Annotated in this window: 48 protein-coding genes and 6 pseudogenes; 27 read left to right on the top strand and 27 right to left on the bottom strand. The window is 69.5% G+C overall.

Going from position 1 to position 56,942, the window contains the following annotated elements; all coding sequences use genetic code 11:
- Nucleotides 1–801 precede the first annotated feature (801 nt).
- The 7 genes and pseudogenes from BSB02_RS42630 to BSB02_RS33290 all read right to left on the bottom strand — a co-directional run.
- A pseudogene (locus BSB02_RS42630) lies at nt 802–1,172 on the bottom strand (hypothetical protein); the annotation flags it as partial.
- Nucleotides 1,173–1,389: 217 nt separating this feature from the next.
- Nucleotides 1,390–1,980: a TetR/AcrR family transcriptional regulator gene (locus BSB02_RS33265; protein WP_240506878.1), complete on the bottom strand. Its 591-nt coding sequence runs from the start codon at nt 1,978–1,980 to the stop codon at nt 1,390–1,392.
- Between the two features lie 38 nt (nt 1,981–2,018).
- Complete coding sequence (locus BSB02_RS33270; RefSeq protein ID WP_143591482.1) at nt 2,019–3,101, bottom strand: saccharopine dehydrogenase family protein; 1,083 nt, start codon at nt 3,099–3,101, stop codon at nt 2,019–2,021.
- A gap of 658 nt (nt 3,102–3,759) precedes the next feature.
- A pseudogene (locus BSB02_RS43720) lies at nt 3,760–3,867 on the bottom strand (IS481 family transposase); the annotation flags it as partial.
- A 115-nt stretch (nt 3,868–3,982) separates the two neighbouring features.
- Nucleotides 3,983–4,177 (bottom strand): annotated as a pseudogene (locus tag BSB02_RS43725) (hypothetical protein); the annotation flags it as partial.
- Nucleotides 4,174–5,400: an MFS transporter gene (locus BSB02_RS33285; RefSeq protein WP_240506880.1), complete on the bottom strand. Its 1,227-nt coding sequence runs from the start codon at nt 5,398–5,400 to the stop codon at nt 4,174–4,176. The gene BSB02_RS33285 and the pseudogene BSB02_RS43725, both read right to left, overlap by 4 nt.
- Entirely contained in the window at nt 5,397–6,485 is a 1,089-nt protein-coding gene (locus BSB02_RS33290) for an alkene reductase (protein WP_084964961.1), read from the bottom strand. Before BSB02_RS33290 ends, BSB02_RS33285 begins: the two co-directional genes overlap by 4 nt.
- A gap of 127 nt (nt 6,486–6,612) precedes the next feature.
- On the opposite strand from BSB02_RS33290, the gene BSB02_RS33295 reads away from it, so the two are divergent.
- Nucleotides 6,613–9,288 carry an ATP-binding protein gene (locus BSB02_RS33295; protein WP_240506881.1) on the top strand — a complete coding sequence of 892 codons (2,676 nt, stop codon included), beginning with the start codon at nt 6,613–6,615 and terminating at the stop codon, nt 9,286–9,288.
- Here the strand turns inward: BSB02_RS33295 and BSB02_RS43730 are convergent.
- The gene (locus BSB02_RS43730) at nt 9,194–9,937 is read right to left on the bottom strand and encodes a helix-turn-helix domain-containing protein (protein ID WP_084964962.1); all 744 of its coding nucleotides are present in this window, start codon (nt 9,935–9,937) and stop codon (nt 9,194–9,196) included. The genes BSB02_RS33295 and BSB02_RS43730 overlap by 95 nt on opposite strands.
- Nucleotides 9,938–10,397: 460 nt before the next feature.
- Nucleotides 10,398–10,529, bottom strand: coding sequence for a hypothetical protein (locus BSB02_RS43205; RefSeq protein WP_276206381.1), 132 nt, complete (start codon nt 10,527–10,529; stop codon nt 10,398–10,400).
- A 47-nt stretch (nt 10,530–10,576) separates the two neighbouring features.
- Here BSB02_RS43205 and BSB02_RS42635 point away from each other — a divergent pair.
- Both BSB02_RS42635 and BSB02_RS40135 read left to right on the top strand, forming a co-directional pair.
- A pseudogene (locus tag BSB02_RS42635) lies at nt 10,577–10,831 on the top strand (hypothetical protein); the annotation flags it as partial.
- Between the two features lie 277 nt (nt 10,832–11,108).
- On the top strand, nt 11,109–11,369 hold the full coding sequence (locus BSB02_RS40135; protein ID WP_143591484.1) for a hypothetical protein: 261 nt from the start codon (nt 11,109–11,111) through the stop codon (nt 11,367–11,369).
- Nucleotides 11,370–11,723: 354 nt separating this feature from the next.
- On the opposite strand, the gene BSB02_RS33310 is transcribed toward BSB02_RS40135, so the two are convergent.
- The gene (locus BSB02_RS33310) at nt 11,724–12,167 is read right to left on the bottom strand and encodes a TetR/AcrR family transcriptional regulator (RefSeq protein WP_084964964.1); all 444 of its coding nucleotides are present in this window, start codon (nt 12,165–12,167) and stop codon (nt 11,724–11,726) included.
- 81 nt (nt 12,168–12,248) lie between these two features.
- On the opposite strand from BSB02_RS33310, the gene BSB02_RS33315 reads away from it, so the two are divergent.
- Together BSB02_RS33315 and BSB02_RS33320 are read left to right on the top strand one after the other, a co-directional pair.
- Nucleotides 12,249–14,180, top strand: a complete 1,932-nt coding sequence (locus tag BSB02_RS33315) for a fumarylacetoacetate hydrolase family protein (RefSeq protein ID WP_084964965.1) — start codon at nt 12,249–12,251, stop codon at nt 14,178–14,180.
- Nucleotides 14,177–14,776 carry a DUF2867 domain-containing protein gene (locus tag BSB02_RS33320; protein WP_084964966.1) on the top strand — a complete coding sequence of 200 codons (600 nt, stop codon included), beginning with the start codon at nt 14,177–14,179 and terminating at the stop codon, nt 14,774–14,776. The genes BSB02_RS33315 and BSB02_RS33320 overlap by 4 nt, the downstream gene beginning before the upstream one ends.
- Before the next feature lie 928 nt (nt 14,777–15,704).
- On the opposite strand, the gene BSB02_RS33335 is transcribed toward BSB02_RS33320, so the two are convergent.
- Nucleotides 15,705–16,049, bottom strand: coding sequence for a MerR family transcriptional regulator (locus tag BSB02_RS33335; protein ID WP_084964968.1), 345 nt, complete (start codon nt 16,047–16,049; stop codon nt 15,705–15,707).
- A 123-nt stretch (nt 16,050–16,172) separates the two neighbouring features.
- On the opposite strand from BSB02_RS33335, the gene BSB02_RS33340 reads away from it, so the two are divergent.
- A complete protein-coding gene (locus BSB02_RS33340; RefSeq protein WP_084964969.1) occupies nt 16,173–16,976 on the top strand; it encodes an aminotransferase class IV family protein in 804 nt (267 codons plus the stop codon).
- Nucleotides 16,977–17,066: 90 nt separating this feature from the next.
- On the opposite strand, the gene BSB02_RS33345 is transcribed toward BSB02_RS33340, so the two are convergent.
- On the bottom strand, nt 17,067–17,771 hold the full coding sequence (locus tag BSB02_RS33345) for a DsbA family oxidoreductase (RefSeq protein ID WP_084964970.1): 705 nt from the start codon (nt 17,769–17,771) through the stop codon (nt 17,067–17,069).
- Between the two features lie 64 nt (nt 17,772–17,835).
- Here BSB02_RS33345 and BSB02_RS33350 point away from each other — a divergent pair, with 64 nt between their 5' ends.
- Together BSB02_RS33350 and BSB02_RS33355 are read left to right on the top strand one after the other, a co-directional pair.
- Entirely contained in the window at nt 17,836–18,225 is a 390-nt protein-coding gene (locus tag BSB02_RS33350) for a winged helix-turn-helix transcriptional regulator (RefSeq protein ID WP_084964971.1), read from the top strand.
- Nucleotides 18,226–18,237: 12 nt separating this feature from the next.
- Entirely contained in the window at nt 18,238–18,465 is a 228-nt protein-coding gene (locus tag BSB02_RS33355; RefSeq protein WP_084964972.1) for a hypothetical protein, read from the top strand.
- A 24-nt stretch (nt 18,466–18,489) separates the two neighbouring features.
- Here the strand turns inward: BSB02_RS33355 and BSB02_RS33360 are convergent, their stop codons facing one another.
- From BSB02_RS33360 to BSB02_RS33370, 3 genes are all read right to left on the bottom strand, one after another.
- The gene (locus BSB02_RS33360; protein WP_143591486.1) at nt 18,490–19,212 is read right to left on the bottom strand and encodes a hypothetical protein; all 723 of its coding nucleotides are present in this window, start codon (nt 19,210–19,212) and stop codon (nt 18,490–18,492) included.
- A gap of 958 nt (nt 19,213–20,170) precedes the next feature.
- A complete protein-coding gene (locus tag BSB02_RS33365) occupies nt 20,171–20,869 on the bottom strand; it encodes a response regulator (protein WP_084964974.1) in 699 nt (232 codons plus the stop codon).
- Nucleotides 20,866–22,119 (bottom strand): sensor histidine kinase, encoded by a 1,254-nt coding sequence (locus BSB02_RS33370; protein WP_084964975.1) that lies wholly within the window; start codon nt 22,117–22,119, stop codon nt 20,866–20,868. Before BSB02_RS33370 ends, BSB02_RS33365 begins: the two co-directional genes overlap by 4 nt.
- A 268-nt stretch (nt 22,120–22,387) precedes the next feature.
- Between BSB02_RS33370 and BSB02_RS33375 the strand changes: the two genes are divergently transcribed.
- Together BSB02_RS33375 and BSB02_RS33380 are read left to right on the top strand one after the other, a co-directional pair.
- Nucleotides 22,388–22,789: a DUF6223 family protein gene (locus BSB02_RS33375; RefSeq protein WP_084964976.1), complete on the top strand. Its 402-nt coding sequence runs from the start codon at nt 22,388–22,390 to the stop codon at nt 22,787–22,789.
- A gap of 250 nt (nt 22,790–23,039) precedes the next feature.
- Nucleotides 23,040–23,702: a hemerythrin domain-containing protein gene (locus tag BSB02_RS33380; RefSeq protein WP_158088802.1), complete on the top strand. Its 663-nt coding sequence runs from the start codon at nt 23,040–23,042 to the stop codon at nt 23,700–23,702.
- Here the strand turns inward: BSB02_RS33380 and BSB02_RS33385 are convergent.
- From BSB02_RS33385 to BSB02_RS43735, 3 genes and pseudogenes are all read right to left on the bottom strand, one after another.
- The gene (locus BSB02_RS33385) at nt 23,638–27,102 is read right to left on the bottom strand and encodes an ATP-binding protein (RefSeq protein WP_338064368.1); all 3,465 of its coding nucleotides are present in this window, start codon (nt 27,100–27,102) and stop codon (nt 23,638–23,640) included. The two genes, BSB02_RS33380 and BSB02_RS33385, sit on opposite strands and share 65 nt — an antisense overlap.
- A 109-nt stretch (nt 27,103–27,211) precedes the next feature.
- A complete protein-coding gene (locus BSB02_RS42645; protein WP_158088804.1) occupies nt 27,212–27,598 on the bottom strand; it encodes a transposase in 387 nt (128 codons plus the stop codon).
- A gap of 463 nt (nt 27,599–28,061) precedes the next feature.
- Nucleotides 28,062–28,490: pseudogene (locus BSB02_RS43735) on the bottom strand (transposase); the annotation flags it as partial.
- 378 nt (nt 28,491–28,868) lie between these two features.
- On the opposite strand from BSB02_RS43735, the gene BSB02_RS33400 reads away from it, so the two are divergent.
- The 4 genes from BSB02_RS33400 to BSB02_RS40140 all read left to right on the top strand — a co-directional run bounded on the left by BSB02_RS33400 (nt 28,869) and on the right by BSB02_RS40140 (nt 30,417).
- Complete coding sequence (locus BSB02_RS33400) at nt 28,869–29,306, top strand: SRPBCC domain-containing protein (RefSeq protein ID WP_084964981.1); 438 nt, start codon at nt 28,869–28,871, stop codon at nt 29,304–29,306.
- The gene (locus BSB02_RS33405) at nt 29,293–29,622 is read left to right on the top strand and encodes an ArsR/SmtB family transcription factor (RefSeq protein WP_084964982.1); all 330 of its coding nucleotides are present in this window, start codon (nt 29,293–29,295) and stop codon (nt 29,620–29,622) included. Before BSB02_RS33400 ends, BSB02_RS33405 begins: the two co-directional genes overlap by 14 nt.
- A 76-nt stretch (nt 29,623–29,698) precedes the next feature.
- The gene (locus tag BSB02_RS33410) at nt 29,699–29,902 is read left to right on the top strand and encodes a hypothetical protein (RefSeq protein WP_084964983.1); all 204 of its coding nucleotides are present in this window, start codon (nt 29,699–29,701) and stop codon (nt 29,900–29,902) included.
- Between the two features lie 50 nt (nt 29,903–29,952).
- On the top strand, nt 29,953–30,417 hold the full coding sequence (locus BSB02_RS40140) for a hypothetical protein (RefSeq protein ID WP_143591492.1): 465 nt from the start codon (nt 29,953–29,955) through the stop codon (nt 30,415–30,417).
- A gap of 249 nt (nt 30,418–30,666) precedes the next feature.
- On the opposite strand, the gene BSB02_RS33415 is transcribed toward BSB02_RS40140, so the two are convergent.
- Complete coding sequence (locus BSB02_RS33415; protein ID WP_143591493.1) at nt 30,667–30,939, bottom strand: DUF6463 family protein; 273 nt, start codon at nt 30,937–30,939, stop codon at nt 30,667–30,669.
- A gap of 390 nt (nt 30,940–31,329) precedes the next feature.
- On the opposite strand from BSB02_RS33415, the gene BSB02_RS33420 reads away from it, so the two are divergent.
- Complete coding sequence (locus tag BSB02_RS33420) at nt 31,330–32,262, top strand: AraC family transcriptional regulator (RefSeq protein WP_158088805.1); 933 nt, start codon at nt 31,330–31,332, stop codon at nt 32,260–32,262.
- A gap of 169 nt (nt 32,263–32,431) precedes the next feature.
- Here the strand turns inward: BSB02_RS33420 and BSB02_RS33425 are convergent, their stop codons facing one another.
- A complete protein-coding gene (locus BSB02_RS33425) occupies nt 32,432–33,577 on the bottom strand; it encodes an epoxide hydrolase family protein (RefSeq protein WP_206185026.1) in 1,146 nt (381 codons plus the stop codon).
- A gap of 508 nt (nt 33,578–34,085) precedes the next feature.
- On the opposite strand from BSB02_RS33425, the gene BSB02_RS41165 reads away from it, so the two are divergent.
- Together BSB02_RS41165 and BSB02_RS33435 are read left to right on the top strand one after the other, a co-directional pair.
- The gene (locus BSB02_RS41165; RefSeq protein ID WP_084964987.1) at nt 34,086–34,343 is read left to right on the top strand and encodes a hypothetical protein; all 258 of its coding nucleotides are present in this window, start codon (nt 34,086–34,088) and stop codon (nt 34,341–34,343) included.
- Nucleotides 34,344–34,417: 74 nt separating this feature from the next.
- Complete coding sequence (locus tag BSB02_RS33435; RefSeq protein ID WP_084964988.1) at nt 34,418–35,269, top strand: RCC1 domain-containing protein; 852 nt, start codon at nt 34,418–34,420, stop codon at nt 35,267–35,269.
- 603 nt (nt 35,270–35,872) lie between these two features.
- Here BSB02_RS33435 and BSB02_RS33445 read toward each other — a convergent pair.
- The 3 genes from BSB02_RS33445 to BSB02_RS33455 are packed head-to-tail and all read right to left on the bottom strand — an operon-like array spanning nt 35,873 to nt 39,948.
- Nucleotides 35,873–37,030, bottom strand: a complete 1,158-nt coding sequence (locus BSB02_RS33445; protein WP_084964989.1) for an ROK family transcriptional regulator — start codon at nt 37,028–37,030, stop codon at nt 35,873–35,875.
- 43 nt (nt 37,031–37,073) lie between these two features.
- Nucleotides 37,074–38,567: a glycoside hydrolase family 36 protein gene (locus tag BSB02_RS33450; protein WP_084964990.1), complete on the bottom strand. Its 1,494-nt coding sequence runs from the start codon at nt 38,565–38,567 to the stop codon at nt 37,074–37,076.
- A 31-nt stretch (nt 38,568–38,598) separates the two neighbouring features.
- Nucleotides 38,599–39,948 (bottom strand): ABC transporter substrate-binding protein, encoded by a 1,350-nt coding sequence (locus BSB02_RS33455; protein ID WP_084964991.1) that lies wholly within the window; start codon nt 39,946–39,948, stop codon nt 38,599–38,601.
- 142 nt (nt 39,949–40,090) lie between these two features.
- Between BSB02_RS33455 and BSB02_RS33460 the strand changes: the two genes are divergently transcribed.
- Nucleotides 40,091–41,434 carry a DUF4832 domain-containing protein gene (locus BSB02_RS33460; protein ID WP_084964992.1) on the top strand — a complete coding sequence of 448 codons (1,344 nt, stop codon included), beginning with the start codon at nt 40,091–40,093 and terminating at the stop codon, nt 41,432–41,434.
- 49 nt (nt 41,435–41,483) lie between these two features.
- Here BSB02_RS33460 and BSB02_RS33465 read toward each other — a convergent pair whose 3' ends face one another.
- Both BSB02_RS33465 and BSB02_RS33470 read right to left on the bottom strand, forming a co-directional pair.
- On the bottom strand, nt 41,484–42,353 hold the full coding sequence (locus BSB02_RS33465; RefSeq protein WP_084964993.1) for a carbohydrate ABC transporter permease: 870 nt from the start codon (nt 42,351–42,353) through the stop codon (nt 41,484–41,486).
- Nucleotides 42,354–42,361: 8 nt separating this feature from the next.
- Nucleotides 42,362–43,291, bottom strand: coding sequence for a carbohydrate ABC transporter permease (locus BSB02_RS33470; protein ID WP_084964994.1), 930 nt, complete (start codon nt 43,289–43,291; stop codon nt 42,362–42,364).
- A 158-nt stretch (nt 43,292–43,449) separates the two neighbouring features.
- Here BSB02_RS33470 and BSB02_RS42650 point away from each other — a divergent pair, with 158 nt between their 5' ends.
- From BSB02_RS42650 to BSB02_RS33495, 4 genes are all read left to right on the top strand, one after another.
- A complete protein-coding gene (locus BSB02_RS42650) occupies nt 43,450–45,837 on the top strand; it encodes a DUF4832 domain-containing protein (RefSeq protein ID WP_084964995.1) in 2,388 nt (795 codons plus the stop codon).
- A 198-nt stretch (nt 45,838–46,035) separates the two neighbouring features.
- Nucleotides 46,036–49,317, top strand: a complete 3,282-nt coding sequence (locus BSB02_RS33480) for a WD40 repeat domain-containing serine/threonine protein kinase (protein ID WP_084964996.1) — start codon at nt 46,036–46,038, stop codon at nt 49,315–49,317.
- A gap of 1,062 nt (nt 49,318–50,379) precedes the next feature.
- On the top strand, nt 50,380–51,657 hold the full coding sequence (locus BSB02_RS33490) for a serine hydrolase domain-containing protein (RefSeq protein WP_240506884.1): 1,278 nt from the start codon (nt 50,380–50,382) through the stop codon (nt 51,655–51,657).
- 103 nt (nt 51,658–51,760) lie between these two features.
- Complete coding sequence (locus BSB02_RS33495; protein ID WP_240506886.1) at nt 51,761–52,156, top strand: VOC family protein; 396 nt, start codon at nt 51,761–51,763, stop codon at nt 52,154–52,156.
- A gap of 60 nt (nt 52,157–52,216) precedes the next feature.
- Here the strand turns inward: BSB02_RS33495 and BSB02_RS33500 are convergent.
- A pseudogene (locus BSB02_RS33500) lies at nt 52,217–52,978 on the bottom strand (transposase family protein).
- Nucleotides 52,979–53,473: 495 nt separating this feature from the next.
- Between BSB02_RS33500 and BSB02_RS33505 the strand changes: the two are divergent.
- The 5 genes from BSB02_RS33505 (at nt 53,474) to BSB02_RS43740 (ending at nt 56,312) form a co-directional block, all read left to right on the top strand.
- Nucleotides 53,474–53,734 (top strand): hypothetical protein, encoded by a 261-nt coding sequence (locus BSB02_RS33505; RefSeq protein ID WP_084965000.1) that lies wholly within the window; start codon nt 53,474–53,476, stop codon nt 53,732–53,734.
- Between the two features lie 105 nt (nt 53,735–53,839).
- Nucleotides 53,840–54,064: a hypothetical protein gene (locus BSB02_RS40150; protein ID WP_143591495.1), complete on the top strand. Its 225-nt coding sequence runs from the start codon at nt 53,840–53,842 to the stop codon at nt 54,062–54,064.
- Nucleotides 54,065–54,358: 294 nt separating this feature from the next.
- Entirely contained in the window at nt 54,359–54,679 is a 321-nt protein-coding gene (locus BSB02_RS33510) for a hypothetical protein (RefSeq protein WP_084965001.1), read from the top strand.
- Nucleotides 54,680–54,815: 136 nt separating this feature from the next.
- On the top strand, nt 54,816–55,652 hold the full coding sequence (locus BSB02_RS33515) for an LLM class flavin-dependent oxidoreductase (protein WP_158088806.1): 837 nt from the start codon (nt 54,816–54,818) through the stop codon (nt 55,650–55,652).
- A gap of 420 nt (nt 55,653–56,072) precedes the next feature.
- A complete protein-coding gene (locus BSB02_RS43740) occupies nt 56,073–56,312 on the top strand; it encodes a hypothetical protein (protein WP_420855905.1) in 240 nt (79 codons plus the stop codon).
- On the opposite strand, the gene BSB02_RS43745 is transcribed toward BSB02_RS43740, so the two are convergent.
- Entirely contained in the window at nt 56,296–56,709 is a 414-nt protein-coding gene (locus BSB02_RS43745; RefSeq protein ID WP_420855906.1) for a helix-turn-helix transcriptional regulator, read from the bottom strand. The two genes, BSB02_RS43740 and BSB02_RS43745, sit on opposite strands and share 17 nt — an antisense overlap.
- Nucleotides 56,710–56,942 lie beyond the last annotated feature (233 nt).

A 56,942-nucleotide genomic window follows, 5' to 3' on the forward strand; every position in this document is an offset into this window, starting at 1 on the left:
GCCCATCCCCACCAGGACTTAAGCCTTTGTCAGCAGGCTCTAAGAAGATTTCGACCTGCAGTTGGTAGGCGCGTACTGGACCGTCGACGGACACGGTCGCGTTGCAGGCCGGCTCATGTACGACCAGGACTACGCGGTAGCGCCGCCTATGGGCCAGTGTCGCGCCATAATTCGGCGCAGGCCTGTCCAGCCGGGCGATCGAGCACAAGCTGCAGGACCGGCCACCGCACCGTGGCCAATGAGCCGGCCGACGACTTGCTGAGGGCCCGAACTTCACGGACACCCGACCAAACAGGCGAGACGTGTACCGACCGACCAGCCAATCGCCGCCGTGCCGTAACAATCGACAACCGTCGCCAAATACAGCGGCCCCTCGCGGTGTCAATCTGGGTGATGTCGCCTATCCCGGCACACCCCTGCGCGAGCTGCCCACAGGCGTGTCGTGGACGTGCCGCATCCCGCGCAACGCCGTCCTGGACGAGCTGCCGCCGCACCCGCCGGCGTCGTCAAGAGGCGCGGCCGGCCCCGGGCCAGGGGGGACAGCCTGGGACAAGTCGCCGAACTGGCCGCTACCCGCTCGTGGAAGATTCACCGGCTGCCACTGCACGACAAGGAGCAGACCGTCCGGATCAGCGAGTTGCGCTGCCTGTGGTACGGCTCGTTCGGCACTCAAGGTGGAACGGGAGCCCGGTTGATCGCACCCGCACCGGCCACCTCGGTCGGCGCGCCGCGCAAAAGCCGCCGCAAAACCGGGCAAACCCGATCTGCTATGACACTAGGGCCTGTACGGACTTCAGATCTTCAGGCGGGTTGGAGGCTTCGGATCCACACGATGGCTCCGCGTAGATGGAGGCCTGCCAGGTGGCTTTCGGGAGTCTTGTCGAAGCGGAAGCCCGGCCCGCGCCACTGTTTGATCCGGTTGATGCAGCGTTGTGCGGTGTTGCGGTTCTGCGGTGTTGCGCTGCTTGTAGAGATCGGGATCGTGGCCGATGGGGCGGCCACCGGCCGAGCCGCGCTTGGTGCGGTGGGCCGCCTGGTCGGCCTTGTCCGGGATGACGGCCTTGATGCGGCGGCGGCGCAGGCAGGCGCAGGCAGGCGCGGTTGCCGCGGGAGGAGGACGCCGTGTCGGCGGTCACCGGGCCGGGGCGGGTGCGCGGGCGGCCGGCGGGCAGGATGGCGGTCACGTTGCCAGCCTCGCGGATTTGGCTGTTTCCGGAACGCCTGCGCGGTGATCCGGGCGTGCGGCACCTCACCCGACGTCCACCGTTCGCGGGGGCCGGCTCCCACAGTCGCGACTTCCGGTTCGCCCTCAGGCGGTCGCCGGGGTTCCGGCCCTGCGCTTGCCGGTGGGGACGATGAGAACTTCTTGGAGAAGTATCGTGGCCCCGCTTACCGGGGGTCTGCTCCCAGGAGGTGGAGGGCGGTCTTCGCCAGGTGGGTGTCGGTGGCTTCCGAGCGAACGCCTGTGATGCCGGCGCGGAACAGGGCCGCGCCCTCGATCAGCATGACGAGGGTCTCCGCCCGGGCGCGGTAGAGATGTTCGGACTGGCCGGGGACAGTGCGGTGGATGATCGAGGCGACGTGGTCGATGTAGTCGCGGTAGAAGGCGCGGGTGACCGCGGCGATGGCGTCGTCGCGGGCGGCCAGCGCCCAGATCTCGGTGAACAGGCGGGTCAGCCGCTGGTCGGCGTGCTCGGTCAGCAACGCCATGACCAGCTTGGTCGGATCGCCTTCCAGGGGGGCGTCGGCCGGGGCGTGGGTGACTCTGGCGAGCCGCTCAAGGGAGCGTTGGAGGGCCCGGGTCAGGACCGCGTGAATCAGATCGGCGCGGGTGGGGAAGTAGTACTGCAGGTGTCCCAGTTGCACCCCGGCGGCGGCGGCGACCGCCCGCATCGACAGTCGCGCGTTGCCCTGGTCGATCAGGATGCGCTCGGCCACGTCCAGCAGAGCGTGGCGCCGGTCGTCCCCCTTGGGAGTCAACGGTGGTCTGTGCTCCTTCGAGGTCGGCTGCCTGGCCATCATGCCGCCGTGGCCGTGGTGTCGGAGTGACGAAGCAGCGCCACGCCCATGTCCCGTAGGAAATCGAGTACCTGCGCGGGCCGGGGGGTCATCTCGGGAAAGACCACACCCTGGGGGGCCGGGGCGCCGTCGGCACCCAGCACGCGCCGTAGTCCCGCCAGCGCGCCGACCGCGGTGAGATGGGCCTGACCGCGAGTGTCGGTGATGGTCACCGCCGTGGTTCGGTCGCCGCGGGTGACATCGACCCGTACCTGTGCGGTGCCGCCATCGCCGGGCGAGTACAGCAGGGTTCGGCGCAGCGTGGCGAAGCGATCCCCGCGCCCCCAGCGGAACAAGCCGGTGCGCTTGACAGCCAGCAGCGCCAGCGTGCTGGCGGTCGAGCTGAACCCGATCCGGGTGATGGCGGTGTCGGCGCCGAGGGTGAGCGGCAGGGTGAACTGCTCGGGGGTGTCGATGCGGGCCACGCAGGTCGGCGTTTCGCCGATCCGGACGCTGCGGGTGTCGCTGAGCGGCATGACCAGCCGCCGCCGACCGTTCTCGACCACCTCGTAGTCCAGGCCGAGGCGGTCCATGAACTCCACTGAGTCGGCCCCGGCCTGGTCGGCCAGGTCCCAGCGGATCGCCACCTCCACCCGGTCGGCCCCGCCCAGTTCGGCGGCCAACGCTGCGGCCACCAGATTGGTCACCCCGCCCATCCAGCCTGACGACAACAGCACCGGTGCGCTGGGCCGCGCCATGGCCGCCACGGTTGCGGCTCGTTGTAGCCGCCCCGTCCAGCGGGTGATGTCCACATACGGCACACCTGCGGCGAGCGCGGCGCGCAGCACCCGGTCCTCGGGATCGTTCACCACGCTGACCACGGCCCGCACCGAGGCCGAGAACCCCGCTGGGTCGGCCAGATCCCAGCGTCGCACCTCGGCCCCCAGCCGCTCGGCCAGGGCGGCGCCCCGTACGGGGGAACGACCGGTCAACAACAGCGGCCAGCGCTGGGCCGCCATCGCCGACAGCTCGGCTCCCACGGTGCCGTAGCCCCCGACCAGCAGCACCGGTCCCGTCTCGTCCAGCCGTAGGACATCGCTCATGACCACATTATAGGTCATGTGACCTAAAGGGCTGACAGCGCTCGCTGGTGACCGCCACGGTCAGGCCGGCGGAGACGCCCATGTCCTGACCTGTCATCCTCCGGCCGACGCCGATCCGAGCCCCAAGATCCACATCGACCCGCGGCTGTGAGAAGCCATGACCCCTCCCCGCGCACGGAGCCCGGCCATCCTGGCGTCCACCGCCCCCGGGGGTGAGCGATCGGCTTGGCATGGTCGTCGGCTGGTTCTCGCCCCTGATGGGATCTCGCCGGCCGCTCTCCTGATGATCGACGTACTGCTCGGCGTTCGTGCCTGAGGAGCTGGATAGGGGTGGCTTTCGGGGAGAATTGCCGCCGTCATGATGGCGGTTGTGTCCCCAGGGAACCGGCTCTGCGCCTGGCGCAAGCCACCGTTTTCGCGGTGGTGTGCCTCCTCGTCACCGCGGGCGGACACCTGTTCGTCGGCGGCGCCGCCGTACCGGTCGGGGCGATCTTCGCTTGAAGCGCTCGTACGTGCTGTTCGTGATGGAGGTGGCCACTCGGCGCGTACACATCCTGGGCCTGACTCGCGAACCCGACTGGGGCCTGGACGGTCCAGCAGGCCCGCAACCTACTCATGGACCTTGGGGGGCGGATCGGCTCCTTCCACTTCCCCTCAGGAAGCCGGCGCAGGTGGTGCCTTTCTCATCGGCCAGGACCTCGGCGTAGGCCAGCCGGGAGTGGTCGTCGATGGCGGTGTGCAGGTAGTCGTAGCTGATGCCGCGGCCGCGAGCCGGTGGGTCCGGCCCGCAGCTCGGCGCGGGCGGCCAGCACCTGCTGCTCAACCTCGGCCGACGTGCGACGCGGGCAGGTGTGGGGCCCGCTGCGCCGATCGTGCAGCCCGTCCCAGCCCTGCTCCCGGAAGCGGCGTACGCACCGGTGCCCGCACGGGCGGGAGATACCCAGCTCGGCGGCGACATGCGCGCCACCTGGCTGCAGGCCGTGGCGGCGCCGATCGACACCGAGGTCGAACAGCGCCCGCTCAGCGACTATGACGCCCTGCTCACTCGCCCGCCCTGCAGGGCGCTCCGGGGTCAGCCCACCACCATGGTGGCGATGGCGGGGCCGAAAGCGGCGCCCAGGAGGTAGGCGAGGTTGAACAGGCCCATCGCCGCGGGCCGTTGGCCGTCCGGCACCGCGGCTGCGGCGCGCGTGGCGAGCGCCCCCTGCCCCGAGGCGGCGGCGATCGAGGTGAGCGCCTGCGCGACGAGCAGCGTGGCAGCGGCCTGGCCCAGGCTGGCCAGCACGACCCCCGCCCCCGCCAGGACCGGGAAAAGCCCGGCGAGGACGCGGAACGGCGTCCTGGCGGTCACCGCGATCACCAGGTAGGACGAGAGCCCGCCGAACAGCAGCGGCCACGTGATGGCCACGCCGACCTGCCCGCCGGTCCAGCCCGTGCGCTCGGCGAGCAGCGGCGGCAGGGCGTACAACATCCCGAAGTTGAGCACCGCCAGCGCGAACGCCGTGCCCGCCGAGACCAGGAACACCGGAGCCCGCACCACCGCGGCCGGCACGATCCCGTCCGGCTTGGACCGCAGCCACAGCGCGAACACGATCCCGACGGCCACCGCGACGGCTCCGGCGGCCTGCCAGGCGTGCGGCACGAACACCAGCGCGGTGACCAGCGCCGTCAGCAGCACCGCCCCGGGCAGATCGAAGCGGGCGGCCGACAGCGGGGTGACCGGCCGCCGGCGTAGCGTCGCGGGCACGGCGAGCACGCTCAGCACGGGCAGGGCCAGCGCGGCCCGCCACCCCAGCAGGCCTGCCACCACATCGCCGACCAGCGGCGAGACGGAGCCGACCGTCGCAAGAGAGGCCGTGACCAGTCCCATCGCGCGGGCCGAGCCGGTGAGGCTCATGGCTGTCGTGGTGAGCCCGGCCGTGCCGAGCCCTTGCAGGGCGCTTGCCGCCACGAGCCCCGGCAGCGCCGGCGCGGCCAGCGCGAGGAGCGCGCCCAGCAGCGCCAGCGCGGCACCGGTGACCAGCGCCGTACGAGCTCCGCGGCGGCTCTGCAGGCCCGCCATCAGGGGTGTGCCGACCGCGATGGCCCACCCGAACGCGGTGACGATCCACGTCACGGCCGCCGTCGTGAGGCCGAGGTCGCGAGCGGCGTCCGGCAGGACGAGCGTGGGCCCGGCTATCCCGAACGACAGCGGCCCTGCCAGCACCGCCAGCCACGCCGCCGGGACCTGCCCGCCGGGTCCGCCCGGCCGGGCCGGCCCACCGGCACAGGTTTGAGCCATGGTCGAGCCGCCGGTCATCGGGCGTCTCCCTCCGTCAGTGCCGGGTAGTCGGTGTAGCCGCGGTGATCGCCGCCGTAGAAGGTGGCCGGGTCGGCCTCGGTGTACGGACCGCCTGCCGCGATCCGGGCGGGCAGGTCGGGGTTGGCCAGCCACAGCCGCCCGTACGCGATCGCGTCGGCGAGACCCGAGCGCAGTGCCTCGAGCCCTTCCTCGACGGTCGCCGGGTCGTCGCCGCCCCGCGGGTGCGGGTTGAGGATCAGCGTGCCCGGCCACTCGGCGCGCAGCAGCTTGGTGATGTCCCGCGTGTCGTTCTCCGAGACATGCAGGTATGCCAAGCCGAGCGGGGCAAGCGCGCGGGCCAGCTCGGTGTAGAGGATCTCCGAGTCGCTCTCGTCGATGCCGTTGTAGGCGATCCTGGGCGAGATCCGGATCCCGGTGCGGGCAGGTCCAATCGCGTCGGCGACCGCCTGAGCCACCTCCACGGCGAACCTGATGCGCCTGTCCACCGAGCCGCCGTAGGCATCGGTGCGTCGGTTGGTATTGTCCGACAGGAACTGGTGGATCAGGTATCCGCTCGCGCCGTGCAGCTCGACCCCGTCGAAGTCAGCGTCGATCGCATACCGGGCCGCGGCCACGAAGTCCTCGACGGCGCGAGCGATGTCCGCCATGGTCATCTCGCGTGGCGTGGGATGGTCCAGCATGCCGTCGGGGGTATAGAGCTGCTCGCCCGAGGGGATGGCCGACGGCGCGATGGGCAGCTCGCCGCCGGGATAGAGGATGGGGTGACCGATCCGCCCGGCGTGCATGAGCTGGACGAAGATACGGCCACCGCGCCGATGCACCTCGCCGGTGACGAGGCGCCAGGCCGCGGCCTGTTCCGGCGAGTGGAGGCCGGGGGTGTCGATGTAGCCCTGTCCGAGCACGCACGGCTGGGTGCCCTCGGCGATGATCAGCCCCGCGCCGGAGCGCTGGCCGTAGTATTCGGCCGTCAGCTCGCCGACCAGTCCCCCCCTCCGGGCCCGGCTACGGGTCATCGGCGCCATGACGAGGCGGTTGCGCAGGGTCAGCTCGCCCACGGTCACGGGTTCGAAGAACTCCTTCATGTCGGTCTCCCTGTGAGACAGCGAGTGTTGAGGCTGGCACGACCGTATGAACCGGGGATTACGCGGCGAATCGGTAACGTTTCGGGACTTACGTACGGGCGTTGGGCGTACGTAACTACGGAGTGGGGTGCGCTGGGTGCTGTACGGCAGGGCGAGCGAGCAGGCGGCGATCCGCGCTCTGGTGGACGCGGCGCGCGCCGGCCGGAGCGGCGGCCTAGTCCTGCGCGGCGAGCCGGGGATCGGCAAGTCGGCGCTGCTGGCGTGGGCCGCCGAGTACGCGGCCGGCGCGGCGCTGCGCACGCTGCGGGTCACCGGCATCGAGGCGGAGGCCGACCTGGCGTTCGCAGGGCTGGTCCAGCTCCTCTGGCCGGTGCAGGAGCGGCTAGCCTCGCTGCCCGAGGCGCAAGCCCAGACGCTGCGCGCGGTGCTCGACTCGGGGGCGCCGGGCGGGCGCGACAGGTTCCTGTCGGGGCTGGCCGTGCTCACCCTGCTGGCGGAGGTGGCCGACGACGGCCCGCTGCTCTGCCTGGTGGACGACGCCCAGTGGCTGGACCAGGCGAGCGCCGACGCGCTGCTGTTCGCCGCGCGCCGGCTGGCCGCCGAAGGGGTGGCGATGCTGTTCGCCACGAGGGAGGAGGGCTTCCCTGCAACAGGCCTGCCGGAGCTGCGGCCGTCGAGGCTGTCACCGGAGGATTCGGCGCTGCTGCTGGAGGACCGGGGGCTCACCCCCGCCTCCCGGGAACGAGTGATCGAGGAGTCCGCGGGCAATCCGCTGGCCTTGATCGAGTTCGCCGCGGGGCGGCGCCACCACCTCGCCACGGCCGGGCCCATGCCGGTGCCGGACCGCGTACTCGCCTCCTTCCGCTCCCGGATCGCGGAGCTCCCCGAGAAGACCCGCCTGATGATGCTCACGGCCGCCGCCGAGGCGCGAGGCCACCTGCCGACGCTGCTGGGCGCCGCCACCGCGCTGGGGGTCGGGCTGGAGGATCTGGAGGAGGCCGAGAAGGCCGGGCTGGTCGAGGTCACCACGAACGCCGTTGTCTTCCCCCACCCCCTCATCGGCACCGCCGCCTACCATGGCGCGCCGCTGGCGCGGCGGGTCGCCGTTCACCAAGCCCTGGCTGACGCGGCCACCGACGAGGGCTGCCGAGCCCGGCATCTGGCCGTCGCCACCACCTCGGCTGACGAGGACGTCGCCGCGCAGATCGCCCGCGTCGCAGAGCGGGAGCGGAACCGTGCCGCGTACGCCGCCGCGGCCGGGCTGTACGAGCAGGCGGCGAACCTCACCCCCGACCCGGGCGTCCGGGCCGCCCGGCTGGGCGAGGCGGCCTCGCTGGCGCTGTCGGCGGGGCACGCCGCGAAGGCGGCGGAGCTCGCAGAGCAGGCCGAGCAGCTGGTGGACGACCCCAAGTCGCTCGCCAGGCTTGCGCCGGTGCAGGCGGCCGTGGAGTTCGAGCTGGGCGACCGGCGGCTGGCGGCCCGGATACTGGTCGAGCGGTCTGCGCACGCGGATCCGGACTCGGCCGTAACGATGCTGCGCACCAGCGCCGGGTACGGGTGGTTCAGCGGGGACCGGGAGGCGATCCGGGACGCGGCCGAGCGGTTGCGCGCCATGGGTCGGCCCGACCCGATGGTGCTGGGGATGGCCCACCTCGTGGAGGAGGACTACGCGCGCGGGCTGCCGCTGCTGGCGGAGTTCGTGGCCCGTACGCCCAGGGCCGTGCCGGACCTCCGGCACGGCACGGCGGCCCAGGAGGACGACATCACCATGATGTGGGGCGCCTTCTGCGCCATGATCCTCGGCGACGACGTGGCCGCCGCCGAGCTGGCCGAGGCCCAGGTGGCGCGCTGCCGCCGGCACGGCCTGGTCGGCGCGCTGCCGCAGGTACTGCAGGACCTGGCCGGCGTGCAGGTGCAGACGGGGCGGCACAGCGACGCCGAGGGATCCGTGGCGGAGGCCGTGCGGATCGTCCGCGACACCGGGCTGGAGCAGCGAGTGGCACGGCTGAACTCCGTGCTGGCCAAGGTGGCCGCCATCGAAGGGGACGAGGAGCGCTGCGTCCGGCTGGCGGGTGACGAGCCGGATACCGGCGGCATGGCCGGCCTCGTGGCCCTCAGCCTGCTCGATCTCGGGCTTGGACGTTACGAGGCGGCATTGGAGCGGCTGGAGGCGGCCACCCGGGGGCCGCTGCGGCACGCCTCAGGGCTGGTGGCGGCGGGCGCCGACCAGGTGGAGGCGGCCGTGCGGCTGGGCGAGCCGGCCCGGGCGGAGGAGCCGCTGCGCCGGCTCGAGGCGTGGGCGCGGGCGGGCGGCCAGCCGTGGGCGCACGCACTCAGCGCGCGCGCCCGGGCCCTCCTGACCCACGACGAGGACGACTACCTGCGTGCCCTGCGGGCGCACGAGGACGCCAGCAGGCCGTTCGAGCAGGCCCGCACCGAACTGCTCTACGGTGAGTGGCTGCGACGCGCCCGGCGCCGCAGCGACGCCCGGGCGCCACTGCGGTCCGCCCTGAAGACCTTCCAACGGCTCCGCGCAGCGCCCTGGCTGGAACGCGCGCGGGCCGAGCTGAAGGCGACTGGTGAGTCCCTCGTCCCGGCCGAGCCCGCGGCCGGGAACCCACTGGACCGGCTCACCTCCCAGGAGCTCCAGGTCGTCCGGCTGGCGGCGGGCGGCGGCACCAGCAGGGAGATCGCCGCCCAGCTCTTCCTCAGCCCGCGCACCGTCGAGCACCACCTCTACCGCGCCTTCCGCAAGCTCGGCATCCGCTCTCGCCGCGAGCTGTCCCGTCTGGCGCTGACCTGACCGGCGTCAGCACTCGATGACGTTGACGGCCAGGCCGCCGCGTGAGGTGTCCTTGTCCTTGTGCCGGCATGCCCCGGCCGGTGTCGCGCATGGTCTTGATCGCTCTGTCCAGAGATATGTCCAGGCTGACGGCGGGGCAGCAGGGCGGGCTTGGACAGATCCGCTGATCTGCCGAAGCGCTTTGGACTCGACTGGCCAGGCCGGTTCGGCTGCCAGGCGTGGGGTGCAGGGCGCTGAGCAGGTGGGAGGGGGCCAGGCCGAGCATCTCGTGGCAGGTGCGGTTCAGGTGGGAGCTGTCGGCGAAGCCGGCGCCGTGCGCGGCCTGGGTGAGGCTGGTGCCGTCGCGCGCCGGCTCCATGGCGCGACGCAGCCGATTCCAGCGCATGAAGGCAGGGAAGGGTAGGGCCAGCTCGCCAGCGAACAGGTGGCCCAGGCGGCTGGCCGACAGACCAACCGTGGCCGCCGGGTCGGTGAGCCGGGCTGGGCCGTCAAGCAGCTGCGGCAGCAAGGCCAGCGCCTCCTGCAGCGCTGTGTGCCGTACGGGGATGGGTGTGGTCCAGGCGCCAAGCACCGCCGCAGCTGGCCAGACGGTGTGCCCGCCGCGGCCAGGGCGGCGGGTGACAGCATGGCTTGCGCGGCGGCCACCCACTGCTCCACCCGGTCATGCCCCGCCTGGTCGTCGTGGGAACGGGCTCAGGTGGATCGCCAGATGGCGGCCCGCCGCTGGCCGGGTCGAGGTAGAGCATGGTGGCCCGTGCATCTGGGGAGGCATACACGGCGTGCTGGGCTCGGGTGGGAATGATCGCGGCCTGCACCGGGCGGCGGGCGTGGTGGGCGTCGGCCAGCTCCGCCACGCCCTCGGCGACGATCAGGATCTGCACCGCGGCGTGGGCGTGCGGCTCGGTGGTGCCGGCCGCTCCAGTGAAGGAAAGCCATCCGGGCTGCAGTGTGGTCGTCCCCGCCATCCGGCGGCCGTGATCGTGTTGGTTCAGGGCGAAGTGGTCCGGCGGATTTACAGGGCGCGATCGAAGTCGGCGACGGCATCGTGCTCTCCGCTGTCCGTATCCAGCGGTTGACGCTCTGACGTACGTCCTCGAGGCCCGCAGTGATCAGCTTCCAGACAAGGAGGCGGTAGGGGGCTTGCCGCCTTGGACCTGTTCGATGCGCCGTGCGAACATGATCGCCGCCTGCTGCAGAAGCTTCGGGTCGATCGCGGTGCCCTCCACGGCGACCGCGGCCACGGCGCCGATGAGGCGCCGATGAGGCGCGAGAGGGACGCCGGCGGTGACGCCTGCGGCGCGGCTCGGCCGGTGGCCGCCCCATCGGCCACGATCCCGATCTCTACAAGCAGCGCAACACCGCAGAACCGCAGAACCGCAACACCGCAACACCGCAGAACCGCAACACCGCAGAACGCTGCATCAACCGGATCAAACAGTGGCGCGGGCCGGCCTTCCGCTTCGACAAGACTCCCGAAAGCCACCTGGCAGGCCTCCATCTACGCGGAGCCATCGTGTGGATCCGAAGCCTCCAACCCGCCTGAAGATCCGAACTCCGTACAGGCCCTAGGTCCAGTGGTCGATGTGCCGCTCGAACGGGGGCCATCCCGCGAGCGCAGAGAGCACCCTAGGGAGGTGAGGGCGTTGGGAATCCCCTTGAGACCATCCCCGCGCACGCGGGGCTGATCCCTGCAGCGCCTGCTCGTGTTCCTCCAGCGTGAAGTGCCCCCTGCGCGCCCGGGGACTGATTGTGCCGGTCTCAACGGACAGCGGCCTGTAGGTGAGTTCTGAATCGAGGTTCACGGCTATCTCGATGGCCTCGTGCGCAATCTCGCGGCCCGTGCTGTGCGCCGGTGGATTCGTCTCCACGGCCACACCATGGCAACGCGAGAGAACTACGGTGAGCTGCTGACAGAACTTGTCGCCACCGCCGTCAGTCTCTCGACGCTCGACAGGGAGGGCGGGCGAGTCGGCGAAGCTGCGGGTGTCATCGCTCGAAAGATGATCGCGAGCGGAGGCGCCCTGGGCGCGGGATGCGTGCGAGCCATGGCGCTGTCGCCCGATCTTCCGGTCACGCGCTGATGACGGAATCGGGCGACGCGCTGACATTTAATCCACTCCTGTACCGATATTGTCTCCGCGCTCAACACGAGAACCAAATCGTCGGCGACGCCAAATGCCCCAGGCCGGGACGAACGAACAGTCAAAGACCTGTCATCAGGGTGCCGGGTTACCATCGAACCCGGCGTTCACGTGCTCGCCACATGCTCTTCGGTCATCGGTACACGCGAACACGGGGCGGCATTCTTGGACATTCCGAAAGCGACAAAATCAAACGGGGTGATACAATAGAACACGCTGGGGAACGGTCTGACATAATGGCTCGCGACTTTTAATCCGTAGGTTCCGGGTTCGAGCCCCGGGCGCCCTACCACCTCATACCCCGTCTGAACTGCGGTTTCTCGGTTCTCGGCTGTCTTCTGTGAGGCGAAGACGGCCGAGCTGCAGCCGCGCGTAGCGCTCGCGGATCGGCGAGCCGACCTCCACGGCCTCGGCGAGCAACGTGATGAACAGGCGCGTGGCGGGCAGGCGGATGAAGTCCATCACCTGCTCAAGCGGATCTCCGTCCCGCTCCCTCGCGGACGGGGCAAAACGGGCCAACACGGCTTGCAGCCGGTCGTCGATCACCGCCTCCAACAGACCCAGCTTGTTGCCGAAATGCCAGGGGATGGAACCGCGGCTGATGCCGACCCTCTCGGCGATGTCGACGAAGCTCGTCTGCCGGTATCCCTGCTCGGCGAACAGGTCGGCGGCAGCCGCCACCAGCAGCCGCCGGCTCTCCTGGGTCCTCTCGATCCGTCGCGTGGCCATGCCGGCCATCCAACCAGGTATGCCGAAAAGCAGAGCGTATGCTGATTGATATAGCCTATGTTGACAAACATAGATTCCAGGAGGTTCTTCATGCGCTGGGTGACCTACGCGACGGACGCGGGAGACCGCGTCGGGGTGATCGGCGGGGACCGGATCCACCCCGTCGCTCCGGGCGTCAGCCTGGTCGAGCTCATCAGCCGGGGCGCGGAGCAGCTGCTGGCCACCGGAGAGGCGGCCTTGGCGTCAGCGGAGCAGACGGTGCCGCTGGCCGGGGCCAGGCTGCGCGCGCCGATCCCGCGTCCTCCCTCCGTCCGCGACTGCCTCTGCTTCCTCGACCACATACGCAACTGCCAGCAGGCCGCCGGCCAGCCGCGCACGCTCAAGGACACCTGGTACGAGATCCCGGCCTTCTACTTCGCCTGCCCCTCGACGATCGCCGGGCCGTACGACGACGTGACGATCTCGCCGGGCAGCGCCTGGTTCGACTTCGAACTGGAGATCGCCGCGGTCATCGGCCCGGGTGGCCGCGACCTCACTCCGGAGCAGGCCGAGGAGCACATCATCGGCTACACCATCTACAACGACTGGTCGGCGCGCGATCTTCAGCTGCGCGAGTCGCCGCTGGCGATCGGCCAGGCCAAGGGCAAGGACGCGGCCACCACGCTCGGCCCCTACCTGGTCACCCCTGACGAGCTGGCGCCCTACCGCCGCGACGGCAGGCTCGCCCTGCACGTCGAGGCGAAGGTCAACGGCAAGACCATCGGCTCGGGCCGCGTCGACGCCATGGACTGGACCTTCGGCGAGGTGATCTCCTACGCTTCGCGCGGCGTGGACCTGCTGCCCGGCGACGTGTTCGGCTCGGGTACGGTGCCCGGCTGCTGCCTCATCGAGCATCTGTCGCTCGCCGATCCGGCCGCCTTCCCCGGCTGGTTGCGGGACGGCGATGTCGTCGAACTGACGGTCGAGGGGCTGGGTCATACTCGGCAGACCGTCCGCGCGTCCGCCGCGCCGTACCCCTTGAAACCCCGGCACAATCCCGATCGGAAGCCCCCTCGCCCGCGCGTCAACCGCGCGCCGTCGAGGTACCCCTACACCCGCGGGCTGCACGAGGTCGGCGTGGGGGTGTGGGCCTGGCTGCTCCCCGACGGCGGATACGGCTGGAGCAACGCGGGACTGGTCGCGGGCGAGGGTGCCTCCCTCCTGGTCGACACCCTGTTCGACCTGCCGCTGACAGCCGAGATGCTCCACGCGATGCGTGAGATCACCGATCGGCACCCGCTCACCCACGCGGTCATCACCCACTCCAACGGCGACCATACCCATGGCAACCAGCTACTGGGCGAGCACGTCCGGATCGTCGCAGCGGAGGCCACCTGCGCCGAGATGCGGCACGAGATGGCCCCGGAGATGCTCGCCGCCACCCAGGTCGTCGACATCGGCCCGGCCACCCCCTACTTCCGCGAACGCTTCGGCGCCTTCGACTTCAGCGGCATCCGGCTGCGGCTGCCCGACCTGACCTACGACAGGGAGCTGAGCCTGGAGGTCGGCGGCCGCGAAGTGCGCGTGATGAACCTCGGCCCCGCCCACACCGGCGCCGACTCAGTCGTGCACGTGCCGGACGCGGACGTGCTGTTCGCGGGCGACCTGTTGTTCGTCGGCTGCACGCCGATCGTGTGGAGCGGCCCGATCGCCAACTGGATCGCCGCCTGCGACAAGATGATCGCCACCGGAGCCGGCACGATCGTCCCCGGCCACGGTCCGGTCACCGACCCCGACGGGATCCGCGCGGTACGTGGCTACCTCAGCCACGTGGTCGAGCAGGCCGACGCCGCCCACGCCCGCGGCCTGTCCTTCGACGAGGCGGTCGAGGAGGTCGACCTCGACGAGTACGCCACCTGGCTGGACGCCGAGCGGATCGTGGTCAACCTGCACCGCCGCTACCGCGAGCTCGACCCCGTGGCCACTCCCGACCTGGACCAGATGACGCTGCTGGCGATGATGGCCGGAAGGGGTCTCTCATGAGGCTGCCCAAGACCGCGCACACCTCCGTCCCGTGGCGCATCCACGAGTTCACGGGTGACTTCGCGGTCGAGGACGTGTGGTCGTTCCGTACGCCCGGGGCCGGGCCAGGCGACTTCGCGGCGATGCTCGCGGCGATCCGGTCCGGCGGACGGCTCACCCAGCAGCCATGGCCGGCGAGGTTTCTATTCGCCGTTCGCTGGAGGCTCGGCGCGCTGTTCGGCTGGGACGCCCCGTCGGCTGGCGTCGGACGGCGGGTCGCCTCGCTCCGCGACCGCCTCCCCGCCGACCTCCTTGCCGCTCCCCGCGGCCCCGACAACGCGAGCATGCCCCTCAAGGGCGTCTACGAGCTCGACACAGAGGCGGCCCGCGAACTGGCTAACAAGACCGTGCACACCGTGATGCACCTCGGCTGGGCGCAAGGCGCGAACGGCGACCACGAGCTGCGCATGGCCGTCCTGGTCAAACCCAACGGATGGTTCGGGCGGCTCTACATGGCTGCTATCGCACCGTTCCGCTACCTCGTCGTCTACCCGGCTCTGACCAGGCAGTGGGAGCGGGCCTGGCGCAACCGCGATCACGGGGGGCCGTCGTCGTGAGCTCAGGAAAGCGGCTGTCCCGCTGTCGCTCTCGGACGGGGGCGTGGTCCAGTCGGCGGCGTCTGTGCAGAACAAGCGCACCTTCTGGGCCGGCCCGGGAAGCTTCGCCGTGCCGCTGGTCCTGCTGGGCTGCCTGACCTGGCACCTCGCCGGCCGCGGGGTGGCCGTACCCCCTGGGATCGGCCTGGAGCCGGAGCAGGCGGCGGTGCCCAGGCGGTCGGCTGGACGATGGAGCAGGTCAGGATCGCGCTGCCTGGCCTGGCGCGCCAGGGGTGGGTCCGCTTCACGAAGACGCCGCGCTCGCTGCGCCCGGGACCGAAGGCGCCCTTCTCGCACTCTGTGGAGTGCCCCTCCCCATCGTCCGGAGACGAACACGGCTCGCAAGGCGAGCCGTCAACTCGCCGAGGCTGGTCACGCGGTGCTGATGGGCCTTCATCCGTTGCAGGCCCGAGGAGAGGAACGCGGCTGGGGCGAGCGGCGGGGGTGTGAGCCTGTGCGCCGCGACGTAGTCGCTGACGATCCCATAGCAACCGTCGGAGCCACGCTCGGTGATCTCGCGGTGGAGTTGGCCGGCGTCGCGTCCTTCCAGCGGTACACCGCGTTCACAGTCGATGAGGATCGTGCCGTACCGATGCCCGCGCCTGAGGGCGAAGTCGTCCACGCCGAGTACCCGCGCGGTACCTCGTTGATGGCGTCTGGCACGGCCATGACCAGCCGGAGCAGGGTAGAACGGCTGGCCGTCATCCTCAACAGCCGGGCCACCCGAGCCCCGGCCCGTCCGGCGACAGCACATCCAGAACATGATCACCACGGCACGCGGGTCATCGTCGCTTACGCCGGATGGTCGGCGGGCTCGTTTCGGTCACGGAATGTGGGCCAGCTCCCAAAGCCAACTGTTCAACTCAACCAGCCTTCCCCAGGTGGGCACTCAGGTCTTCGCCAGGTAGCCGGCGAGGGTGCTGCGCATGCGTTGGAGGTCGTCGATGCGCTCGTCCATGGCCGCAAGTTCCCCGTTCAGGATGTCCCACAGCTCCGCGCACCAGTCGAATTCCGGGCGCTCACCCCGCGCACACGGCAGAACAGCACGGATCACCTCAGTGGACAGGCCCGCCTTCAGCAGGGCACGCACCTGCCGTACGGTGACCACAGCGTCTTCGTCGTAGTGGCGGTAGCCGTTCGGGCCACGCTTGACCTCAAGCAACCCCTGCGCCTCGTAATAGCGCAGCAACCTCGGGCTCACCCCGGTACGCCGGGACAACTCCCCGATCAGCATGCGACCTGCCTCACGTGAGGTTGACCTTTCCATCGGTGTGAGGCCTTAACGTCGCCTCATGAGCGGACATTCCGGCCCGGGTTGTCCGTGATCCCCTTCTATTTCGTCCCGATGGAGTGACGCGTGTCCACTTTCGTTGTTCACCGTAACGGCCGCGCGGCGAGCGCCGAGGAACTGGAGCCACTCGCCTTCGCGGGCTATGCCCACTTCACAGCCATGCAGGTGCGTGGAGGCCGGGTACGCGGTCTCGACCTCCACCTGGAGCGGTTGCGGTCCGCCTCCGGTGAGCTGTTCGGCCGGGCGTTGCCCGACGATCGGGTACGGGCCTGCCTGCGGGCGGCACTCCAGGCCGGCCCGGCTGACCTCTCGCTGACGGCCATCGTGTACTCCCCGGCGGGCGAGTTCACCGCGGCCGGGGCCGACGTTGAGCCCGAGCTGCTGGTACGCACCGGACCGGCCGCGTCCGGCCCGCAAGGACCGCTCGCGCTGGCGGTGGTCGAGCACGAACGGGTCCTCCCGGCCGTGAAGCACGTCGGAGAGGTGGCCAAGACGTACTTCCTCCGTCAGGCCGTCGCCCAAGGTTTCGACGACGCCGCCTTCGTCGACCGCCAGGGCCGGCTCAGCGAGGGCACGATCTGGAATCTGGCCTTCTGGGACGGCGACGCGGTGGTGTGGCCCGAGGCCGGGATGCTGGGCGGCATCACGATGGCCATCGTCCGCCGGCAACTGGATCGCCTCGGCGTGCCCCAGCGCAGCCAGGAGATCACGCTCGCCGACCTGCCGGCGCTGGCCGGGGCTGTGGTCATGAACTCATGGACGCCCGGCGTGGCGGTGCATCGGATCGGTTCGGTGCCCTTGCCCGAAGCGCCGTCTTTCGTGCAGGTACTGCACCGCGCCTACCAGGCCGAACCGCTCTCCGCGCCGTAGGGCCCAGGGCCGGTCGCAATCGCCAGACGGTGGTGAAGACGCCGCCGCGGACGCCGCGGGCGAGCTGCCGGCCCTTGCTCTGGCTCGAGGTCAGCAGCCGCGCTCGACGCTGCAGGCGGAATCGCCCGGCGTCGCACCCGGACGGGGCATGGTCTCCTCCCAGGCTTGGGTGAGCAGTTCGGTGAAGACCTCCGCCGGTTGTGCGCCCGAGACGGCGTATCGGCCGGCGAAGACGAACGTGGGAACGCCGTGGACGCCGAGCCTGGCCGCTTCGATCTCGTCGGCGCGTACCGCGTCCGCGAAATCCGAACCGGTCAAGACCCGGCGGGTGGCATCGGCGTCGAGCCCGGCCTCGACGCCCAGCCGTACCAGGGTCTCCAGGTCGGAGAGCACCGCGCCCTCACTGGTGTACGCGCGCAGCAGCCGCTCACGCACGGCCTCACCTTTGCCGGCGTGCTCGCCGTAGTGAGCCAGGCGGTGAGCGTCGAAGCTGTTGACCGGAAGCGCCCGGTCGAGGCGGTAGTCCAGGCCCTCGGCGGCGGCGAGGTCGGCCACCGCCGCCAGGCGTTGCGCCGCCTGGGCGGGCGTCCCGCCGACGTCGCGGAGATGGCGCTCGGGCAGGGTCAGGTGCGGTTCGGAGCCGAGGCCAGGGTCGAGTTCAAAACTGCGCCAGCGCACGAGCACGGCCTCGCGGTGGGCGAAGGCAGACAACGCCCGCTCGAACCTGCGCTTGCCGATGTAGCACCAGGGGCAGAGCAGGTCGGACCAGATGTCGACGGTCATGGTGGTGTTCATGGGATTCAGCGTAGGCATAAGGGATTACTTTTCGTAAGTACCTACCTTGAGGTAAGCTCTCCGCATGGATCCGGTCACCGACGTCTTCACCTCTGACTGCCCCGGGCGCGAGGTGCTCGATCACATCACCGGTCGCTGGGGGCTGCTCATCGTGGCCGCGCTCAAAGACGGGCCCCTGCGTTTCTCCCAGCTCCGTGACCGGATCGGCGGAGTAAGCGAGAAGATGCTGGCGCAGACCCTGCGGGTGCTGCACCGGGACGGACTGATCGAGCGGAACGTGGAGCACTCACGGCCGCCGAAGGTGTGCTACGAGCTCACGCCGCTCGGTTCGGAGCTCATAGGTCCGCTGTGCGAGCTGGTTCAGTGGATCGCCCGGCGAACCCCGGACATCGTCGCGGCGCAGCGCCGCCACGATCAGTCCGGCTCGCACACGGCAACGGGCTCACACACGTGAAGCCACCGGGCGATGATCACTTCTGAGCATCGGCGCAGCCGTGCGGGAAGCTGCGCGCGGCCCGTTGAGATGGACTGCCATTTCGAGTTGATCTGCGAGTCCTGCACCTTCTTCGTCAGCGCCATCGAGTTCAGGCCCACCCTCGAAAGGCAGCGCGATGACGCGGCCGCCAAGGGCCAGGTCGCCCGAGAACAGATCTTCGATGGCCTGCTCACGCGCCTGGATGGGCAGGCTGGCTGATCCGGACGCCACCATCCGACCTGATCAGCGGGACGGGTCTCCGTGCCGGTACCGCTCCGGATCAGCCGCGGCGATCCGCGCAGCCGTTTCTACCTCGGCCTGCAACTCGGGCGGATAATCGGAGAGGTCGAGCGAAAACTGATAGGAGAGATATAGGCGCTCTCCTGGCCTGTCAGAGGCGATGAACGCTCGCAGACAGCCGATCCGGAAACGAGGCTCCAGGTCACGGCGGAGGGCCATGGTTTCCGCGTTGCCATCCGCTGGAGTGGGTGCCAGCGGGCTGAGGGAAACCCGGATCGCGTCCTCACCGGGACCCTGACCATCCAGGTCGGCACGGAGCTCGTCCATCGTCGCGTACTGCATGGACGGCACTGCCCAGTACCAGGCCATCGCCGCTCCCAGCTTCTCGGCAGCCGAGCCGGTTTCGAGGTAGTCAAGGATGCGCTCCATGACCTGCCGCGCGCCGACACTCCGCACGAGCGGCTCGATCAACTGGCGGTTGCCGCTGGGACAGTGGTCATGGGCAATGGCATGCATGATCTGGTCGGCGTGCCCCCGCACAGCCTCACGATCGTTCGCGCAGGCCTCGCCGATCTTGAATCGCTTGGCCTCGCAACGGCGATAGGCATCGAAGACGGGATCAGCGGAAGTCTCAGCAGGCCAGCTCACGCCTGGGCAGAACACGGCCGCCAAGTCATCGAGCAGCGGTTCGAACAGCTCTAGACGCTCAGCAAGCTCCGTCGCCATCACCGACCCCCATCCCAAGATCCGAAGCCAGCCTAAGCGCTGCCATCACGTCGTCGATCACCAGAGGCACCCGAAGGCGAGAACCGGTTGACAACGAGACCCGCGTATCAGAGGGGTGCCGAGGGGCAACGTTCGCTACGACAACCTGACCTCGGCGGTCTCCCGGGTGATCGGATTCTCCCGTGGCCGGGTGGAGAACCCGCGCCGGCTGGCCTTCCGCTCGCATTATGGGCTGGAACCGTTCTACTGCCAGCCCGGCCTGGGCGGCGTGGAGCAAGAGGTCGGGCGCTTTCGCCGCAACCGTCTGGTGCCGATGCCTGTGGTCAACTCGCTCGCCGAGCGGCCGCTGCTGCGGCCGTTGCCGGACGAGCCCTTCGAGGCCGGGCTGGTCCTGCACCCGCGAGTTGACCGCCGCTCACAGATCTGTGTCCGCATGGCCTACTACTCGGTCCCGGTCCGGTTGATCGGCGTAGCCCTCGCGGGTGCTTGGCCACAACCCGTGCCGCGTCTCCAGCCAGCAGCACAGCCACCGCGCCACCGTGTAGCCCGCGCCCGACCCACTGACCCGGTCGGCGGCGATCACTTCATGGCGCGCGTGGCGGGCCTGCCCGGCGGTGGTGAAGCGTATGGACCGCAAGGTGGGCGGACGCCCAGGTCGCCTCGGCCGACAGGTGCGAGCGTGACACTGCTTGAGCAGACCGCGGTGCCAGCGCAGGACGGTATCCGACGCCTGAGGAGCCGCGGCCGGCTCAAGACCTCGCGAGGTAACGATGACAGGAGCACGGCCAGGTAAGCCAGGCGAAGAAGCACAAGTGATCATCTGATCATCTCGTCGCGACTCCGCCCCTTGCGAGATCCGGAGCCGGCGCACGATGGGATCGGTCAGCAAGCCGGATGACCAGCGCGGACGACGTTATCGGCGGGACACAGTCGCTGCCGAACGTGGCGTGGCCGTGCCTTACGTCGCAGGGCTGACCAGTCCTGTCTGGTACGCGATGACGACGAGTTGCGCACGGTCGCGCGCAGCCAGTTTGGCCATCGCGTGGCTGACATGGGTGCGTACGGTGGCCGGACTGAGAAACAACTCGGCACCGATCTCGTGGTTGCTCAGGCCCTGTCCCACCAGGGCCAGCACTTCGCGCTCGCGCTCGGTCAGCACCGCGAGCCGGTCCTCCGCGGCCTGGGCGGCTTTACGGTGCGCGGTGAACTGGCCGATGAGGCGCCGGGTGATCCGCGGCGCGAGCAGCGCCTCTCCGGCGGCGACCACCCGGATGGCCTGCAGGAGTTCGGCCGGTCCGGCGTCTTTGAGCAGGAAGCCGCTGGCGCCGGCCTGCAACGCGTCGAAGACGTACTCGTCGGTGTCGTAGGTGGTGAGGATGAGGACTCGGACCTGCTCCAATCCGCGCGTCCCGGCGATCTGGGCGGTGGCTTGGATCCCGTCCAGCTTCGGCATGCGGATGTCCATGAGGACGACGTCGGGACGGGTGGCGCGGGCCCGCTCGACGGCTTCGGCGCCGTTGGTGGCCTCCCCCACCACGGTGATGTCCTCCTCGAGGTCGAGCAGGACCTTGAACCCGGAACGCACGAGACCCTCGTCGTCGGCGAGCAGCACCTTGATCGGGGCGTTGCTCAACGGTGAGGCGGCCGCCGCGTTCATAGGCGCGACCCGGTCGGCGCGAGGGGCAGCCGTGCCCTGACTTCGAACCCGCCGCCCGGAAGCGGCCCGGCGTCGAGTTCTCCGCCCAGCAGTTCGCAGCGCTCGCGCATGCCGACGATCCCGCGGCCGGGCCTGGCCGAGCTGCCACTGCCGGTCGGATGCCGGGCCGGTAGGCGAGGATCCACGGGCTCATGACCCGGGGCGGCACGGCGGCCCTCATCGGTCACGCGGATCTCCAAGGCCTCGATCCCGGGATTGAGCGCTACAGTCACCCGGGTCGGGCCGACGTGGCGGATCACGTTGGTGATCGATTCCTGAACGATTCGGTAGGCGGCACTGCCCACCGCGCTCGGCACCGGCGCCGCGGGCGAGGTCTCCTCGAGCTTGATGTCGAGTCCGGCCTCGCGTGCCTTGGCGGCCAGCTCGCCGATCTGCCCCAGGTCGGGGTACGGCACGCGCCCGTCGTCGCCGTCACCGTCGTCGCGCAGTACCCCGAGGATGGCCCGCATCTCCCGCAGCGCCCGAGAGCTGATCTGCTCGATGGCGCGCAGCGCCTCGCGCGCCACGTCCGGCCGCTTGTCGAGGACGTGCGCGGTGACACCGGACTGGACGTTGATGATGGCTATGGCGTGGGCGACGGTGTCGTGGACCTCGCGCGCGATCCGGAGCCGCTCGGCGTCCACCCGCGCCCGCGCTTCCTCCTCGCGAGTCCGTTCAGCCAACTCGGCGCGCTCCTGAGCTTCGGCCGCGATGACCCGTCGGGACCGGACGGACTCGCCAAGGGCCGCGCTCATGACCGACGCGCCGATCCGGAAGAACACCCAGCCGATGGCGGCGCGTGGCTCGATGTCGGCCGCGGCGACCAGCCAGACGATGGCGAGCACCGTGATCCCCATGCCGGCGACCACCAGCGACCGGCGCCCATCACCGTAGGCGGCGAGGGTGTACAGGGCGACGAAGAGCCCGAGCCAGCCGGGCCCGTCCGGGAAGCCGAGGCCGTAGTACACCAAGCTGGCGAGCGCGGCGGTGAGGAACACCGGCACCGGCCACCGTCGGCGGACGGCGACGACCACGCCACTCACGATCAGCAGGACGTATCCCAGATATCCGAGGTCGTCGAGGGGTCGCGACGCCCCCTCGGCGGCAATCCGGGCCATGGTGCCCTGAACCTGCATCACGGTGATGAAGAGCGCGAGCAACACGTCCTGCGCCGGCGCCGGCAGGCGCAACGACGCAGCGCGGTGTTCCATGCCGCGATCCTACGAGGCCCCGCGCGCGAGAACACTCCGCCCAGACGCGCGACCGCCTACGACGACGGGCGTATCGAGGCACGAGGGGTCTACGCAGAACTGCGTAGACACTGCCATCCGCTGTCGGAGGCCGCGGGTGCCTCGACGAGGCGAGGATCGATTCGGCGAACCCTCCTGGGAGCTCGTCACCGGCACCTCGGCCGGCATAGACCGAGCCACCGCGCCGCACACGCTGCCGGCGCCCGTCATTCGACAGAAAGGATCCTCAATGTCCGTCCTGTTGGTGCTTGCCGCACAGGCGGCCTCGCCAGTCTGTACGACGCCGGCGGAATGCGCGGGCCAGGGTGTCGATACTTTCCTCGGGACCCCTGAGCGAATCTGGGCCAGCGTGGCCGCACTGGTGGCGCTGGGCGGCGCGGTCATCGGCTGGCTGGCGCTGCGCTCCGTCCGTCGTATCGGCAACGGCGGGAGGAGGGGAGCCATCGTGGCCCTGGCGGCGGGGCTGACCGGCGGGCTCAACGGCGCGGTGAAACTGGCCGTCGCCGACGGTGGTCTCGGTACCGGCAACGGAGTATTCGGAGGTGCCTTGGCCGTGGTGCTTGGGCTGGTCGGTGCGGTCCTCGGCGGGCTGGCTCTGGCTCACTCCCGCCGTACCGAGCTGAGCGGCTGACCGCGACGAAGACAGTGCGCGATCGAAGCCCAATGACCGTACACACCTCGATCATCGCAGGGCGCCGCTTCTCGTGATCTTGCTCGTATGCACGTACAGGCAGACAGCTCCACATCAACAAGTGCGGCTGCCCTATAGTCCGACCCTTAGACGACGTCTCATTTGGAGAGTCGGCGGTAGTAGATGAGACGCCTGCCGAAGACAAGTCGGCGACTGATGGATGACAAGTGGTCGGGCGCAGTCTGAGGCCATGGAGATGACCCGAACCATCCAGATTCCGGCCGTTGCCGCGCGACGCCCTCAAGACCCCGAACCCGATCTCACCGCAATGCGCGTCATCCACCGAGCCATGCTGGGCGATCTACGGCGCCTGGCCGAGGACCGCGGCGGCCAAGACGCGGCGATCCGCCGCTACACGACCCTGCTGCTGTCCGAGATCCACCATCACCACACCAACGAGGACGACCTGCTCTGGCCTGTCATCGAACGCACCGCCGGCCAGGCCGTCGATCTGGCGCTCTTCACCGACGATCACCTCGCGCTGCAGACGATCCTCACGCGCTGCACGGCCGCGCTCGCCGGGGACCTGGCGCAGCTGCGCAAAGCACTTGGCGAGTTGCACGAGATGCTGGCCGAGCATATCGCCGACGAGGAGTCCGACGTCTTCCCGATCATCAGGCAGTTCGTTCCGGCAGGCACCTATCAATGGTGTGAAGACCAGATCGCCAAGCGGGCGGGGCTGCGGCAGCTGCTGTTCACCGTGCCCTGGCTGTCCAGTTGGGCGACCCCGGAGGAACTCGACGGCATGCTCGACCGGGCCGGCTCGCGCTTCCGGCTCATGCTGGCTCTCACCCGCGGCCGCTACCAGAGGCTGGAGCGAGCCTCGATCGCGCTGCCTCGGCCCATGCCGTGATGCCGGCCCGCTCAGCGATCTCGAGGGCCTGACGGTAGTGCGCCTCGGCCGGCCGGCCGAGGTACGCGGCCAGATCACCGAGGACCTGAGCCGTCGGCCAGACGGCCAGGTACCCGGTGCCTCCCACGGGGACCCCGGCGTACGGCACAAGCGCCCGATAGGCCCACTCCACGCGTGCGGTGTCGCCGAGAGCGACCCCGAGCAGGCCCCGGACGGCGGTCAGAAGGTGCCAGAAGTAGTCGGGCCTGATGGGAGGCGGGTGCGGGCCCGCCCATTCACGGGCCTCGGCCGTCCGCCCGGCGTGACACAGCGCCAGAGCGTACAGCTCGGCCGTTTGATCCCGCCAAGGCTCATGGACGGACAGTGTTTCCAGCTCGGGCAGCAGCGGCACGAGATTCCCGCGCATCAGACGCAGGCCGTACCTGGCGAGGGCGAGCAGGCCGACCTCGTGCTGCCACATGCCCAGCCGCCCGGCCAGCTCGGCTCCCGCCCGCAGGTGGGAGTCGGCGTCGCTGTCGTCCCCGGCCAGTCCGGCGCGCAGCCCGCGGTAGAAGCTCACCGCCGCTCTGGCGATCGGCAGGTCATAGCTCTCCGCCAGCTGGAGAGCCGCTGCGGCGTGCGCGTCCGCCTGGGCGAAATCCGCGCGGCCGGTGGCTGACAGCATGAGAATCAAGTGGCCCAGCGCCTTCACCGTGACCCGGGAGCCGGACAGTTCGAGGAGCTCCCGCCCGGTCTGCTCGCGCTCGGCCAGCTCGCCGTACCGGAACGTCTGGTGGAACCACCCGTTGAGCGCCAGGATGAGCAGGTCGGGGTCGCCCAGGCGTCTGGCCATGGCGACCGCCTCTCGCGAGGCTTCGTATCCGCGCTCGGTCGGCTCGCCCTCCAGCTCGAAGGCGAGGGCTGTGAGCAGGCGGCAGCGGGGCACACCGTCTCCGGGAGGCAGATCGTTCAGCGCGTGCTCGACAGCCTCGATGAGCTCAACGTCCAGCCCGCCGTACTCTCTGCTGCTCCAGAAGGTAGGCACCTCGAACGAGGCGATCACCCGTGCCAGCAGCTCAGGATCGCCGTACGGCAGGGCGGCCCGTACGGCTTGCTCCCGGTGAGTGCGGGCCTGAACCAGACGGCCGGTGTTGGCCAGCGCGGACACCATGGAAAGTGTCAGCTCGATGCGCTCACGGGGATCGCCCTGGAAATGGTCGATCGCCTGCTGCCACAGTGTCGCGGCCTCGTGGTGGGCGAAGCGCCGCTCGGCCTGCTGTGCGGCGAGCTTGGAGTAGTGTGCGGCCTCCGGGGCACGTCCGGCCGCGGTGAAGTGGTAGGCGAGCGCCGCGACGTCGTCGGGGTGGTGCCGCTCGATGGCGCGGGCCGCGCGCTCATGCAGGCGCAGTCGGCGGTTTCGGGAGATGTCCTCGTACAAGGTGTCGCGGACCAGCATGTGCGAGAAGGCGAGGCGGGCGTCGTCCCGCTCGGTCAGCAGCCCGGTCACCAGACCGGCCTCCACCGCCTCCAGCACGCCGTCCTCGTCGCTCCCGCTGACGGCCATGAGCGTGTCCAGGTCGCATTCACGTCCGATGACCGCGCCCATGCGGAGCATGGTCTGGGCAGTCGCGGGGAGCCGTGCGACCCGGCGGCGCAGCACGTCACGGACACCGGCCGGGACGCCGAGCGTGCCCTCGGCGTCCAGCAGCCTGGCCATCTCCCTGACGAAGAACGGATTGCCGCCCGTGCGCTCGGCGACCTCGGCGACGGTCGCGTCGTCGGCCGGGCAGATCAGCCGTACCAACTCGCCCACCTCGGCCGGAGCCAGGCCGGTCAGCTGGATGCGCGTCGGCTCGTGCGCGGCGAGCGCGGCCAGCGTGTCGGCCAGTTCTTCGGTGACCTCGGTATGCCGGTAGGAACCGATGACAAGCATCGGGAATCCCTTGGCAGCCGACACCACGTGCGTCAGCAGCGCCAGCGTCTCCGCGTCCGCACGGTGCAGGTCATCCAGAACGATCAAGACAGGGGCGCAGGCGGCCAGGAAGGCGCCGACGGCCCGGTGCAGGCGGAACCTCGCCGCGGCTACATCGCCCACCGTGGGCACGTCCACCAGCAGCGGCGCGAGGGCCTGCGGGTCTTCGGGCGGGGTACGGGCCGCCAAGGGCCGCAACAGCTCGGCCCACGCCCAGCCTGGGGGAGCTCCCTCGTGTTCCGGGCAGCGTCCCCAGCCGGTCGTCCAGCCCTTGGCGGCACGCACTTGCTCCAGGAAGGCGGTCTTACCCGTACCAGGCTCACCGCTGACCAGCACGACCCCGCCCTCCATCGCCGCGACCGAGGCCAGTTCGGCTTGCCGCCCGACATAGGAGCGGGAGGAGACAACGGACCGCTCAGGCATGATCGCCGAGGGTGCGCTCTCGGCAAGGTGCGACGCCTGCGCCAGGATGTCCGCCTCCAGCTGTCGCAGCTCCGGCCCCGGGTCCACCCCCAGTTCCTCGACCAGGCGGGCGCGGGCCCTGCGCAAGGCACCGAGCGCCTCCCCCTGCCTGCCGCACCGATACAGGGCCCTGGCCAGCAGGGCCCACGCCTTCTCGCGGAGCGGGTGCTCGTCGACCAGGCGCTCCAGATCCGATACGGTCGACGCCGCCCCGCCCAGCCTGATCATCGCGTCCGCGTAGCGTTCAAGGGTGGACAGCCGCAACTCTTCCAGCCGGGAGATCTCGGCGTCGGCCCAGCGCGCACCGGCGAACTCCGCGTACGCGGGTCCTCGCCACGACGCCAATGCCTCGGCCAGCTGCTCAGGGGTGGCCGCCGGGTCGCGGGCCGTACGCTCGAAGCGCCAGGCGTCGACCGCACTGGGGTCCACTCTGATCGCATACCCGGGCGGGACGGTGACCAGGACGTTCGCGGGGGTGCGCGGCGGCCGGTCCGGCTCCAGCGCCCGGCGCAGGTTGGAGATGTATGCCTGCACCGCGCCCAGTGCCCTGGGAGGCACCTCGCCGGAGTACAGATCCTCGATCAGCCGGTCGACGGAGACCACTTGACCTCCGGCCGCGAGCAACCGGGCGATCACTGATCGTTGCCGCGGCCGGCCAAGCGGTACCGGCTTGCCATCGAGATGGGCGGCAAGCGGCCCGAGCACCTGAAAGGTGAGGACGATGCCACCTCCTTCCCGTCGGAGCCCGCCGGGCCTGATCCACAACAGACCTTTCTCTTGCCGAGCTCGTGCGCTACGCCAGCTCAGCACGGGCTGCGTTGCAAGGAGTCTATTTTCCCGGCTGCCCTCTCGTCCTCGGCGTGATATGCCGATCGGCGTTGCAACGAGCGCGGAGTTTCCCGGTCGCGACGTCACCTGGGCGTCACCTGGGCATCGCGACGCTCCACGGGTGCCTTGGCGACGATCGGAGGGAGCCGGGCTCTCCACAACCCCAATGCCGATGCCGTTTGGGTGCGGCTCTGCTGAAGTGGGCCTGCCGGTCAGGCTGTTGTCAACGGCCAAGTGCGTGGGTCCTGATCCACTTCTTGTGATGGTGTCACGCTGCGTACAGGATCAGGAGGCGGAGGAGGTCGAATCCGGCACGCCCATCACCGTCCCTTTTGATCCGCTTAATCCTGTTCGCATTGCCTTCCACGCGGCCGGAGTTCCACTCCAGGGTGAGGCCGGCGGTGACGGCATCGAAGTCCTGACGTATACCCCGGGCCAGGCTCATGAACGCTTTGAACTCGGTCTCTTCCGCCTGCTTCAGCCAGGCACCGAGCCGGTGTCCTTCACGCCTGGCCATCATCTCGGCGAATGAGCGCACGACCTCGGCGACCCCGTGCGACTCGCGACAGCGCGCCACCAGCGTCTTCAACCGCAGGGTGGAGGCCTCGTCCAGATGGTCGGGGTGGCTGGTGAGCAGCTGGGCGGCCTGCCGCACGGTGAGGTCGTCGGTGACCTGCGGTGCCGGTCGGCCGCTGGCGCGCAGGCCCTACAGGACGCGGCGGACAGTACGCGCTGCCCCGGTAGCCCTGCTCGCGGATCTCCGCGCACAACCGCGCGGCGTCGGTGCATCCTTCATTCCAGAGCTGGTGCAGGTAGCTCAGGAAGTGATCGGCTCGGGTCCGCCGGCGACTGGGCTGGGGAGCCAGGTCCTCGGGCGAGGCGGCGTGCGCGTAGCGGCGGACGGTCTTGCGATCCAGGCTGAGGGCTTCGGCGATGGCCGAGATCCCCATCTCCTTGTTGAACAGGGCGTGGACGGCGGCATGCCGCTGGTGGCGTTGCGCCGCTCGCACTCCCGTGGGCGAGCTTGGGGCCGGCGCGGGCGGCGGAGGCCGGCTCACGGGCTGCTCGTGGTGTTCCTGCTCCGGCGTGGGCTCCGCTAGGCAATCCCGATGCTCCAGCACGCACTTCTTGACGGCTTCGCACACGTTCGTCCAGATATGGAATCGGTCGGCGACCTGGGTGGCGTCAGGCGCGGCGGTGCGTATGGCGTCTGCGTAGGCACCGCTGCGGTCTCGGCACACGATCTCCACGCCGGGATGCGCCAAGAGCCAGGCGGCGAAGGTTCCCGAGGTCCGGTCCGGCAGCGCGTCCACCTGCTCGACAAAGGCCTTGCGCGAGCACTCCCGCACCGGGCAGGCGAACCGGCTCACCAGTAAGTCGATGACCGTCCGGCAGCCTGCCCATGCCAGATCGGCCAGCCGCCGCCGGTACCGGCCATGCCGTCGCGGCGAGGACGTCCCACAGGACGGGCAGGCCGCAGCGGTCGTCGTGGTCCGCGCGGAGATCACCACAGCATCGCCGTCGGCGACGACCTGATCCACGGTCACGGACCTCAGATGACCCGAAACGAGCGTCAGCAGCTCCCTATCACACGATGTCGATCTTGCTAAAGCGGGCCACAGCCCGTGATCAGTTCACAAGAAGTGGATCAGAACCCACGCACCTGACCATTGACAATCGGACTGCTGGAGAACAGACCGTCCAGCAGTGCCCAGAGGCCGCCATGCCCCGCACCTATCCGCCCGAGTTCCGTCGCCGTGTCCTCGACCTTGTCACGTCCGGGCAGCGAGTCTATGCCTGCCGAAAGCCCATTCACCCAGCCCGCGCGGCGAGGCGGTGGGACCTCGATGGACACATGGGGTTGACGCAACCAGCTGGTTGCTATAAGTTGAGTAGCAACCAGTCAGTTGCTACAAGGAGACGACATGACATTCCCCGACCGGATCGAGCGCACCATCCAGCTGGCCCACCCGCCCGAGCGGGTCTGGGCGGCGCTGACCACCGCCGAGGGCCTGGGCACCTGGTTCGGGCAGCGCGCCGAGATCGACCTGCGCGTCGGCGGCCAGGCCAAGCTCACCTGGGACAGCGGCGATACCGCCACCCTCACCATCGAGCGCCTGGAACCGCCGCGCGTCTTCGGCTTCACCTGGCCCATCTACGGCCTGCCCGAAGGCGACCCGCGCCGCACCTACGTGGAGTTCACGCTGGAGCCCGCCGGCGCCGGCACCGCGCTGACCGTGGTCGAAAGCGGCTTCGCGCAGCTGCAGGATGCCGAAGCCCACAAGGTGGCCTACTCTGGCAACACCAAGGGCTGGACGAACGAGCTGGGCGAGCTGGTCGCATACCTTGATGGACAAGCCTGACCTGGAGGCGGTGGCGCAGGAGGTCTTCGCCGCCTTGGCCGATCCGAGCCGGCGAGCGATTCTCGCCGCGCTCGCGGCCCGGGGGCCGGCCACCGCGACCGATCTAGCCACCCAGCTGCCGATCACGCGGCAGGCCATCGCCAAGCACCTCGCCCTGCTGGCCGAGGCGGGGCTGGTGGTGGCCGAGCCGGGAGAACGGCGCCGGGTCCGCTACCGGGTGGACTCCGCGCCCATGAAAGTGGCACAGCAGTTCCTCGCCGCGCTCGCCCGCGACTGGGACGGTCCGCTGGCCGCCCTGCAAGACCGGTTGACGTGAGGGCCGGCTCCCGCACGATCCTGCCGGACGAACTCGTCATCCGGGTTTAAGCGACCCCGCCCGCAGGGAGCATCCGATGTTCGACCCGACCGCGATGATCATGGCCGACAAGGCGACCAGGCACCACGTGCTGTCCGCCCAGCCGAAGGCACCCACGATCCCCGAGCGCCCGCCACGGCAGCGGGGCTACGCCATACGCCGGTTGACCGTGGCGGCCCTGCGCCGTCTCGCCGACCGGATCGAGCCGTGCCGCGTCAACACCTCCGCACCAGCGTCGTAACCGCTCGCGACCTCAGCGAGATCGCGTTCGGCAGTCGCTGAGGAGATCGCTTGGACGCCCGGGGCGATGAGACCGGCCATGTGAGCGTCAGGCATCGAGCCGACGAGAACCTGCACTACAGCGACATCGTGCGGGGCGCCGGCGATGCGACGAAGCCGGGCGCCGACCCGGCGCAGGTGGTCTGGCGCGGCTTCCGGCCATCCACCCAGCTCAAGCGGCATGGCAACGCGCTCGATAAGCTCGCCGCCCGCGGCCGTACCCAGGCGGCGAGGCTCGCCCACGAGCTGCGCCTGGTCTTCGCCGCCTGCCGTAGGAACGGCTCAGAGGTCGGCGAGCCCTTCGCGGTAGGACGGGTAGCGAGGTGTCCAGCCCAGCTCGCGTTTCGCCCGTTCGGTGCTGAGCCGCATGCGGGTCCCCACCATGAGCGCGAACATGTACGGCGTGGCACGCAGGAGTCAGCCGGGATCTTCAGCGGGACGGGGCCACCGGCCGCCGCCGCCAGCGCCTTGACGTAGGTGTCGAAGCGGCCGGGTGGTCGCCGGCGGTGTTGTATGGACGGCCTGGCGTGCCGCGTTCCAGGGCCGCCACCGTGGCCGAGGCGGCGTCTTCGATTCAGAAGCCTTGCCACCGAGATCGAGGTCGACAGCGTAGGTGTAGGCGTGGAAGGTGCTGGTGGACAGGAAGCCCGCCAGCACCACCGTCACAACGTCGCGGCCAGCACGACGATGCCGTTGACCAGACGACTTGTCGTCATCATCAGTCCTTCAGCCGCCCTGCCGGTCAGCCGGTACGGCGCGCGGCCACGAGGCCGAGCAACCCGATCGCGAGAACCGGCCAGCCGCCGGTGACGGGAAATAGATGAGGCACAGCGCGAAGCCGATGGCCACCAGATACCAGCCGACCTGCGCGGGCAGCCGACCGGTCGTGCGAATGATGTGCCGGGCGAGCGTGCCCAGAGCCAGCAGGACGACACCGGAGACCATGAACCAGACGCTGGATTCGCGTGCGAAGTAGTCGGCGGCACTCGTGTCGACCACGCCGCGCCACGGGCTCCGCAAGATCCACTACCGCAGTGGCCTCATCGAGGGCTTCCTCGCAGCAACCGGGCTCACCCTGACGACATCACGCCTTCAAGCTCGTTAACACTTCGCTGTCGGCCAAGATGGGGCGGGGCCGCGGCTGCGCAGGCGTTGATCGGCGAGCCTGTCGTCGATGAGGCAGAACACCGTCACGACGAACGTCGTAATGTCCATGGCAGGACCCTCGTGCGCGAGATGATCATCGGTGGCGTCCGAGGGTTCCCCGGCTCAGCAGAAGCCCGCACACCGGGTTGGCCAGGTCCAGCCTACGGGAGGAGGATCCAGGCCATGAATGAATGGAGATTGCAGAGCTCGGGAAACCCTCCGAGTCCATCCGCGCAGGCCTCGATGTTCAAAGGCGGCGTAGAGGAAATGCGAGCGCAGGTATCGCGGAACTTCTCGCCACACGGCCTCAAGGTCATCAACACCCATCCAAACGGTGGCCGGTACAGGCTTCTGCACCGCGGGAACATCGTCTTGCACACGCTGGCATACGGGGCGGAAATCCGTGTCGAAATACCCGAGCTGCCCGACTTCTACAACATTCACGTGCCGTTGACCGGTGGTGGACGACTAACGGTCGGAGGCCATGATGTCGCCGCACCGCTTACCATCATCGGCCCTCGGCAGCGCATCGACATGAACTGGAGCGTCGATCACGATATCATGATCATCCAGATTCCTGCGGTGCTCGTCGACCGCGTCCTTGAGGATCAGCTCGGCGACACCCCGAAAAGGGATATGTACTTCGATCCGCGAGTCATCGATGAGAGCCCCCTGGCCCGGGTACTCACCGCACTGCTTCTCCCGGCTGCTGCAGGCAAAACATTCCCCTTCGCGGCCTCGTCTCTGGCCGAACATCATTTCGAGCAGTTTTTGCTGCACACTCTGCTCGGCTCACAGCCCCATACCTACTCTGCCGCCCTTGGTGAGCCCGGTGCCCCGCTGACCTCCGCGGCAATTCGACGCGCGCGCCGCTTCTGCGAAGAACACGCCGCCGAACCGATCACCCTGGGAGACATCGCCGCCGCGGCCAGGGTGAGCGTCCGTACCCTTCAATCGGGCTTCCGCGAACACCTGCAGACGACGCCCATGGCCTATCTGCGCAAGGTACGGCTGGCCCGGGCTCACGCCGATCTTCTCCACATCGCAGCGACAGGCGGCCGGACAACTGTTACAGAGGTGGCGCTCCGCTGGGGTTTCATGCATCTGAGCCGGTTCGCCGCCTTCTACCGCCAGACCTACGGTCACGCCCCCTCCGTCACACTGCGAGGACGGTAGTGAACCGAGCTTCACCCCGAAGGCCGGGTAGTCGGCGTACGCCCGTCTGGTTGAAGCCCTGAACCGGCCGGATGCAGCTGAACCAGATCGACGGCCTGAATCGGCGGACCGACACCCGCACCTCCGGAGCCGGAGCCTCGCGCTCGGTGTGTGACGGCGGTGCGGATGGTCAGCGCAGTGAGCGGAAGAACTCGCGCACGTCGGCGACGAACGGGCCGGGCTGTTCCAGGGCCAGGAAGTGTCCACCGCGCTGGAATTCGGTCCAGTGCACGATGTTGTGATCGCGTTCGGCGAAGCGACGGATGGCGACGTCCTGGGTGAGGGAGACTGCTACGCCGGTCGGCACGGTCCCGGGTTCGCGTGGCGCCCAGGCCGATGGGTCGTGGTGGGCCTCGTAATAGTGGTGGGCTGAGGAGGCGCCGGTCTGCGTGAACCAGTAGATGCTGACATCGGTGAGGATGGCGTCGCGGTCGACGGCGTCTTCGGGCAGGTCGGCGGCGCTGTCGGTCCATTCCTTGAACTTCTCGACGATCCAGGCGAGCTGGCCGGCCGGGGAGTCGTTCAGGGCGTGTCCCAGGGTCTGGGGGCGGGTGCCTTGGATCTTGTCGTAGCCGCTCTGTTCCTGCTGCCAGTGCTCCAGGCGCGCCAGCCGCTCCTGTTCGGACACGGTCAGGCCGTCCATCTCACCGTCGGCCCCGATCGGGAAGGTGACCAGGGCGTTGACGTGCACGCCGAGCACATGCTCGGAATCCTGGCGACCCATGGCCGGGGCGACGAAGGCGCCGACGTCGCCGCCCTGCACGCCGTAGCGGGAGTAGCCCAGCCGGCGCATCAGCTCGGCGAAAGCGCCGGCGATGCGACCGTGCGTCCAGCCCGCATCGCGCAGCGGAGCGGAGAAGCCGAATCCGGGCAGGGAGGGGATCACCAGGTGGAAGGCGTCGGCGGGGTCGCCGCCGGAGGAGCGTGGGTCGGTCAGGGGGCCGATGACGTCCAGGAACTCGGCGATCGAGCCGGGCCAGCCGTGGATGAGCATCAGCGGGGTCGCCTCAGCCTCGGGAGAGAGAATGTGCGCGAAGTGGATGGTCTGCCCGTCGATGTCGGTGGTGAACTGGGGCAGCTCGTTCAGCCTGGCCTCGTGCTTGCGCCAGTCGTAGCCGTCGGCCCAGTAGGCGGCGAGCTGCCGCAGGTAGCCGGTCGGGACGCCGCGACTCCATCCCTGGCCCCCGATCTCGCCGCTCCAGCGGGTACGGCCGAGCCGGTCTCGTAGGTCATCCAGCTCGTCCTGCGGGATGTCTATGCGGAACGGATTGATCATCGAGCTATTCCTTCCGGATACGGAACATCGCATGAAGATGGCGGTCCATTTATTGCGGCGCGAGCCGTTGCGATGTGCGGCTTCCACGCTCAAGCATGACCGGCAGGCTCGGAGCGCCCATGATGACGTCGAATGCGGCCACACCGGTACGGCGAGCCTTTTGACACAGGCCGCATAGGCCGGAGAGCAAAAGGATCGCGCAGTTCAAGTGGTCAGAAATCTTCATTCGCCGGCCTGGCGATAAGATCGGTGAGACTACAACGTATGCCTTCCTGCTGCACGCACTTCCACGATTGGTCTCATCGCGGACCCCTTCCGTGCCGGCGACGCCTGACGACCCGAAGCAGACAGCGGCTGAGTCTTTGGAGGCCGGGAGCTTTCGGGCTGTTCGCCTGTTGTGCTTGAGAGTGGAGACTATGAGGATTCCACGACGTCGGCTATCCATATAGCGCAGCGCCGAGTGCGCTCTTGGGATGGCGTGCCGAGGGAGATCCCACCTCCTGCGCCTGTGCCGCTTCACAACTCGTCGGAGGCCGACGATGGGCTGTGGGAGCGTATCGAGCCGCTGTTGCCGGTGATTGAGCGGCGCTTCCGGCACCCGGGGCGTCGTCGGCTCGATGACCGGCGGCAACCGCAACGACGTGCCCCTGGGTCGTGGAAGGAAGGCGCCATCGCACTGCTGCACCGGTTCCGCCGCCTGCGCATCCGCTGGGAGATCCGTGACGACATCCTCCAGGCCTTCACGTCATCTGCTGACGACGACTGAGGACCCCGCTCTGATTCCATGCCAAAGTAGGGTGGAATCCCAGCGAACTTGCGCCAAGCACAAGGAGAGGCGGAATGCTCGCTAACTCGTCGGCGCTGGCGGCCGGAAGGCGTCATTCGGTCGGACGGCGCCGGGATGGAACCGTTCTCGCCGTGGGCAATTCCGCAGCCGCTGAATGTCGTGTCGAGCGATGGGAAGACGTCGTCGCGGTGGCAGCCGGCAACGTCCATACCGCGACGAACACGGGCAGGTCTCATACGGTGGGACTCCGGTCGGACGGTACGGTGCTGGCAACGGGGTGGAATGGCGATGGGCAATGTGATGTCGCCGGATGGCGAGGCGTCACGGCCGTGGCCGCAGGCTGGCGCCGCACGCTCGGGCTCCTCGCGAATGGCCGCGTGCTGGCAGTTGGCCGGAGTTCGGAAGGACAGTGCGACGTGCAGTCCTGGCGCGAGATGGTCGTCCTCTCGTGTGGTGACTGGCACTCGGTCGGCGTCCGGTCGGACGGTTCTGCGCTGGCTGTAGGGAACAACCGACGAGGGCAGTGTGCCGTTGAAGGGTGGCGTGACCTAGCCGCCGTTTCAGCCGGGTATCTCCATACCGTCGGCCTCAGAGCCGACGGGCGGGCAGTAGCGACCGGAGACCGGGCAACCGGGGCGTGCGAGGTCGATGAGTGGGAAGAGGTGGTGGCGCTCAGCGCGGGCAGCTACCACACCGTCGGGGTCACCGCGTCCGGACGGGTCTGCGCAGCGGGAGACAACAGCTACGGACAGTGCGAAGTCGGCGACTGGCGCGACATCGTCGCTGTGGCGGCCGGTTCAACGCACACCCTTGGCCTGCGTGCCAACGGCACAGTCGTGGCCGCAGGGAACAATGCCGACGGACAGTGCGAAGTCGATGCTTGGTCCGGAATCCGGCTTCCATAGGGCTCCGGGCCGCGCCGACGCGAACTGACCTGCCGTCTTCCTGGTGGGACCGGGTGATCGGGACGTTCTCGACGGTGGGGCCCTCGTGGACCTCAAGGGTGAAGGACGTCCTGTCGCCGGGCGGGGCGGGGAGAGGCACGCGCTCCTGGTTGGCGGTGACGTCGATAGCTGACCACCAAGTACGCGCCGTCGCGGTACGCGGGGAGGACATCCACCTTGTAGGCGCCGTACTCGAAGCCGCCTACCGGCTCGCCGGGGCTGGAGCGGAAGGGGGTGGGGGCCGAGGGTCGAGCCGCGCACGTCGGTCACGGTGGATTCCGTGACGGTGGTGTCCGGGGATTGTTCCTCGATGGTGTAGGAGAGCTCTACGCGGCGGTTGAGGGCTCGGCCCTTGGGGTTGTCGGAGCCGTCGGGCTTCTCGTTCCTGGCGACGGGCTGAGTTTCGCCCTTGCCCTCGGTTCTGTATTGGTAGCCGGTGCCCAGCTTGGTTTCCAGGTACTGCTTGACCGCTTCGGCGCGCCGTACCGACAGCGCGACGTTTGGTGGTGCGTTCCGGGGTTTCCACCAGTTCCTCGACGTCCTGCCGATGAGGAGGAGTGCCGGTCAGGCCTTGGTGAGAGGTGCGGGCATTCCGTCGCTGAACAGTTCCGCGTCGACCTGGTCCAGGGCGACACGCAATGCGCCGAGGGCGACGCTGTCCGCGCCGAGAATGGATGCCCTGATCTCGGGGACGCGCAGGCAGAGGCGGTGCAGTTCCCGCTTCAGTGGATCGATGAGGAGGTCGGCGGAGCGGGAGTAGCCGCCGCCGAGGACGACGACCTGGGGGTCGAGGGTCAGCACGAGGGCGGCGGCGCCGACGGCGAGGTCCTTGACGTAGCGGCGCAGCGCGGCGCGGGCGTCGCGGTCGCCTTCGCGGGCGCGTTCGAAGACCCAGGCGGCCTTGTCGTTGGGGTGGATGCCGGCGGGCAGCCCCGGGCAGTTCTCGATGTGGGAGGGGGCGGACAGCCAGCGGACCGCCTTGAGCGCGCCGATCTCCCCGGCCGCTCCGCCGTACCCGCGCCGGAGGGTGCCGTCGAGGATGAGGCCGGCGCCCGTCCGCATGCCCGCCAGCAGGTAGACGATGTCGTCGGCGTCCTGCGCCGCGCCCTTCCAGCGTTCGGCGACGGCGGCGAGCTTGCAGTCGTTCTCGACCAGGATCGGGCAGCTGAAGCGGGCCGAGAGGTGGTCGGCGGGAGAGACGCTCGCCCAGCCCGGCAGCGGGGTGAACAACGTGGTGCGGCCGGTGGCGTCGACCGGGCCGGTGACCCCGACCGTCACCGCCCAGATCTGGTCGGGCCGCATCCCCGCGGCCGACAGGCACTCGGTGATGGCGGCGTCGACGGCCGCCAGGCGCGTGGCCGGGTCGTCGTCGGGCTCGACCGGCCTGCGGTGGCTGTGCAGCACCCGGCCTTCGAGGTCGGCGAGCAGAACGAGGATCTTGTGGCCGCCGACATCGACGCCGAGCACGTGCCCGGCGCCGGCGTTGAAGCGGTAGCGGCGGGCGGGGCGGCCGACGCTGCTGCCGTCGGGCTCGACGACCTGCACCCACCCGTCGGTGACGAGCTGGCGGATCACGACGTCGGTGCCGGGCCGGGACAGGCCGGTGCGGGCGGCGAGCTCGGTGACCGTGGCGGGCGGCTGGCCCCGCAACGCCCGGACGATGCTGAGCGAGTTGAGTTCGCGGAGCTTGCTGACATCGGCTCCGGCCGCCTCGGCCACCACTACCCCCCATTATGCTTTGTTTAAGCGAAATTTTAGCGGCACGTCACGAGATCGGATACCGCTGTCCCGGGTTGAGCGCGGCGGCGAAGTCGACGGTGCGGCCGTCGATGGCGAAGCTGTACCTCCCCTGCCGGACGATCTCCGGCTGCTCGGCCAGGTAGGCGGTCATGCGCTCCAGCTCGGCCTGGCCGAGCCAGGACGGCGGGTCGGAGACCGCCTTGAAGCCGCAGATCGCGGCCAGGTCCTGCAGCCAGCCCATCTGGGTCTCGGTGAGCAGGTTGAGGCGGCTGCGGAAATAGACGATGTCGGGGTCGACCTGGACCAGCGGCGACTGCCACAGCCGGTGCAGGGTGTTCACCACGGCGTTGTACGCCATGGCGTCCGAGGGGTCGTCGGTGGCGTAGTTGGTCCACAGCGGGGCGACGTCGGGGCCGCTGCGCAGGCCGTCGACGAGCCCGAGCGAGGGCAGCAGCAGGCCGCCGCTGCCGAGCAGGTAGACCTCCGGGCCCGCGACCCGCCGGATGAGGGCGAGCGCGTCCCGGTAGGCCTGCTCGCGGTGCGCCCCGGAGTGCCGGACGCCGGGGACGGCGCCGGCGTTGATGAAGTCGAGCTTGAGATAGGTGAAGCCCCACTCGTGGACCACGCGCCGGATCAGCCGGGTGAGGTGGTCCTGGACGCCGGGGTGGGTGAGGTCCAGGGCCCAGTAGCCGGTGCCCCAGTTGTGGCCGGCGACGACCGGCTCCCCCTCGGCGTCGCGCAGCAGGAACTCGGGGTGCTCGCGGGCCGTCGCCGAGGCGGGCAGGACGATGAACGGCGCCAGCCACAGGCCCGCGCTCATCCCGGCGGCGGTGATCCGCTCGGTCAGGGCGCGCATGCCGGAGGGGAACTTGTCGTTGGGCTCCCAGTCGCCGACGGCCCGCTGCCAGCCGTCGTCGATCTGGACGACGTCGAACGGCAGGCCGGCCAGCTCGTCGATGTCCTTGTTCACCACCTGCTCGGTGATGCCCTCGTAGTAGGCGTACCACGTGCACCACACGTTGCCGGCCCGCCGGTCGCTGCTGCCCAGCCATACGGCCAGCTGGTCGGTGTAGTGCCCGAAGACCTCGGCCTCGGGACCGTAGGCCAGGAACCAGGGGGCTCCGTCTTCCTCACACCAGCCGGCGAGGGTGTCGTGGTCGGCGGCCAGCCGGGGAGTGCCCAGCCCGAGCGAGCCCAGCAGCAGCACCCGGCCGTCGGCCCCCTGCAGCGCGGCCACGGCCGAGGAGTGGTGGCGGGCGGGGTCGTCCCAGACGGTGTCGTCGGCGGTCAGGCGCCGCTGGGGGTTGGCGATCCGCAGGGGAGGCTCGCTGAGGCGGCGCCATCCGCACGGGCTCCAGGAGTTCTGGCCGTGGCGGTAGAACAGGGCGTCGGCGAGGCCGTGCAGGATCGCGACCCGGCCGGGAGGCAGGACGAGACCGCCGGTCACGGGCGTCACGGGCGCGGAACCGGTGAGCTCGACCGCGAAGGTACGGCCGGCCAGGTCGACGAGCAGGGGCATGGTTCTCCTTTTGCGCAGCGGGACGGGACGATCAGCCGAAGAGGGCGTTGACCTCCTGGTTGGCCTTCTTCAGCGCCTCGGCGGGCTCGATCTGGCCGAGGATGACCGCCTGCAGGGCGTCCTGCACGATCTGGCTGATCTCGGTGCCGTGGTCGGTGATCGGCAGGAGGAACGTGCCGCCGGGCGTCTTGGTGTAGTCGACGTACACCTGCACGTCGCGCCCCTTGGCCTGGTGCGCGGCCAGCGCCTTCTCGGTCGAGGTCTTGATCGCGGGGAAGACGACGGCATTCGCGGCCACCACGTCCTGGCAGGCGGGAGAGGCGAGGTACTTCACCCACTTCCACGCGGCGTCCTTGTTCTTGGTGCCCGCCCAGATCGCGTCCGACAGGCCGTTGATGGCGCTCTTGCGGACCCCGACGGGGCCGACGGGCAGGGGCGCGAGCGCGAACTTCTGCTTGGCGTCGGGACCCATGTAGGTGTTGATGGTCCAGGAGCCCGCGATGGTCAGCGCGGCCTTGCCGGAGTTCATCACCGCGTCGATGCCGAGGGTCGACTGCTTGTCGAACCGTGGCGCGTAGCCCTTGTCGGTCAGCGCCTTGTACCAGCCGATGGTCTCGATCAGCTTGGGGTCGTCGTACTTGTACCGCGTGCCCCAGGGGTTCTTGTCGAGGTAGGTCCAGCCGTTGGCGGCGGCCAGCTCGCCCCAGCCGTTCTGGCCTTGGGAGCCGTCGTTCCACTCCGGCAGGTAGCCGTAGACGGCGACGTTGTCCTTGTCGAAATCGGGGTGGAGGCCGTTGCGGCCCTTGGTGTCGACGGTGAGCTTGGCGATGGCCTGCTCGAAGGCGCCGCCGTCGGTGGGGTTCCAGGTGAGGTCGGACAGGTCCACCCCGGCTTTGTCGACCATCTCCTTGTTGTAGACGATCGCCTCGGTGTCCCAGTCCTTGGGCAGGCCGTACCGCTTGCCGTCCTTGGTCCACAGGTCCGCCAGCCCCTCCTGGTACTGGCTCAGGTCGATCTTGTCGGCGTCGACGTAGGGCTGGATGTCGAGGATCTGCTGGTTGGCCACGAACTGCGGGTAGTACGACACCTGGTTGGTCCACACGTCGGGGGCCTCGCCGGCGGCCAGCTGCGTGGTGAGGTTCTGCCAGTACTGCGCCCAGGCCGTCTGGGTGATCTTGACGGTGATGGTCGGGTTCTCCTTGTGGAAGGCGTCGGCGCAGGCTTGGTAGGAGGCCTGCTGGTTGTCGTCCCACAGCCAGTAGTCGAGCGTGACCTGGCCGTTGGCCGGCTCGCCTGACTCCGAGCCGCCGCACGCGGCGAGCGCGGTGCTCACCAGCAGCCCGCACAGCAGCGCTGAGCCGGCCCGCTTCCTCTTGCTCATCGGGGTGCCTCTTCCTGGGGTGACGAGGGCTGGAAAAGTTCCCTCTTGCCTTGGTCGCTCTCTCGAATAATGATGTGGCTCATCGAAAATTTGTCAAGGCTGACTCATAAATGCCTTGGCGTACCCTCATGTGGAGGCATCGATGGCCCACTCCCCGTACACCCGGCCCGCCCGGATGGCGGTCCTCACCGTGCTGACGGCGGCCGCGACGGCGTTACCCGCCACCGGCTCGATCGCGGCCGCCCAGCCCGGCTGGCGGCCCCTCGCGGCGGCGGCGGCCCCGGACGCCAACCCGCTGAAGGGGTTCATCCCCTACGCGGGCGCCTACTCGACGTTCCCGCACTCGATGGAGTGGTTCTACCTGCCGCTGAACGCGGTGATGACCGGCCCGCACCGTTTCGACTGGCGGGCACTGGAGGAGCAGCTGGACGCGATCGCCGCCCGCGGCCACCAGGCGGCGTTCCGCTTCTACCTGGACTATCCGGGCAAGCCCAGCGGCATTCCGCGGTTCCTGCTCGACCAGGGCCTGCTGACCCGGCCGTACGACGACTTCGGCAACAACGGGCAGAGCGTGTCGCCCGACTACGACGACCCGAACCTGGCCGCCGCACTCGACCGGTTCATCGCCGCGCTCGGCCGCCGCTACGACGGCGACCCCCGCGTGGGGTTCGTCCAGCTCGGCCTGCTGGGCTTCTGGGGCGAGTGGCACACCTGGCCGCACAACGGCGACGGCACGGAGGACTGGTTCGCCTCCAAGGCCCAGCAGCTCAGGGTCCTGAACGCCTATGACGAGGCCTTCGACGAGACCAGGCTGATGGTCCGCTACCCCAGCGCCGACAACAAGGCGCACGACCTGGGCTACCACGACGACTCCTTCGCCTACTCCACCCTGCCGGGGCCCGGCTGGCACTTCATGGACCTGATGGAGCAGGCCGGCACCACCGGCAAGTGGAAGACCAACACGGTCGCCGGCGAGCTGCGGCCAGAGCTGCAGGGCTGCATGTTCGACACGCCGCCGGGCTGCGCCGGCGAGGACTTCGCCACGAGCGTCGCCCAGACCCACGCCACCTGGCTGCTCAACCACTACGCCTTCAGCCCCGGCTACACCGGCGCCGCCTACGGCAAGGCCCTGGCCGCCGCCAAGTCGCTGGGCTACCAGCTGCGGGTCACCGCGGTGAAGGCCGAGCGCCGCGGCATCGCCGTACGGATCCAGAACGACGGCGTGGCCCCGTTCCCCTACGACTGGCCGGTCCAGGTGGCCGCCGTCGGCCGCGACGGCCGGATCGCCAGGACCTGGACGACGTCGTGGCGGCTGACCCAGATCATGCCCGGGGAGCCGGCCGAGCTCGCCGCCCGCCTGCCCGGCCTGCCGAAGGGTGACCACACGCTGGTCATGCGGGCCGTCAACCCGCTGCGCAACGGCGTGCCGCTGCGCTTCGCCAACGCCGGCCAGGACACGACCCTCCCGGGCTGGCTCACCCTCTGACACCGGCGGCTCCGCCGTACGGGAAAACCGATCTCGTACGGCGGAGCCGTCACTTCATGCCGGAGAAGTTCATCGACTGCACCAGCCGCTTGCCCAGGAAGACGAGCAGCAGGAGCACGGGCAGGACGGACAGGACCGACCCGGCCATGAGCCCGGTCCAGTCCGGCGCGCGGTTGGGCGACTGCTGCAGGAAGACCCCCAGGCCGACGGTGAGGACGCGGGTGCTCTCGGCCTTGCCCACCAGCAGCGGCCACAGGTAGTCCTTCCAGCTCCATACGACGGTGGTCAGCCCGATGGTGATCAGCGGCCCGCGGCTCATGGGCAGCACGATCTTCCAGAACATCCCCCACTTGCCGATGCCCTCGAGCGTGGCCGCCTCCTCCACGTCCCTCGGGATGGACAGGAAGAACTGCCGCAGGAAGAACACCGCGAACGGCGTCATCAGCAGGCTGGGCAGGACCAGGCCGGGGATGGTGTTCAGGATCTCCAGCTGCTTGACCAGGACGAAGTTCGGCAGGAGCGTGAAGATCGGCGGCACCATGAGCGCGGCGACGATGACGCCGAAGGCCAGGTCCCGGCCCGGAAAGCGCAGCCGGGCGAAGGCGTAGCCCGCCATGGCGCAGCAGAAGGTCTGCACGACGGCGATCAGCCCGCTGTAGATCAGCGAGTTCATCGTGTAGCGCAGGAAGTTGATCTGCGCGCCCGACCCGCCCGCGGCCCTGGCCTCCTCGGCGCCGACCAGGCCCAGCACCCGGGCGAAGTTGATCAGCGTGGGGTTGTCGGGCCACAGGCCGGTCGAGTCGCGGAACAGGTCGGCCGCGGGGGTGAGGGCCGTGCGGATCATCCAGTAGAAGGGGAAGACGGTGAGCACGACCGCGGCGGCGAGGGCGAACCAGGAGACGCCCCTGGAGATCTTCATGAGGCTCCTTAGCCCAGGTCCGAACGCGACGCGCGCAGCATCCTCATCTGCACGGTCGTCAGCACGCCGAGGATGACCACCAGGACCATCGCCACGGCGGCGGCGTATCCCATGTGGAAGTAGGTGAAGGCCTGCTGGTAGATGTAGTAGTAGATGACGCGGGCCTCGGGGATGGGCGGCTTGCCGCCGTAGACGACCGCGACCGTGTCGAAGATCTGGAACGACCCGATCAGCGACACCACCAGCACCAGCGCGAGGATCGGCCGCAGGAGCGGCAGGGTGATCGAGCGGAACATCCGCACCTCCCCCGCGCCGTCGATGGCCGCGCCCTCGTACAGATGCTGCGGTATCTGCAACATGCCGGCGTAGAGCAGCAGCGCGGTGTAGCCGGTGTAGGCCCAGCTGTTGACCAGGGCCACCAGGGGCATCGCCCAGGCCGGCGAGGTGAACGACAGGGTCGCGTCGATGCCGGCGAGGCCGAGGAGGTGGTTGACGAAGCCCAGGTCGGGGTCCAGCAGCCAGGCCCACAGCAGGCCGATCGTCACGTTCGGCACCAGCCAGGGCACCAGCAGCGTCGCGCGCAGCACGACCGAGCGGGTCAGCCGGTGCATCAGCGCCGCCAGGCCGAGCGCGACCACCGTCTGGGAGACGATGTTCACGACCACGTAGGAGGCGGTCACCTTCAGCGAGTTCCAGAACTGCTCGTCGCCGACCAGTTCCCGGTAGTTCTCGCCGCCCACGAACGACGGATCGTTGAGCAGGCTGTAGTCGGTGAACGAGTACCACACGCCCCGGACCGTCGGGTAGGCGTAGAAGACGATGAAACCGACGATCACCGGGAGCAGGAACAACCAGCCGACCAGCCGGTCGTCCCGCCGCCTCCGCTCGCGGCCTCGGAGCCCCGCGGGCTGGTCGAGCCGGGTCTCAACCGCGTGCATGCGAGCTCCCTGTCGATGGGCGGGCCATGGGTCAATAATGATGCAAGCTATCAATAATTTGTCAATGGCTAATCATATCTAGCGATTTCGGTTAGGGTTCGCGGAAGCGAAGACGTGATCTGCCGGAAACCTTCGCGTTCACACCCCCCGAGGTCACCATGAAGATCAGACGCTGGCTCGCCTCCCTCACCGCCGCGACGGCCCTGCTGTCAGGCGGGGCGGTCCCCGCGGCCGCCGCCCCCGCCGGCCCGCCGCCCCGGCCGCCCGCCGGGCCACCGCCCGACACGACGCTCACCACCCACACCTACGCCTACGCCCCCGCCCCGGTGGGGCAGCCGCTCAAGGGGTTCGCCCCCTACCTGTTCCCGGGCGACAACTACGACGCCAAGTACCCGGGCGGCCTCATGTGGACCTACTTCGCGCTCAACGAGGTCATGAAAGACCCCGCCGACTGCAACGCCTTCGACTGGACGCTCTTCGAAAGGGCCCTCGACGAGGCCGCCGTGTGGGGACGCCAGGTGGCCTTCCGCTTCTACGTCGAGTACCCGGGCGGCTCGGGCTCCCACCCCGGCAACGGCATCCCGCCCTGCCTCAACGGCAAGGCGGCCCTGCGCACCAACGGCTTCTGGGGCACGGTCAGCCCCGACTACGACGACCCCGACGTCATCGCCGCGTTCGTCAACTTCATCAACGCCTTCGCCGCCCGCTACGACAAGGCGGGACCGGCAGGCACGGCCGACCCCCGGATCGGCTTCATGTCCCTGGGCCTGGTCGGGCTGTGGGGCGAGTGGCACACCTGGCCCTATGACCGCGACCTCGCCGACGGCTACCCCGACCTGATGCCGGCCGACGCCACCATCCGCACCCTCATCAACGCCTACGACGCCGCCTTCGACAACATCCAGCTCGAGGTCCGCTACCCCGGCCTGGCCGGTACCCAGACCGCGAACATCGGCTTCCACGACGACTCCTGGCCCTACAAGGAGTGGCGCGGCGGCCAGCTCAAGAGCATGACGCTGCCCAGGTCCATGAACGGCTGGGACGACGCGTTCACCCAGATCATGCTGGACAACGGCACCGAGAACCGCTGGACCACCCACTCGATCGGCGGGGAGGCCAGACCGGAGATCCAGGGCACGCTGTACGCCAACTACCCGGGCGGCGGCGGCCAGGTCGACGACGTGCTCGCCGCCACGGAACTCACCCACATCAGCTGGATGATCAACCAGACCGGAGCGGGCGGCTACAGCGTCACCGACCCGAAGGTCGCCGCGGGCGTCCGCAAGATGGGCTACAACCTGCACATCCCGCAGGCCAACTTCAACTCCGGCGCCGGAGGCACGTTCAAGGTCGGCGTCACCGTCCAGAACGACGGGGTGGCCCCCTTCTACTACCCGTGGAGGTTCGTCCTGGGCCTGCGTAATTCCAGCGGGACCGTGGTCAAGACCTGGGACACCGACTGGGACATCCGCACCGTCCAGCCGCTCAAGATCCGCGCCTTCCCCGACTGGAACGTCGGCCCGGACCCGACCTACCTCGACTACGGCCGGCCGGTGAACTTCTCGGCGACCCTCAACGCCGCGGGCGTGCCCGCCGGGACCTACCAGCTGGTCCTGCGGGTGCGCAACCCGCTGGAGGCCATCACCCAGCAAGTGCTGCGCAACCGCCCGGCGTCCGTACGGCTCAGCGACTGGGTCATCGACCGGTGGCGCCCGGCCTATCCGCTGTCGTTCGCCAACGCCAACCAGGGCGCCGACGGCTGGGTCAACCTCGGCCCGGTCAGCACCACGGGCACCTGCGGCGGCGACTGCACGGCGCCCACCGCGCCCACGCTCACCTCGACGGGCAAGACCGCCACCTCGGTGTCGCTGTCGTGGAGCGGCGCCACCGACAACGTCGGGGTCACCGGCTACGAGGTCTACCGGGGCGCCACGAGGGTCGCCACCCCCACCGGCACCTCCTACACCGACGAGGGCCTGACCCCGTCCACCGCCTACAGCTACACGGTCAAGGCCAGGGACGCCGCGGGCAACCTGTCGCCGTCGAGCAACACGGTCACCGTCTCCACCGATGCCTCCTCGGGAGGCAGCGGCCTGGTGCTGGACAACTTCGACGGCAACCCGGCCTACCCCTCCGGCGCGCAGAACGACCTGGGCAAGTGGACCGGCGGCAACTGCTTCCTGGACGGCGGCGGCTCCGGAGTGGTCACCGGTGGGGCGTTGAGCCTGCGCTATGACAACTGCGGCTGGTTCGGCAGCGACGTCGGCGTGGATCTGTCCGCCAAGACCCACCTGGTCATCCGCGTCAAGGGCGCGTCGGGTGGTGAGCAGGCCCACTTCAACCTGGGCCTGGGCGGCACCACCAAGGTCTTCGGCGACTACATCCTGGACGGCGGCGCGCGGCCGGCCATCACCACCGCCTACCGGGACATCAGGATCCCGATGGCCGCCAACGGCATCAGCCGCAACTCCCCCGGCCAGCTCGCCATGGGCTTCTGGTACGGCGGAGCCTCCACCATCACCATCGACGAGATCCGCTTCGAGTAGGGAACGTCCACGAGATGCCGAACACGTCAAGAGCCATGCCGGCCGAAGTCCGCCGCGAGCGTGTCCTGGCGGCAGAGAACAGGTTCGCCCGGGCCGGCGACCTCGGCACGATGTTCGGCATCTCAAGGCCGATGATCCTGAGCATGGCGTGAGGACGGGGTGCCCAACTCCGGTCCGGTGTCCCGCGTCTAACCCGGCATGGAGGCGCGTATCGGCGACTACGAGCTGGCCGGACGGCTGGGCTCGGGCGGGCAGGGCGTCGTGTACGACGCCTACGACCCCGAGGGCCGCCGTGTGGCGGTCAAGGTGCTCCATCCGGGCGGAAGCCGCGAGCGCTTCGCCAAGGAGGCGGCCGCGGTGGCGCGAGTGGCTTCGTTCTGCACGGCGAAGGTCCTGGCCGTCGAGCTGGCCGGCGGGCAGCCGTACATCGTCAGCGAATACGTCGCCGGTCCGAGCCTGCGCCGCGCCGTCCGTGACGGGCGCCGGTTCGGGGGTGATGACCTGCACCGGCTCGGCACCGCCGTCGCCACCGCGCTGACGGCCATCCATGACGCCGGCGTCGTCCACCGCGATCTCAAGCCCGACAACGTGCTGCTCGGCCCCGACGGCCCCCGGGTGATCGACTTCGGCATCGCCACAGTCGCCGGCATGTCGCTCACCGGCACCGGCCACATCGTCGGAACTCCCGGATACATGGCGCCCGAGGTGTTCACCGGGCAACGGGCCGACCCCGCGGCGGACATCTTCGCCTGGGGCGCGGTCATGATTTTCGCCGCCACCGGCGAGGACCCCTTCACCGGCGAGAACGCCAACGCCGTCGCCCACCGGGTGCTGACCGCCCGCCCCGACACGAGCCGGCTGCCTGCCCCGATCCGGCCTCTGGTCGAGGCGGCCCTGGCCAAGGACCCCGAGGCCCGGCCCACGGCGCGCGACCTGCTGCTGGCACTGGTGACCGGGGGCTCGGCCGACACCGCCGAGCTGATGACCGCCGGTGCACGCGCGGCCCGGGGCGTCCAGGTGGCCGGCCACGCCGACCCGTCACTGGGCACCCTGGCCGAGGACGCCTACACCAGCCTGCCTCCGGCCGAGCGCGTGCACGTCGCCGAGGTCTTCCTGCGTCTGGTGGCCCTGGGCGACCAGGGCGCGGCCGTCGGCGAACTCGGCCCGGGAGCCGAGCCGATCCTGCGGGCCTTCCGCTACCTGCTGACCGAGAATGACGGGCGGATCGTGCTGGCCCGGGCGGCGCTCGTACGGGCCTGGCCGCGGCTTCGCGAGTGGGTGGCGGCCGAGCGCGAGGGGCTGACGGTGCTGGCGGAGATCAGCGCGGCCGCACGCGCCTGGGACGACCATGGCCGGCGGGACGGCGACCTGCTTCGCGGCAGCCGCTTGGACAAAGCGCTCAGCTGGGCGGCCACAGGCCGGATCCACGCCACGCTGACCCCGCGTGAGCGCGACTTCCTCCAGGCCGCCGCCGGCCTGACACGACGGCAGACGCGCCGCCGGCACATGACGATCGCGTTCCTGGCCAGTCTCCTCGCCGTCGCGACGGCCGCCGCGGGCGCCGCGGCCTGGCAGGCGGGCCTGGCCCGGGAGCAGCGCGACCTGGCCGGCGGCAGGCAGGTCGCCGCCGAGGCTGAACGGCTGCGCACCACCGATCCCGTCCAGGCGATGCTGCTGAACGTCGCCGCCTGGCGGCTCGCGCCCGGGCCCGGGACCAAAGCCGGGCTCGTGAACGCGTTGCAGGCGCCGGAGCGGTCGGTGTTCCGCCTCCCGGCGGCCGCGGGAGTGGGCGCCGTCGCGGCCGGCGGGAACGGGCGGATCATGGCCGGCGTCGACGAGCAGGGAGCGCGACTGTACGACGTGCCGTCCGGCCGTACGTCCGCCGCGTGGACGTGGCCGGCAGGACAGCGCCAGACCCCGAAGGCGGCGGCGCTCAGCCCCAGCGGCCGAATCCTCGTCGTGGCGTCGCAGGCTGACCGGATCACGGCATGGGAGGCCGGGACGGGCCGGAAGCTGGGCGAGCGGCCCCTCGGCGCGGGCGGTGAGGAGCCGCTCGTGCGGTTCGGCGACCACGAGTCGCTGGTGGCGATCGGCCGCGGCACCAGCGTCCACTTCCTGTGGGACACCCTCGCCGGCCGGACCGTCACCCTCACCACGTCCGATTCCAGCTTCCACGCTCCGAACGGCCCGCTCATCTCCGCCGACGGCGCCCACGTCGCCGCCACTCACCTCAACGAGCTGAAACTGCTGCGCCTGCCCGGCCTGACCGTCGAGGACCGGGCGCCGAAGACGTGCTCGGCCGCCGCTTTCACCCCCGACGGCGGGCGCCTGCTGTGCGCCAACGGCGACATCACCTCCTACGACCTGGCATCCGACCGCCGGACCGAAGGGCCGTTCTGGCAAGCCTCGGCATCCGAGCAGATGAATACGGCGACCGGCGGGCTCCGGTCGGCCGGCACGGTCGTGGCCGGATACACCGGTGACACGATCACCGTGTGGACTGCTCGCCGCCGCCTGCTGGAACACAGGATCGACGGTCAGGCGCAGGCCGTGTGGCTGGAGCCGGACGGCACCGCCCTGCGCTACCTGCGTGACGACACCATCGTCACGCTCGACCTGCGCCCCAGGATTCCGCTGTCGCGGCCGGCTGGTCCGCTGGAGCGGGCGGCCGGCCGCCGACTCCAGGTGGGCGTCACCCCTTCCGGCGAGGCCGTCGAAGGGCGCGACACCTCATCAGGCCGGCTCCGGTGGATCTACCCGCGTCCGGACGGCTGGGCATTCGAGGGACAGGCGTTCACCCCCGACGGCAGGGTCTACGTGGCCGGCCTGGTGTCGGACGACCCCGCGCGGCCCGCCCAGCGCCTGGTCCAGCTCGACACGGCCACCGGCAAGGTGGTCAGCGACCGGCGGCTGGCCGGCGGCTTGGGCAGGTTCGCCGTCGCCTCGGACGGCACCACCCTGGTGTCGCAGACCGGAACGTTCCTCGACCTGCGCACCGGCAAGCCGATCCGGCCCGGTGTCACCGTGGCCGGCCACGCGGTGGTCGCCGCCAGTCCGGCCACGCCCGTCATCGCGGTCAGTGGCAGCTGGGGCGGGATCACCCTGTGGGACCTCCGGCGGCGCGTTCCCCTGGCCCCTTCACTGCGGCAGGGCACCGACGTCAGCACCGACCTGATCGTCTTCAGCCCCGATGGCGCCCTGGTCGCCGCGCACGGCCAACGGTTCGACGGCGGCGTCGTCCACGTGTGGGACACCGCCACGAAGACACCGCTCGCCGTGGTGCCCGTGGACGACATCGTGGAGGATATGGCGTTCACCCCGGACGGCACCCTGCTGGCCGCCGGTCGGCGCACGACTTTCGAAGTGCCGACGAACGGGGACCGCCTGGCACAGGCGGTGTGCCGGCGGGCCGCCCGTGCCCTCACCGTCGCCGAGTGGGAACGCCACCTGCCGGGTGTGCCCTACCGGCACGTGTGCTGAACCCATGTGTCATCTACAGCCGACTCGGTGTGCCGCGCCTACAGGTCCGCCGGTCAACTCGCCGACTGCGGTCTGCTCGGCGTCGATGCGGGCCTGGCAGCTGGTTTCGGCCGCCTGGCGAACGGCGGCGTCGGCTTTCCTCACCGAGCATCAGGGCGAGCTGGAAGCGGCTCCGCGCGCCGGCGGCGGCACTGGGGTATCCGTCGGCCAGGAGCTCGATGACGGCCTCTCGCGGGCGGTCAGCGGTCCCGGGGTGGGCGTGGCCGACGCCCAGGAATGTTCGAACAGGGCCGGCAGCCCGGCGACCGGGACGGGCGAGTGCACCTCGAGGTAGTCCCCCTCGGGATCTTCGGGGTCGAGGGCCGGCCACCAGATACCGCAGCAGTGATATGAGTAGCCCTTTTGGCTGACACGGCCATATGTGCACCACACCACCCGGACGACTCTCCACGACGCGCCACTATGTCCCACCGGGAGAGCTTCCAAGGCTCATTTCCTGCAAATATGCAGCGGGGCAGCCGTCGGAACACCTTGCAGAAATAAGTACGCGCCACACCAGAGAGGGTGCACCGGGAACCGTCTTCCACTCCCCTGCGGATAACCGTCTGGCAGCCACGAGCCTGCCGACGTCACCGCACCCCAACGATGACGCATGGAAACCTCAAGGCCAGGGAGGGTACACCCAAGTCACAGTGAACCCTTCCCCGGTGGCGATGTAGGTGATGTCGCCGACCCGCTGACCCGGGCGGGCCCTACTCCCGGTGTCGTAGCGCGGCCGGCCGTTGATCCCGGTGCAGTAGCGCAGATGACTCCGCTTGAGGGACGCCCCCGAACAGTGACCGGACGACGATTGCGGTCATGAGGATCCCGGCCGGGACATCCATGGGGTCGGGTTGCACCGGCCTGCCGCGGGTCGCGGGTGCTCCTGTCCGCCGGCGTGACGCGGCGGCAGCACACCGAACTCCGTGCAGCCCTGCGCCGTCGGCTGGCCTGGTGAGCGGGATGTCCGACAGCACGGGGGAAGCCCCCGTCACACACATTGATCATGAGAGGACGATCGTCGTGAAGATCCGACTGGTGACATGCGCAAGCATGGCCGTGTTGAGCGTCGGTGCGGGCATGGTGACGGCGGTTCCCGCGCCTCAAGCGACGGAGCTTGTGCTGGCCGGCAGCACAAGCCGGTTGACCGGGGTTGATCCTGCGGAGCTGGAGTCCGCCCTGGACGGTGTCCACCGCGCGGGGATCCCGGGCGTGTACGCCGAGGTGCGCGATGCCGGCCGGGTATGGCGCGGCGCTTCCGGGGTCGCCGACCTCACGACCGGCCGTCCCGTCAAGCCCGGCATGCGGCAGCGCGTCGGCAGCATCACCAAGACCTTCACCGCCGTCGCGATCATGCAGCAGGTCGAGAAGGGCCGGATCCGGCTGGATGCGCCGATTGGCCGCTATCTGCCGCAGCTGGTGCCGGGCGAACGCGGCAAGAAGATCACTGTTCGGATGCTGCTCAACCACACCAGCGGCATCGCCGACTACCTTTTCTCCGCGTTCCCGTCCCTCCAGAAGTTCCCTTCCCTGCCGGATGTGTCGGCCAAGAGCCTGGACGACAACCGGTTCAGGCGATTCCGCCCGGCTGAGCTGATCAAGATGGGGCTCGCGGCGCCCGCGGTCGGCAAGCCCGGAGACTCGCCGGGAGCGTACTCCAACACCAATTACCTGCTTCTCGGCCAGCTCCTGGAGCGGGTGACCGGCACCACCGCCGAGAAGTACATCACGCAGAACGTCATCAAGCGCGCCGGGCTCCGGCACACCGGGTTTCCGGCCGGGCCGCGCATCAAGGGACCGCACCCGCGGATGTATGAGGCGTTGCACGGCCTGATCGACCCGCCGCGCGACTACAGCGTCTATGACATGTCCTGGGTGGGGACAGGGGCCTCTCTGGTATCGACCATGGAGGATCTCAACCGCTTCTACGCCAGGCTGCTTGACGGCAAGATCGTCAAGCGATCATCGCTGGCGCAGATGCAGCGCACGGTCCCGGTCCACAGCCTCATGGGCAAGAAGATCAGCTATGGCCTCGGCTTGCATGAGGTCAAGATCCCAGGTTGCGGCACCTTCTGGGGCCACGACGGCACGGTCTGGGGGGCCGAAACGCTGTCTTTGACCCGCGCCGACGGCAGGCGGCAGATGTCGGTCGCGATGAACCTCGTGCGGTGGAACAAGCTGGACTCCTCGGGCAAGCCGCAGCACCACCCCATCGACGACGCGCTGTCGGCCTTCTACCGGCAGGCGCTGTGCGGTGACGCAAACACCCAGGGCAAGAACGCCTCCGGCGCAGAGGATTGAGGTGCGTTGACCAACACGTGATCGCCCAGTGCGAGATCATAAGCGCTGACGTCGTCAGCACGGTCGTCCACGGCCGCATCTCCGCCCCTGACCGAATGGATAGATGAAGATGACGAGCACGACACCGCGCTGGACCGGGCTGACCATCGACTGCGCCGATCCAGACCGGCTGGCGCAGTTCTGGAGCCAACTGCTGCACCGACCGCGCAGCACGGAGATGGCCGGTGAGGGGTGGGCCTCGGTCGGCTCCCGCCACGACGGCGTTCCCCGCTTGACGTTCCAGCGAGTCCCCGAGCCCAAGCTCGGAAAGGTGCGCCTGCACCTGGATGTCACCGTCCCCGACCTCGATGCGGCGCGCTCGGAGATCGAGCGACTCGGCGGGCGCTGGACAGGTGAGCGACACGACTACGACGAAGGCTCGGTCCTGACCATGCAGGACCCCGAGGGAAACGAGTTCTGCATCGTGTCCTACCGCGAGTGGCAACACGACCTGCATTGAAAGAAGCTGCCGGGCTATTACTGCGAGAACTCCGCCGCCTTGTGGGCCCACTGCCCCTTTTCATCCGTGGCTGAGCTCGTAGTTCTGCAGGACGGCGATGGCCTTGCCAACTGTCCGGCGTTGTGCGGGCAGCAGCGGAGGTTGCGGAGGACGCGCCAGGACTTGGGCTGGGCGTTGGCGCGTTCGCCGGAGCCGCGGAGGCGGGCGTGGGCGCGGTTGGCCCGCCTCTGCGATGTGGGCTTGTTCCTGCCCCTGTACGGCGTGACGATCGGTCCTTCCGCGCCTGGTAGCCCTTGTGGCCAGGGTGAGGATGCCGGCCCGGTCCAGTGCGCGCAGGATGCCCCAGATGCGGGCGGCAGTCAGGCCGTGGCTCTTGCCCGGCAGGCTGCCCGGGGTCCAGATGATGGTGCCGTCTGGTGAGGTGATGACCTGGATGTTCATGCCGTGGCAGCAGTGTTTGCCGGAGAAGAAGGGCCGGTCGGCGCGTACGCGGTCGGTGCGGATGAGCATGCCGTCCAGCCCCAGGTAGTGCAGCCCGTCCCGGATGGCCTTGCGCGAGGCCTGGTCGAGCTTGGGGGCGCGGAGCGGGGCGACGGTCTCCCCCACCTACCGCCAGGCGGTGGCCACCGATACCCCGAATCCGGCGGCCAGTTCGGTGAAGGTCTCGCCTTTGCGCAGGTAGACCAGGACCAGCAGGGCCTGCTGGCCGGGGTTGAGGCGCCGCCACAGCGAGCCGATCGTCTTGCGGTGCCGCCGGATGATTCCGGTGACGTAGTTCAGCGTTGCACGCGACACATCGACCGCGGCGCGGTAGAACAGCATCCGAGCCCCTGGTGTTGGCGGATGGATTGTGGTGATCAACCCGCCCACTAGGGGTTTCTCTACGTCGTCAGGCAACGGCCACGTCACGATCATGATGTGACCTGCAAGCCTCCGACGGAGGATGAAAAGACATCAGTGCTCGGCATATACGGCATCTCAACGCCAACCTATTGCGGGCATTCGATCCATCGGCCGAGTGACTGCGCTCTCCGGTGAATGCGGCGACTGGCAGATGGCACAACACGGAGGCGGTTCGGCGCTCTTGCCGACGCGAAACCACAGGCGCCATTACAGGCTGCCGCCACGAAGCAGGCAACGATAGTCGGCATTACAGCGCGATCGGCGGGAGATCCAGAACGGAGCAGGCATGACTTGCCGACTCCATGGACGTGGTCGGCGGTCTTCGCGCCAGCGCCCCGCGGGCGTGTGGCCTAACCTGTCAACCCTTTGCCCCAACAGCTGGGACCATAAATCGGACAATGGTACGATGGTAGGATGGTAACAGTTGAGAGAACGCAGACGGGCTTGCGGATCGAGAAAAGCCTGCTCAAGGTCCTTAAAGGCTTGGCCGAATATTTGGACATGTCCTTGGGCGACCTGGTCGAAGGTATCGCCTTGCACGCCTTCGAGGGCAAGACGCCTTTCTCAGAGGAAACTCTCGAGAAGATACAACAACTAAGAGCGGTGTACGGGCTAACCCTCACTAGCGCCGACGCCCACCGGCTGACGGAGTTGAAAAGGCAGGACGGTAGCTGAACCTAGCGGAATAATCGATGATTCTTCGGCTTAGATCGGCAGAACCGCAGGCCGCCTGAGCCCACTTCACGCGAAGCCGCTTCGCGTGATCGCAATATTGAGAATATGATGATCAAGCGAGCTCGCCCTCTTACCGAAGTGTACGGCACAGCCGATAAGAGCATCACCAACCAGCACAAGCCGGAAGGGGTGGGCTCGAACGGCGCCTCCACAGCGCCCGCACGACCCCATGGATTCTGGAGGCTCGGTATGTTCGCCGCATCCGACGTGACGATCCCGGAACCGCCTCTAGGCGGCGTGCCGGCCATGCCGGATGGAAAAGAACGGTGATGAAGGCACGAGCCCTGGTGGCGGCAGTCCTTGGCGTCATGGTGGCCGCCATTGCGGGTTGCGGCCTCGTGGGCAGAGCGGGCGGCGAGCCGTACGGCCAGGCGCCGGGCGGTCAACCGTCACCTCCGGACCCCAGGATTCCCCAGGCGAGGCAGACGGCGCCCACCACTCCCACCGCCCGCATGGAACCCAGCGACCTGATGTCCGCCCGCGCCGCAGCGGAGCTGGGCATCGAGCGTTCCGCCGGACAGGCCCGCCGGATCGGCAGCGCGCGTACCTGCCTGGCGCGGCCCGGTGGACACCTACCTGCTCGACATCGTCATCTATGACGAATACGGCATCAAAGCCCTTCCGCCAACGCTGCACATCGAGAAGGTGAAACGTGTGGGCGGGCGTCCCACCGTCATGATCCGAGGACAACGTCCCGGCATCTGCGTGTTCATCATGGACATCACGCCGGCCTCGCGAGTGGAGGCAGGCGTCACGGCGGGGGCCGACACCCGTCGAGCGTGTGGGCTTTCCCGCAAGATGGCGGACTTGGCCGCTCCGGAACTCCCCCAGGCTGACCCCCGGCAGGCCCCTCCCACGACCAGGACTGGCCAAGTCACCTCATGAAGCGCTGCGCGGTGACTGTCGGCGGCCATCAGCGGCCGCATGTCCGATTTCTGCAAGACCTCCTGCGGTGTGACCTCGGAGGATGAACGGCATGAGAGTGGGAATCGGGCTGCCGGCGGCTGTGCCGGAGACGGATATGACGCTGTTGGGCCGCTGGGCCGTCGAGGCCGAGAGCGCGGGGTTCGAGTCGGTCGGTGTCATCGATCGTCTGGTCTACGACAACCTCGATCCGCTGACCGCGCTGGCCGCGGCGGCGGTGTGCACCAGCCGGGTGGAGCTGGTGACCACGGTGGTGAACGTGTGCTGGCGAGGCAATGCGGCCCTGCTGGCCAAGCAACTGTCGTCGGTCAACCGCCTCTCGGGCGGGCGCTTGACCGCCGGCTTGGGCATGGGCGGCTGGCCTGCGGACTATGCGGCCAGCGGAGTACCGCTGACCGGCCGGGGAGCGTTGTTCGAGAGCATGCTCGCCATCATGGAACGATGCTGGCGGCACAGGCAGGACCAGCCGAGGATCGTGCTGGCGGGCATGGTCCCGAAGTCGTTCGCCCGAGCCGCGACGGCCATGAGCCAGGGCTGGGTGGCGCCGCTGTTCGACCTTCCCCTCCTACACGAGGGCAGAGCGGCTGTGGAGCGAGCCTGGGCCGAGGCCGGACGCCACGGCCGGCCCCGGATCGTGACCGGACGCTACTTCAGCCTGGGCCCGAACGCGGACGAGGTCGCCGATGACTACATCCGCCACTACTACGGGCCGGACTACTTCGACCCCGCCCGTGCCGACACGCTGACCAGCGCCGATCAGATCCGCACAGAGCTGCTACGGCTGTCGGAAGCCGGCTGCACCGACGTCCTGTTGTTCCCGTGCGCCGGCGATCTGGAACAGGTCGGCATGCTGGCCGAGGTTCTGCATGACCCCGGATCAGCGTCCGGGACCGACGATGGCCGATTCCTTCAAGACGCCGACCTCGCCGTCTGACCGGAATGAAGGGCCTGGCAGGCACCGGCACACCCGTCAAGCGGCATGGTCATCAGTCGCGCCTGTCGCGCCACCAAGTCGGTCGACCGCTCCCACGCCACATCCGTGCCATCGGCGAGCGTGCCGTGGTCATGCTCCAGACGTGGAAGGCCCCGGCTCGCCTGGGCTGCTGTCCTCGCCGCATGACTGGGATCACCCAGGCCATCCTCGTCCTTCAAGCCATCGAAGACGTCCGCCACTCGGGATGAAAATCGCTCACTGAAAGCGGGACGCCTGTGCAAGGCCATCGCCGTCCTGCATAACGACGAGGTCACCCATGGATGAAAAAGGCTCACTGCAGCCTTGCGCCGGGCGCAGCCGTACACCGCTGAGGCCCAGCCGTACACGAACAGAAGGCTACGGACGCCCCAGAGCCCGGTAGTGCCAGCCGGCGGCGACCGGTCGCCGGGCGCGAACCATCCGGGGGCGTCCAGGTGGAACCGCTGCGCGGCGGACGACGGCGCGTCGCGCAACGCGGGCGACAAGGCGGCCGACGCCTTCAGCCGGGCCGTCGCCGCCGCCTCGGCCAGGCCCATCTCGCGCAGCGACGTCTCGGGCACCCCCGACAGGAACAGCGCCTCCGCCTCCGCCCGGTCCAGCCCGGTCAGCCGGGTGCGGTAGCCGTCGAGCAGGCGGTAGCCGCCCCGCGTCCGCGGTCCGCGTGGACCGGGACGCCCGCCTCCGACAGGGCCAGGACGTCGCGGTGGATCGTGCGTTCGGAGATCTCGAGCTCGCGTGCCAGCTCGGCGGCGGTCATCCCGCCCCGCGCCTGCAAGAGCAGGATCAAGGAAACCAGTCGTGAAGCACGCATCAAACATCGGGATTGTACTTTCTGGCAGGCGAGTCCACGCTCGTCGCTCCTGGCCCAGATCGCGCCTTCGGCGTCCAGGCAGATGCCGTCGCCATCGATCTCCGACCACATACGCCGGTTCGTCGGCGTGCCGTCCTCGCCGGGGGCTTGCCGTACGGCGTCGATCACGACGGGCGGATGCGGCGGATCCGCGCGGTCATCAGCCACGACGAGCTGGGGCGGCCGGGCCCTGTGACGGACGCCTGGGCGGTCGTCCGCGGGCGAACCACGCCGGTCGCCTCCCGGGCTGACCGGAGGCGTTGGGGACCTTTAGAGCGGCAATCCGAGTCCAGAAGTCGACCGGATCGGCCATGCCGCCATCACCGCATGAGGCCGGGACGAAGCCGCAAGCTCTTGGCCACCTTCGGACCCGAGGGTCTGGCCAGTTGAGCGGCCGTTTG

The sequence above is a fragment of the Thermoactinospora rubra genome (assembly GCF_002093975.1).
Taxonomy (GTDB): Bacteria; Actinomycetota; Actinomycetes; order Streptosporangiales; family Streptosporangiaceae; genus Nonomuraea; species Nonomuraea rubra_A.

What these genes read in the sequence shown, in the direction of transcription:
- BSB02_RS33350 (WP_084964971.1), top strand. Translation starts at nt 17,836, where the DNA reads ATGGATCCGGTCACCGACGTCTTCACCTCTGACTGCCCCGGGCGCGAG.
- BSB02_RS33355 (WP_084964972.1), top strand. Translation starts at nt 18,238, where the DNA reads ATGATCACTTCTGAGCATCGGCGCAGCCGTGCGGGAAGCTGCGCGCGG.
- BSB02_RS33505 (WP_084965000.1), top strand. Translation starts at nt 53,474, where the DNA reads ATGGTAACAGTTGAGAGAACGCAGACGGGCTTGCGGATCGAGAAAAGC.
- BSB02_RS33400 (WP_084964981.1), top strand. Translation starts at nt 28,869, where the DNA reads ATGACATTCCCCGACCGGATCGAGCGCACCATCCAGCTGGCCCACCCG.
- BSB02_RS33495 (WP_240506886.1), top strand. Translation starts at nt 51,761, where the DNA reads ATGAAGATGACGAGCACGACACCGCGCTGGACCGGGCTGACCATCGAC.
- BSB02_RS33455 (WP_084964991.1), bottom strand. Translation starts at nt 39,948, where the DNA reads ATGAGCAAGAGGAAGCGGGCCGGCTCAGCGCTGCTGTGCGGGCTGCTG.
- BSB02_RS33410 (WP_084964983.1), top strand. Translation starts at nt 29,699, where the DNA reads ATGTTCGACCCGACCGCGATGATCATGGCCGACAAGGCGACCAGGCAC.
- BSB02_RS33360 (WP_143591486.1), bottom strand. Translation starts at nt 19,212, where the DNA reads ATGGCGACGGAGCTTGCTGAGCGTCTAGAGCTGTTCGAACCGCTGCTC.
- BSB02_RS33375 (WP_084964976.1), top strand. Translation starts at nt 22,388, where the DNA reads ATGTCCGTCCTGTTGGTGCTTGCCGCACAGGCGGCCTCGCCAGTCTGT.
- BSB02_RS33470 (WP_084964994.1), bottom strand. Translation starts at nt 43,291, where the DNA reads ATGCACGCGGTTGAGACCCGGCTCGACCAGCCCGCGGGGCTCCGAGGC.
- BSB02_RS33480 (WP_084964996.1), top strand. Translation starts at nt 46,036, where the DNA reads ATGGAGGCGCGTATCGGCGACTACGAGCTGGCCGGACGGCTGGGCTCG.
- BSB02_RS33290 (WP_084964961.1), bottom strand. Translation starts at nt 6,485, where the DNA reads ATGAAGGAGTTCTTCGAACCCGTGACCGTGGGCGAGCTGACCCTGCGC.
- BSB02_RS33460 (WP_084964992.1), top strand. Translation starts at nt 40,091, where the DNA reads ATGGCCCACTCCCCGTACACCCGGCCCGCCCGGATGGCGGTCCTCACC.
- BSB02_RS33315 (WP_084964965.1), top strand. Translation starts at nt 12,249, where the DNA reads ATGCGCTGGGTGACCTACGCGACGGACGCGGGAGACCGCGTCGGGGTG.
- BSB02_RS33380 (WP_158088802.1), top strand. Translation starts at nt 23,040, where the DNA reads ATGGAGATGACCCGAACCATCCAGATTCCGGCCGTTGCCGCGCGACGC.
- BSB02_RS33365 (WP_084964974.1), bottom strand. Translation starts at nt 20,869, where the DNA reads ATGAACGCGGCGGCCGCCTCACCGTTGAGCAACGCCCCGATCAAGGTG.
- BSB02_RS33465 (WP_084964993.1), bottom strand. Translation starts at nt 42,353, where the DNA reads ATGAAGATCTCCAGGGGCGTCTCCTGGTTCGCCCTCGCCGCCGCGGTC.
- BSB02_RS33345 (WP_084964970.1), bottom strand. Translation starts at nt 17,771, where the DNA reads ATGAACACCACCATGACCGTCGACATCTGGTCCGACCTGCTCTGCCCC.
- BSB02_RS33285 (WP_240506880.1), bottom strand. Translation starts at nt 5,400, where the DNA reads ATGACCGGCGGCTCGACCATGGCTCAAACCTGTGCCGGTGGGCCGGCC.
- BSB02_RS33450 (WP_084964990.1), bottom strand. Translation starts at nt 38,567, where the DNA reads ATGCCCCTGCTCGTCGACCTGGCCGGCCGTACCTTCGCGGTCGAGCTC.
- BSB02_RS40150 (WP_143591495.1), top strand. Translation starts at nt 53,840, where the DNA reads ATGATGATCAAGCGAGCTCGCCCTCTTACCGAAGTGTACGGCACAGCC.
- BSB02_RS33425 (WP_206185026.1), bottom strand. Translation starts at nt 33,577, where the DNA reads ATGATCAATCCGTTCCGCATAGACATCCCGCAGGACGAGCTGGATGAC.
- BSB02_RS33370 (WP_084964975.1), bottom strand. Translation starts at nt 22,119, where the DNA reads ATGGAACACCGCGCTGCGTCGTTGCGCCTGCCGGCGCCGGCGCAGGAC.
- BSB02_RS33270 (WP_143591482.1), bottom strand. Translation starts at nt 3,101, where the DNA reads ATGAGCGATGTCCTACGGCTGGACGAGACGGGACCGGTGCTGCTGGTC.
- BSB02_RS33420 (WP_158088805.1), top strand. Translation starts at nt 31,330, where the DNA reads ATGTTCAAAGGCGGCGTAGAGGAAATGCGAGCGCAGGTATCGCGGAAC.
- BSB02_RS33435 (WP_084964988.1), top strand. Translation starts at nt 34,418, where the DNA reads ATGCTCGCTAACTCGTCGGCGCTGGCGGCCGGAAGGCGTCATTCGGTC.
- BSB02_RS33310 (WP_084964964.1), bottom strand. Translation starts at nt 12,167, where the DNA reads ATGGCCGGCATGGCCACGCGACGGATCGAGAGGACCCAGGAGAGCCGG.
- BSB02_RS33515 (WP_158088806.1), top strand. Translation starts at nt 54,816, where the DNA reads ATGACGCTGTTGGGCCGCTGGGCCGTCGAGGCCGAGAGCGCGGGGTTC.
- BSB02_RS33335 (WP_084964968.1), bottom strand. Translation starts at nt 16,049, where the DNA reads ATGCTGATCGGGGAGTTGTCCCGGCGTACCGGGGTGAGCCCGAGGTTG.
- BSB02_RS42650 (WP_084964995.1), top strand. Translation starts at nt 43,450, where the DNA reads ATGAAGATCAGACGCTGGCTCGCCTCCCTCACCGCCGCGACGGCCCTG.
- BSB02_RS33405 (WP_084964982.1), top strand. Translation starts at nt 29,293, where the DNA reads ATGGACAAGCCTGACCTGGAGGCGGTGGCGCAGGAGGTCTTCGCCGCC.
- BSB02_RS33320 (WP_084964966.1), top strand. Translation starts at nt 14,177, where the DNA reads ATGAGGCTGCCCAAGACCGCGCACACCTCCGTCCCGTGGCGCATCCAC.